The 57671-nt window shown below is 73.7% G+C and carries 51 protein-coding genes and 2 pseudogenes (1 of these 53 running past the window's edge); 39 read left to right on the forward strand and 14 right to left on the reverse strand.

The window, feature by feature from the left end; genetic code table 11:
• The 5 genes and pseudogenes from IF45_RS32160 to holA form a co-directional block, all read left to right on the forward strand.
• Positions 1–2648, forward strand: a pseudogene (locus tag IF45_RS32160) (ComEC/Rec2 family competence protein); the annotation flags it as partial.
• 226 nt (positions 2649–2874) lie between these two features.
• Entirely contained in the window at positions 2875–3720 is an 846-nt protein-coding gene (locus tag IF45_RS33805; RefSeq protein ID WP_030306442.1) for an arylamine N-acetyltransferase family protein, read from the forward strand.
• A gap of 133 nt (positions 3721–3853) precedes the next feature.
• A complete protein-coding gene (locus IF45_RS0107795; protein ID WP_008407313.1) occupies positions 3854–4741 on the forward strand; it encodes a YceI family protein in 888 nt (295 codons plus the stop codon).
• A 68-nt stretch (positions 4742–4809) separates the two neighbouring features.
• Positions 4810–5085, forward strand: a complete 276-nt coding sequence (locus tag IF45_RS0107800) for a hypothetical protein (RefSeq protein WP_010637831.1) — start codon at positions 4810–4812, stop codon at positions 5083–5085.
• Between the two features lie 272 nt (positions 5086–5357).
• A complete protein-coding gene (holA, locus tag IF45_RS0107805; RefSeq protein ID WP_008407311.1) occupies positions 5358–6347 on the forward strand; it encodes a DNA polymerase III subunit delta in 990 nt (329 codons plus the stop codon).
• A gap of 338 nt (positions 6348–6685) precedes the next feature.
• On the opposite strand, the gene rpsT is transcribed toward holA, so the two are convergent.
• Positions 6686–6952, reverse strand: a complete 267-nt coding sequence (gene rpsT / locus IF45_RS0107810; RefSeq protein WP_003947998.1) for a 30S ribosomal protein S20 — start codon at positions 6950–6952, stop codon at positions 6686–6688.
• 290 nt (positions 6953–7242) lie between these two features.
• Between rpsT and lepA the strand changes: the two genes are divergently transcribed.
• The 5 genes and pseudogenes from lepA (at position 7243) to IF45_RS34385 (ending at position 13207) form a co-directional block, all read left to right on the forward strand.
• Positions 7243–9114, forward strand: coding sequence for a translation elongation factor 4 (gene lepA / locus IF45_RS0107815; protein ID WP_008407308.1), 1872 nt, complete (start codon positions 7243–7245; stop codon positions 9112–9114).
• A 463-nt stretch (positions 9115–9577) separates the two neighbouring features.
• Positions 9578–11464, forward strand: a complete 1887-nt coding sequence (locus tag IF45_RS0107820) for an AMP-dependent synthetase/ligase (RefSeq protein ID WP_003947996.1) — start codon at positions 9578–9580, stop codon at positions 11462–11464.
• A 102-nt stretch (positions 11465–11566) separates the two neighbouring features.
• A complete protein-coding gene (hemW, locus tag IF45_RS0107825) occupies positions 11567–12799 on the forward strand; it encodes a radical SAM family heme chaperone HemW (RefSeq protein WP_008407307.1) in 1233 nt (410 codons plus the stop codon).
• A 126-nt stretch (positions 12800–12925) separates the two neighbouring features.
• A pseudogene (locus IF45_RS34380) lies at positions 12926–13030 on the forward strand (Uma2 family endonuclease); the annotation flags it as partial.
• Positions 13031–13207 (forward strand): hypothetical protein, encoded by a 177-nt coding sequence (locus IF45_RS34385; RefSeq protein WP_010637828.1) that lies wholly within the window; start codon positions 13031–13033, stop codon positions 13205–13207. It begins immediately after the preceding pseudogene.
• A gap of 8 nt (positions 13208–13215) precedes the next feature.
• Here IF45_RS34385 and IF45_RS0107835 read toward each other — a convergent pair whose 3' ends face one another.
• Positions 13216–14049, reverse strand: a complete 834-nt coding sequence (locus tag IF45_RS0107835; protein ID WP_003947993.1) for a DUF3097 domain-containing protein — start codon at positions 14047–14049, stop codon at positions 13216–13218.
• Between the two features lie 9 nt (positions 14050–14058).
• Entirely contained in the window at positions 14059–14799 is a 741-nt protein-coding gene (locus IF45_RS0107840) for an MBL fold metallo-hydrolase (RefSeq protein ID WP_030306449.1), read from the reverse strand.
• Positions 14800–15019: 220 nt separating this feature from the next.
• Here IF45_RS0107840 and hrcA point away from each other — a divergent pair, with 220 nt between their 5' ends.
• From hrcA to IF45_RS0107875, 7 genes are all read left to right on the forward strand, one after another.
• Positions 15020–16036 (forward strand): heat-inducible transcriptional repressor HrcA, encoded by a 1017-nt coding sequence (gene hrcA, locus IF45_RS0107845; RefSeq protein ID WP_003947991.1) that lies wholly within the window; start codon positions 15020–15022, stop codon positions 16034–16036.
• On the forward strand, positions 16037–17176 hold the full coding sequence (gene dnaJ, locus IF45_RS0107850; protein WP_030306451.1) for a molecular chaperone DnaJ: 1140 nt from the start codon (positions 16037–16039) through the stop codon (positions 17174–17176). It abuts the gene before it with no gap.
• Positions 17177–17330: 154 nt separating this feature from the next.
• A complete protein-coding gene (locus tag IF45_RS0107855) occupies positions 17331–18416 on the forward strand; it encodes a nitronate monooxygenase (protein WP_003947989.1) in 1086 nt (361 codons plus the stop codon).
• Positions 18413–19144, forward strand: a complete 732-nt coding sequence (locus IF45_RS0107860; RefSeq protein WP_030306453.1) for a 16S rRNA (uracil(1498)-N(3))-methyltransferase — start codon at positions 18413–18415, stop codon at positions 19142–19144. The genes IF45_RS0107855 and IF45_RS0107860 overlap by 4 nt, the downstream gene beginning before the upstream one ends.
• A gap of 379 nt (positions 19145–19523) precedes the next feature.
• Positions 19524–22796: a S41 family peptidase gene (locus IF45_RS0107865; RefSeq protein ID WP_026282328.1), complete on the forward strand. Its 3273-nt coding sequence runs from the start codon at positions 19524–19526 to the stop codon at positions 22794–22796.
• 187 nt (positions 22797–22983) lie between these two features.
• On the forward strand, positions 22984–23355 hold the full coding sequence (locus tag IF45_RS0107870) for a histidine triad nucleotide-binding protein (RefSeq protein WP_010637815.1): 372 nt from the start codon (positions 22984–22986) through the stop codon (positions 23353–23355).
• A gap of 7 nt (positions 23356–23362) precedes the next feature.
• Positions 23363–24268 (forward strand): ribonuclease Z, encoded by a 906-nt coding sequence (locus tag IF45_RS0107875; RefSeq protein ID WP_003947985.1) that lies wholly within the window; start codon positions 23363–23365, stop codon positions 24266–24268.
• A gap of 19 nt (positions 24269–24287) precedes the next feature.
• Here the strand turns inward: IF45_RS0107875 and IF45_RS0107880 are convergent, their stop codons facing one another.
• Positions 24288–25250 (reverse strand): alpha/beta hydrolase family protein, encoded by a 963-nt coding sequence (locus IF45_RS0107880; RefSeq protein WP_003947984.1) that lies wholly within the window; start codon positions 25248–25250, stop codon positions 24288–24290.
• 178 nt (positions 25251–25428) lie between these two features.
• On the opposite strand from IF45_RS0107880, the gene IF45_RS0107885 reads away from it, so the two are divergent.
• The 5 genes from IF45_RS0107885 to IF45_RS0107905 all read left to right on the forward strand — a co-directional run bounded on the left by IF45_RS0107885 (position 25429) and on the right by IF45_RS0107905 (position 30439).
• The gene (locus IF45_RS0107885; protein ID WP_003947983.1) at positions 25429–26019 is read left to right on the forward strand and encodes a TetR/AcrR family transcriptional regulator; all 591 of its coding nucleotides are present in this window, start codon (positions 25429–25431) and stop codon (positions 26017–26019) included.
• An 82-nt stretch (positions 26020–26101) separates the two neighbouring features.
• Entirely contained in the window at positions 26102–26785 is a 684-nt protein-coding gene (locus IF45_RS0107890) for a GntR family transcriptional regulator (RefSeq protein WP_030306456.1), read from the forward strand.
• 26 nt (positions 26786–26811) lie between these two features.
• Positions 26812–27819, forward strand: coding sequence for a 1-aminocyclopropane-1-carboxylate deaminase (locus tag IF45_RS0107895; protein WP_003947981.1), 1008 nt, complete (start codon positions 26812–26814; stop codon positions 27817–27819).
• 217 nt (positions 27820–28036) lie between these two features.
• Positions 28037–29029, forward strand: a complete 993-nt coding sequence (locus IF45_RS0107900) for an adenosine deaminase (protein WP_003947980.1) — start codon at positions 28037–28039, stop codon at positions 29027–29029.
• A gap of 216 nt (positions 29030–29245) precedes the next feature.
• Positions 29246–30439, forward strand: a complete 1194-nt coding sequence (locus IF45_RS0107905; protein ID WP_008405698.1) for a macrolide family glycosyltransferase — start codon at positions 29246–29248, stop codon at positions 30437–30439.
• 49 nt (positions 30440–30488) lie between these two features.
• On the opposite strand, the gene IF45_RS0107910 is transcribed toward IF45_RS0107905, so the two are convergent.
• Positions 30489–31460 (reverse strand): NAD(P)-dependent alcohol dehydrogenase, encoded by a 972-nt coding sequence (locus IF45_RS0107910; protein ID WP_008405696.1) that lies wholly within the window; start codon positions 31458–31460, stop codon positions 30489–30491.
• A gap of 113 nt (positions 31461–31573) precedes the next feature.
• Between IF45_RS0107910 and IF45_RS0107915 the strand changes: the two genes are divergently transcribed.
• On the forward strand, positions 31574–32227 hold the full coding sequence (locus tag IF45_RS0107915) for a TetR/AcrR family transcriptional regulator (RefSeq protein ID WP_008405694.1): 654 nt from the start codon (positions 31574–31576) through the stop codon (positions 32225–32227).
• Positions 32228–32230: 3 nt separating this feature from the next.
• Here the strand turns inward: IF45_RS0107915 and IF45_RS0107920 are convergent, their stop codons facing one another.
• Both IF45_RS0107920 and IF45_RS0107925 read right to left on the reverse strand, forming a co-directional pair.
• Positions 32231–33550, reverse strand: coding sequence for an MFS transporter (locus tag IF45_RS0107920; RefSeq protein WP_030306458.1), 1320 nt, complete (start codon positions 33548–33550; stop codon positions 32231–32233).
• Positions 33551–34063: 513 nt separating this feature from the next.
• On the reverse strand, positions 34064–35398 hold the full coding sequence (locus IF45_RS0107925) for a family 4 glycosyl hydrolase (RefSeq protein WP_030306460.1): 1335 nt from the start codon (positions 35396–35398) through the stop codon (positions 34064–34066).
• 77 nt (positions 35399–35475) lie between these two features.
• On the opposite strand from IF45_RS0107925, the gene IF45_RS0107930 reads away from it, so the two are divergent.
• Both IF45_RS0107930 and IF45_RS0107935 read left to right on the forward strand, forming a co-directional pair.
• The gene (locus IF45_RS0107930) at positions 35476–36618 is read left to right on the forward strand and encodes a carbohydrate kinase family protein (RefSeq protein ID WP_030306461.1); all 1143 of its coding nucleotides are present in this window, start codon (positions 35476–35478) and stop codon (positions 36616–36618) included.
• A gap of 99 nt (positions 36619–36717) precedes the next feature.
• Entirely contained in the window at positions 36718–37395 is a 678-nt protein-coding gene (locus tag IF45_RS0107935; protein ID WP_010637800.1) for a DUF2470 domain-containing protein, read from the forward strand.
• A 278-nt stretch (positions 37396–37673) separates the two neighbouring features.
• Here the strand turns inward: IF45_RS0107935 and IF45_RS0107940 are convergent, their stop codons facing one another.
• On the reverse strand, positions 37674–39434 hold the full coding sequence (locus IF45_RS0107940) for a serine/threonine-protein kinase (RefSeq protein ID WP_030306463.1): 1761 nt from the start codon (positions 39432–39434) through the stop codon (positions 37674–37676).
• 288 nt (positions 39435–39722) lie between these two features.
• On the opposite strand from IF45_RS0107940, the gene IF45_RS0107945 reads away from it, so the two are divergent.
• The 6 genes from IF45_RS0107945 (at position 39723) to era (ending at position 44664) form a co-directional block, all read left to right on the forward strand.
• Entirely contained in the window at positions 39723–40739 is a 1017-nt protein-coding gene (locus IF45_RS0107945) for a PhoH family protein (protein WP_165397190.1), read from the forward strand.
• A 55-nt stretch (positions 40740–40794) separates the two neighbouring features.
• On the forward strand, positions 40795–41292 hold the full coding sequence (gene ybeY, locus IF45_RS0107950; RefSeq protein ID WP_003947970.1) for an rRNA maturation RNase YbeY: 498 nt from the start codon (positions 40795–40797) through the stop codon (positions 41290–41292).
• A complete protein-coding gene (locus IF45_RS0107955) occupies positions 41289–42614 on the forward strand; it encodes a hemolysin family protein (protein WP_018468082.1) in 1326 nt (441 codons plus the stop codon). The genes ybeY and IF45_RS0107955 overlap by 4 nt, the downstream gene beginning before the upstream one ends.
• Positions 42615–42643: 29 nt before the next feature.
• Positions 42644–42997 (forward strand): MmcQ/YjbR family DNA-binding protein, encoded by a 354-nt coding sequence (locus IF45_RS0107960; RefSeq protein ID WP_030306466.1) that lies wholly within the window; start codon positions 42644–42646, stop codon positions 42995–42997.
• Between the two features lie 34 nt (positions 42998–43031).
• Entirely contained in the window at positions 43032–43385 is a 354-nt protein-coding gene (locus IF45_RS0107965) for a cytidine deaminase-like protein (RefSeq protein WP_015507914.1), read from the forward strand.
• Positions 43386–43722: 337 nt separating this feature from the next.
• Entirely contained in the window at positions 43723–44664 is a 942-nt protein-coding gene (gene era, locus IF45_RS0107970; RefSeq protein WP_003947966.1) for a GTPase Era, read from the forward strand.
• A gap of 70 nt (positions 44665–44734) precedes the next feature.
• On the opposite strand, the gene IF45_RS0107975 is transcribed toward era, so the two are convergent.
• A complete protein-coding gene (locus IF45_RS0107975) occupies positions 44735–45001 on the reverse strand; it encodes a protealysin inhibitor emfourin (RefSeq protein ID WP_003947965.1) in 267 nt (88 codons plus the stop codon).
• 56 nt (positions 45002–45057) lie between these two features.
• The gene (locus IF45_RS0107980) at positions 45058–46197 is read right to left on the reverse strand and encodes a M4 family metallopeptidase (protein WP_030306469.1); all 1140 of its coding nucleotides are present in this window, start codon (positions 46195–46197) and stop codon (positions 45058–45060) included.
• A gap of 299 nt (positions 46198–46496) precedes the next feature.
• Here IF45_RS0107980 and leuA point away from each other — a divergent pair, with 299 nt between their 5' ends.
• The 5 genes from leuA (at position 46497) to IF45_RS0108005 (ending at position 51595) form a co-directional block, all read left to right on the forward strand.
• Positions 46497–48290: a 2-isopropylmalate synthase gene (gene leuA / locus IF45_RS0107985; protein ID WP_008405672.1), complete on the forward strand. Its 1794-nt coding sequence runs from the start codon at positions 46497–46499 to the stop codon at positions 48288–48290.
• Positions 48291–48503: 213 nt separating this feature from the next.
• Positions 48504–49205, forward strand: a complete 702-nt coding sequence (locus tag IF45_RS0107990) for a TerB family tellurite resistance protein (RefSeq protein ID WP_010637793.1) — start codon at positions 48504–48506, stop codon at positions 49203–49205.
• Positions 49206–49220: 15 nt separating this feature from the next.
• Complete coding sequence (locus IF45_RS0107995; RefSeq protein WP_030306471.1) at positions 49221–49859, forward strand: DUF3558 domain-containing protein; 639 nt, start codon at positions 49221–49223, stop codon at positions 49857–49859.
• A 76-nt stretch (positions 49860–49935) separates the two neighbouring features.
• A complete protein-coding gene (gene recO / locus IF45_RS0108000) occupies positions 49936–50682 on the forward strand; it encodes a DNA repair protein RecO (protein ID WP_003947960.1) in 747 nt (248 codons plus the stop codon).
• A gap of 82 nt (positions 50683–50764) precedes the next feature.
• A complete protein-coding gene (locus IF45_RS0108005; protein WP_008405666.1) occupies positions 50765–51595 on the forward strand; it encodes an isoprenyl transferase in 831 nt (276 codons plus the stop codon).
• A gap of 90 nt (positions 51596–51685) precedes the next feature.
• Here the strand turns inward: IF45_RS0108005 and IF45_RS0108010 are convergent, their stop codons facing one another.
• From IF45_RS0108010 to IF45_RS0108025, 4 genes are all read right to left on the reverse strand, one after another.
• A complete protein-coding gene (locus IF45_RS0108010; protein WP_026048008.1) occupies positions 51686–52114 on the reverse strand; it encodes a Fur family transcriptional regulator in 429 nt (142 codons plus the stop codon).
• Positions 52115–52265: 151 nt separating this feature from the next.
• Positions 52266–53171: a metal ABC transporter permease gene (locus IF45_RS0108015; protein WP_003947957.1), complete on the reverse strand. Its 906-nt coding sequence runs from the start codon at positions 53169–53171 to the stop codon at positions 52266–52268.
• Entirely contained in the window at positions 53171–53968 is a 798-nt protein-coding gene (locus IF45_RS0108020) for a metal ABC transporter ATP-binding protein (RefSeq protein WP_003947956.1), read from the reverse strand. The genes IF45_RS0108015 and IF45_RS0108020 overlap by 1 nt, the downstream gene beginning before the upstream one ends.
• Positions 53969–54012: 44 nt before the next feature.
• A complete protein-coding gene (locus IF45_RS0108025) occupies positions 54013–55038 on the reverse strand; it encodes a metal ABC transporter substrate-binding protein (RefSeq protein WP_030306473.1) in 1026 nt (341 codons plus the stop codon).
• 278 nt (positions 55039–55316) lie between these two features.
• On the opposite strand from IF45_RS0108025, the gene IF45_RS0108030 reads away from it, so the two are divergent.
• The 3 genes from IF45_RS0108030 to dusB all read left to right on the forward strand — a co-directional run.
• Complete coding sequence (locus tag IF45_RS0108030) at positions 55317–56699, forward strand: glycine--tRNA ligase (RefSeq protein ID WP_003947954.1); 1383 nt, start codon at positions 55317–55319, stop codon at positions 56697–56699.
• A gap of 327 nt (positions 56700–57026) precedes the next feature.
• Positions 57027–57269: a DUF6243 family protein gene (locus IF45_RS0108035; RefSeq protein ID WP_010637784.1), complete on the forward strand. Its 243-nt coding sequence runs from the start codon at positions 57027–57029 to the stop codon at positions 57267–57269.
• 132 nt (positions 57270–57401) lie between these two features.
• Positions 57402–57671 carry the beginning of a tRNA dihydrouridine synthase DusB gene (dusB, locus tag IF45_RS0108040; RefSeq protein WP_030306475.1) on the forward strand. Its footprint extends 903 nt past the window's final position, so 270 of the gene's 1173 nt are visible here — the first part of the coding sequence; the start codon lies at positions 57402–57404; the stop codon falls past the right edge of the window.

Genomic DNA, 57671 nt, shown 5'->3' on the forward strand with positions numbered 1-57671 from the left:
GTGGCCGGGACGAGCCGGACGAGCCGGACGGGCAGGACGGGCCGGGTGGCCGGGGCGAGGACGGTCGTCGACGGGCGGGGCCTGACCGTGGTGCGGGTGTGGGGGAGCGGGGACCCGTGGATCTGCGGTTGGCGGTGCCCGCGGTGGCCGCGTGGGGTGCTGCGGCGCTGCTGGTCGGTGTGGGGCCCGGGTGGGCGTGGGGTGTGGTGGGGGTGGCGTTGCTGGGGGCCGGGTGGGTGCTGGCGGGGGCGTGGGGAGGGCGCGAGGCGGATGGAGCCGGCCGGGGCGGGGTGCCGGCCGGGCCGGGAGTGCGAGGGCGTGGCCGGTCCGGGGCCGGGCGCCGGAGGGGTTCCGGGAGCGGCCCGGTGTCCTCGCGCGCCCTCGCGAAGGCGCCGGTGCCCGGGGTGCGGCGGACCAGGCTCTGTGTCGCGGCGGCCCTGCTCTGCGCGGCGGCCGGAGCCGCTTCGGCCGGGCTGCACGGGGCCGACCGCCACCGGGGGCCCGTGCCGGAGCTGGCCGGGCGGCACGCGCGGGTCACCGCCGAGGTGGAGGTGACGGGGGACGCCCGTCCCGTACGGCAGCCGGGCGGGACGGCGGGGGACGAGTCGGGGCGGCCGCCCTCGCTGCTGGTCGACGGCCGGATCGTCGGCGTGGCCGAGGCGTCCGGCGCGGCGGTCCGGACGCGTACCCCCGTGCTGCTGATCGTGCCCGTCCCCGACCGCGCGGACGGTGACCGGTGGCGCGGGCTGCTGCCCTCGACGCGGCTGCGGCTGACCGGGCGGCTCGCCCCGCCGCTCGACCCCGGCGGGCCCCACGCCGCCGTCCTGCGGCCCGCCCGGCCCGGCCCACCCGTGGTGACCGGTGAGCCCAGCCGCCTCCAGCAAATCGCGGGGGAGTTGCGCGCCGGTCTCCGGACGGCTTCCGAAGGGCTGGAGGCGGACGCCCGGGCGTTGCTGCCCGCCCTGGTCGTCGGCGACACCGGGCGGGTCCCGGACGACCTGCGGGAGGCGTTCCGGGCCACGGACCTGACCCATCTCATGGCGGTCAGCGGCTCCAACCTCACCATCGTGCTGGCCCTGCTCATCGGGCCGCCGGGCCGCGCCCACCGGGCCGAACGCGGCGGACTGGCACCGCTGCTCGGACTCGGCCTGCGCACCACGGCCGTCGCGGGCGGCGCGCTGACCCTCGCCTTCGTCATCGTCTGCCGGCCCGAACCCAGCGTGGTGCGGGCCGCCGCCTGCGGAGCCGTGACCCTGCTGGCCGTCGCCACCGGCCGCCGCCGCAGCCTGGTCCCGGCACTCGCCGCCGCGGTGCTGCTGCTCTCCCTCTGGGACCCGTGGCTGGCGCGCGGCTACGGCTTCCTGCTGTCGGTGCTCGCCACGGGGGCACTGCTGCTGCTCGCACCCCGCTGGAGCGAGGCGCTCCGGGAACGCGGGGTACCGGCCCGGATCGCCGAGGCGGTGGCGGCGGCCGCAGCCGCACAGGCGGTCTGCGCACCGGTCGTCGCGGTGCTGTCGGCGCGCGTCGGCCTGGTCGCGGTCCCCTGCAACCTCGTCGCCGAGTTCGCCGTGGCCCCGGCCACCGTGCTCGGCTTCACCGCCCTGGCCCTGGCGCCCGTGCTGCCCGGCGCCGCCGAACTGGTCGCACGAGGCGCGGGTCTGCCCGCCGGGTGGATCGCCGGGGTGGCGCGGACCGGGGCCGCGCTGCCGGGGGCCGGCTTCGGCTGGCCGGGCGGCTGGGGAGGCGGCGCCCTGCTGGCCCTCGTCACGGTCGTCGTGGTCCTGGCGGCGCGCCGTCTGCTGCGCGGGCGGCGCCTGGTCGCGGTCGCCGTCGCGGTGCTGCTGGTGCTGTTCGTGGTGCAGCCGCCCGGCGTCACCCGCGTCGTCACCGGGTGGCCTCCGCCGGGGTGGCGGATGGTCCTCTGCGACGTGGGCCAGGGCGACGCGCTCGTCCTCGCCGCCGGCCCGGGCGCGGCCGTCGTCGTCGACACGGGTCCCGACCCGCTCGCCGTCGACCGGTGCCTGCGCGTGCTCGGGATCAGCCGCGTTCCCCTGATCGTCCTGACCCACTTCCACGCCGACCACACCAGTGGCCTCGCCGGGGTCCTGCGCGGCCGCTCGGTCGGCCTGGTCGAGACGACCGCCCTCGCCGACCCGCCGGCGCAGGCCGCCCTGGTCCACCGCACCGCGGCGGGAGCCGGTGTCCCGGTGCGGGTCGCCTCGGCGGGGGAGGCCCGCCGGGCGGACGGCGGGCTCAGCTGGGAGGTGCTGTGGCCACCCGCCCCGTCCGGGCCGGACGCGCGGCCCTTCGGCACGCCGGACGGTGCCAACGACGCGAGCCTCACCCTGCTCGTCCGCACCGCCGGGCTCACTCTCCTGCTCCTCGGAGACCTGGAGCCACCGGGCCAGCGGGCACTGGCCCGTACCGGACGGGTCCCGGCCGGCGTCGACGTGCTCAAGGTCGCGCACCACGGTTCCGCGCACCAGGACCCCGGGCTGCTGGCGGCGGCAGCGCCCCGCCTCGCCGTCGTCTCGGTCGGCGCGGACAACGGCTACGGCCACCCCGCGCCGAGCACCCTCGCCGCCTTCCGCGACCGGGGCGTCCCCCTCCACCGGACCGACCGGCAGGGGGACATCGCGGTACTGGGCGGGGACGGAGACGGGGACGGTGGCGGGGCCGGTCGCCCGGGTTCCCGCGCGACCGGCGGCGTACCTCCCCTGCGGGTCGCCACCCGTGCCGGGGGTGCCGCCGGAACCGCGGCGGCCGGCGGAGGCGAGGCGTTCACCGTGGCGCGGGACGACACTCCCGCCGGCGGGCCTCCGGGGAGCCGGGCCGGGGCGACCGGCGCCCCGGCCCGCCTGGAACGCTTGGCCCATGGACAAGATCATGACCGACGCCTACCTCCGGCGGCTCGGCGTCGACCGCCCGGCCCGCCCGGACGCCGCCGCCCTGCACGCGCTGCACCTGGCCCACCTGCTGGCGGTGCCCTTCGAGAACCTCTCCGTCCACTTCGGCGAGGAGATCCGGCTCGACGGGGACAGCCTCGCCGAGAAGATCGCCGTGCGCCGCCGAGGAGGCTTCTGCTACGAACTGAACGGGGCCTTCGGCACCCTGGCGGACGCTCTCGGCTACCGCGTCGACTTCCTCCAGGCCAGAGTGCTGGACCGGGAGGGCCGCCCGGGCATCCCCTACGACCACATGACGCTGCGGATCGAGGACGCGGACGGCGGCCGGTGGCTGGCCGACGTCGGTTTCGGGGCGTACCTCCACCGCCCGCTCGCCTACGACGAGCGGGGCGAACAGCGGGACGGGGGCGGCCTCTTCCGGATCGAGGCGGCGGACGGCGGCGACCTGGTGGTGGTCCAGGACGGCGTGGCGAAGTACCTGTGGGAGGAACGGCCCCGGGCGCTGGCGGACTTCCGGGCCGGCTCCTGGTGGCACCGGACCTCGCCCGACTCGCACTTCCGGCGCTCACTGGTGTGCTCCCTGCCCACCCACGGCGGGTCCGGCCGGATCACCCTCAGCGGGCGCACCCTCAAGGCGACCGGCGCCGCCGTGGCCGAGGACGCGCCCGCCGACGCCACCCACACCCGCGAACTGGACTCCGACGCCGAGGTGCTGGAGGCGTACCGGACCTGGTTCGGCATGGAGTTCACCACCGTGCCGGAGGCCGCCCCGTTGCCGCACGGGGCTGGCTGTTGCCGTGAAGTAAGAGGGTGAGAAGGGGAGTTGGCCGGTAAGAGCAGTTGCGGGTGATTCGGACGGTCGGGGGTGAGTTGCCCCGAAAGTGGGGGCGGTGATCGAATGGGTGGGCTAAACGGTAGTTGTTCCGCGGCGTTGGAGGGTGGTCCCCATGTTCGGCTTCGGTGCGAAGCGGCGGGCTCGGCAGGCGGCGGGGCCGCTCTCCACCGTCGAGGTGCCGCCCACGGCCGGGGTGCTCAGCGGGCGGATCGTCGACGGCGAGCAGCGGGACGAACCGGTGCGGCACGCCGAGTTCACCCTCAGCGATTCGCTGGGGCGGACCGTGATCGAGGGTGGGCTCGACCCGTACGGCTCGTTCGTGGCGACCGTGCCGGCGGGGGAGTACCGGTTCGCGGTCTCGGCCGACGGACGCCGTCCCTTCCGGTCCTCGGTCGCGGTGGACGAGGGCGGTCACACGGACCTCGGCGACCTCCCGCTGGACAGCGTGCAGCCGCCGACGCTGCCCGCGCCCGGCGACTGGGACGTGGAGCCCGCGCACTCCTCGATCGCCTTCACCGCCCGGCACATCGGGCTGGCCCGGGTGCACGGCCGGTTCAACGTCTTCGCCGGTGCGGTGCGGATCGCCGAGCGGATGGAGGAGTCGGCGCTGCACGTCGTCATCGACGCCGCCTCGATCGACACCAACGTCCCCGCCCGCGACAAGCACCTGCGCTCGCCCGACTTCCTCGACGCGGCACGCTTCCCGACGCTGGAGTTCTACGGCGACCGCTTCGCCCACCGGGGCGGCAGCCACTGGGCGGTCACCGGCGCGCTCTCCCTGCACGGTGTCACCCGTACGGTCACGCTGGAGACCGAGTACCTCGGGCTCGGCCACGGCATGGAGGGCGAGACCCGGGCCGCCTGCCGGGCCGTCACCGAACTCCACCGCGACGACTTCACCGTCAGCTGGCAGACGATGCTGGCCAAGGGCATCGCGGTCGTCGGGCCCAGCATCACCATCGAGCTGGACATCCAGATCGTCCCCAAGGCCGTCGGCTGAGCCGCCCCACGGGGAAGCGGGCACCGGCCGGTTTCCCCTCGCGGCCGGGCGCCGGTGAGAATGGCCCGGTGAGTGAAGAGAACGCCGCCGTCCCCGCCGACGAGGAGCCCCGCCACGTCCTGGTCCTCCCGGACCGCGACGCCGCCGAGGAGGCCGCCACCGAACTCGCCGCCCGCTTCGGCCTCCGCGAGGAACCCCAGCTCGTCCGCGACGCCCTGGCCGGCGAGGACGACGCCGAGGACGCCCAGTGGCTGCTGGTCCTGACGGCCGCCGCGGGCGACCTCGACCCGGCGGAGCTGGACGCCTTCGCGGGCGAGTGGGACGGCTGGCGCGAGGAGCCGTAGGCCGGCGCACGGCCGCCCGCCCTTCCGCCGGTGCCGACGGGGGCCGGGTCCGCCTCTGGTGGGAAGTCGCCATGCTTGCGGTGCCGGGATTCCGCTCGGCGTCGTCAGCGACGTCGGCTGGGACCTGCGGGCCACCTTCGCCAAGGACGGCGGGGCTGCGGGCGCCGGGCTGCGGTCGTACGTCTTCCCGGTGGGTGCCGCAGTGGGGCTCCGGGTGTCCGGCGTGACCGGTGGCGGACCCGTGTCGGTGGCCCGTGGGATGCTGGACGGCGATGCCCAGGAAGACTGCCAACGACGATCCGCTCGCCCCGCTCACCCTCGCCGTGGGCCAGGAGGATCTGCTTCTCGACCGCGCCGTGCAGCAGGTGGTGGCCGCCGCCCGTGCCGCCGACGCCGACACCGACGTACGCGACCTCACCTCGGACCAGCTCCAGCCCGGCACCCTAGCCGAGCTGACCAGCCCCTCGCTCTTCGCGGAGCGGAAGGTGGTCGTGGTGCGCAACGCCCAGGACCTGTCGGCGGACTCGGTCAAGGACGTCAAGGCGTACCTCGGGGCGCCGGTCGAGGAGATCACCCTCGTCCTGCTGCACGCCGGGGGAGCCAAGGGCAAGGGGCTGCTCGACGCGGCCCGCAAGGCGGGGGCCCGCGAGGTCGCCTGTCCGAAGATGACCAAGCCCGCCGACCGGCTGGCCTTCGTCAGGAGCGAGTTCCGGGCGCTGGGGCGTACCGCCACCCCGGAGGCGTCCCAGACGCTGGTCGACGCCATCGGCAGTGACCTGCGGGAGCTGGCCTCCGCGGTGACGCAGCTCGCCGCCGACGTCGAGGGGAACATCGACGAGGCGGTCGTCGGGCGGTACTACACCGGGCGCGCGGAGGCGTCGAGCTTCACCGTGGCCGACCGGGCGGTGGAGGGGCGCACGGCGGAGGCGCTGGAGGCCCTGCGCTGGTCGCTGTCGACCGGGGTGGCGCCGGTGCTCATCACCAGTGCGCTGGCGCAGGGGGTGCGGGCCATCGGGAAGCTCAGCTCCGCGCGTGGGGGGCGGCCCGCCGACCTCGCCCGGGAACTGGGGATGCCGCCCTGGAAGATCGACCGGGTCCGGCAGCAGATGCGGGGGTGGACCCCCGACGGGGTCGCCACCGCCTTGCGTGCGGTCGCCTTGGCCGACGCCGGGGTCAAGGGGGGCGGGGACGATCCCGAGTACGCCCTGGAGAAGGCGGTCGTCGCCATCGCCACGGCCGCGCGGGCGCGACAGGGGCGCTGAGTCTCTTTCCGGCGTGGCCGCCTTGCCCGGTGGCCTCAATCGCCGGCCGGGCTCACATGTGAGCCCGGCCGGCGATTGAGGCCAATCAGTGAGCGGAAGGACCACCTGCGGTCAGCTGAAGGCGGTGCCCGGCACCCGAGCGGAAGATCAGGCGGCCAGGGACGCCGAAACCCCCGCCCCGCCCTGGGGAAGGGCGGAACGGGGGTTCCGGTTCACTGCTGTGCTGGGTCCCGCACCCGCGTGGCGAACGCAGGCCGCGTGCGGGAACCGGGGTGCCGGCCGGGGAGCGGATGAGAGGGCCCGCTGTGGTCCCTGGCCGACGGTCGGATCAGATCCGGTCAGCCCTTGAGGGCGGCAGTCTGGGTGGCCAGCGCCGACTTCTTGTTGGCGGCCTGGTTCTTGTGGATGACGCCCTTGGAGACGGCCTTGTCGAGCTGGCGCGACGCGGCGCGCGTGTACTCGGTGGCCTTCTCCGCGTCACCCGCGGCCACGGCCTCGCGGGCCTTGCGGATAGCGGTCTTGAGCGACGACTTGACGGCCTTGTTGCGCAGGCGCGCCTTCTCGTTGGTCTTGTTCCGCTTGATCTGGGACTTGATGTTCGCCACGAAAGAGCCTTTACAGGTTCAGGTTGGGTGTTTCCGGTCGTGTCCCGACGCTGAGAGGGCTACGAGACACATCGGGCCAGGCTACCAGCGGCCCCACGCACGGCCCAAACCGGTCGCCGGTCCCCGCGCATGGGACGATGGGGGCCGCGGACCCCGGGGGTCGTGTGCCGGCCCGGTGGGCGCGCCCAGGCGGCGTGAGCCCACCCGAGGTGAGGCGCGTACTGCCCCCGTCCGGCTCCGCGCCGCCCGCCCGCCTCGACGTCTCGACGTCTCAAGAACCAGGACCACGCGTGCCCGCGACCCCCAGCCACGTTCCCGAGCCGAGTCGCACGGACCCGGCGCTGATCCGTAACTTCTGCATCATCGCCCACATCGACCACGGCAAGTCCACGCTGGCCGACCGGATGCTTCAGCTGACCGGCGTCGTCGAGCAGCGTGCGATGCGCGCGCAGTACCTCGACCGGATGGACATCGAGCGCGAGCGCGGCATCACCATCAAGTCGCAGGCCGTGCGTCTGCCGTGGGCCCCCACCGAGGGCCCCGACCAGGGCAGCACGCACATCCTGAACATGATCGACACCCCCGGCCACGTCGACTTCACCTACGAGGTCTCCCGGTCGCTCGCCGCCTGCGAGGGCACGGTCCTGCTGGTCGACGCGGCCCAGGGCATCGAGGCGCAGACCCTCGCCAACCTCTACCTGGCGATGGAGAACGACCTCACGATCATCCCGGTCCTCAACAAGATCGACCTGCCGGCCGCCCAGCCGGAGAAGTTCTCCGAGGAGCTGGCCAACCTCATCGGCTGCGACCCCTCCGACGTGCTCAAGGTCTCCGCCAAGACCGGCATGGGCGTCGAGGCGCTGCTCGACAAGGTGGTCGCCGAGGTCCCCGCCCCGGTCGGCGTCAAGGACGCCCCGGCCCGCGCGATGATCTTCGACTCGGTCTACGACTCGTACCGCGGTGTCGTCACCTACGTCCGGGTCGTCGACGGGCAGCTCAACAAGCGTGAGCGCATCCGGATGATGTCCACCGGCGCCACCCACGAGCTGCTGGAGATCGGCACCAACTCCCCGGAGATGCTCCCCGCCGACGGGCTCGGCGTGGGGGAGGTCGGCTACCTCATCACCGGCGTGAAGGACGTCCGCCAGTCCAAGGTCGGTGACACGATCACCTCGCTGTCCAAGGGCGCCGAGGTGCCGCTCGGCGGCTACAAGGACCCGAAGCCGATGGTCTTCTCGGGGCTGTACCCGCTGGACGGCTCGGACTACCCGCTGCTGCGCGACGCCCTCGACAAGCTCCAGCTCAACGACGCGGCCCTGGTCTACGAGCCGGAGACCTCCGCCGCGCTCGGCTTCGGCTTCCGCGTCGGCTTCCTCGGCCTGCTCCACCTCGACGTGATCCGCGAGCGGCTGGAGCGCGAGTTCAACCTCGACCTCATCGCCACCGCGCCCAACGTGGTCTACCGGGTCAACATGGAGGACGGCACCGAGCACCAGGTGACCAACCCCAGCGAGTTCCCCGAGGGCAAGATCGACGAGGTGTACGAGCCGGTGGTGCGCGCCACGATCCTCGCGCCCAGCGAGTTCATCGGCGCGATCATGGAACTCTGCCAGTCGCGGCGCGGCGTGCTGCTCGGCATGGACTACCTCTCCGAGGACCGGGTCGAGATCCGCTACACCCTGCCGCTGGCCGAGATCGTCTTCGACTTCTTCGACCAGCTGAAGTCCAAGACCCGCGGCTACGCCTCCCTGGACTACGAGCCCACCGGCGAGCAGAGCGCCCACCTGGTCAAGGTCGACATCCTGCTCCACGGCGACAAGGTCGACGCCTTCTCCGCCATCACCCACCGCGACCAGGCGTACGCCTACGGGGTGCGGCTGGTCGCGAAGCTGAAGGAGCTGATCCCGCGGCAGGCCTTCGAGGTGCCCGTGCAGGCGGCGATCGGCTCCCGGGTGATCGCCCGCGAGACCATCCGCGCCATCCGCAAGGACGTCCTCGCCAAGTGCTACGGCGGTGACATCTCGCGTAAGCGGAAGCTGCTGGAGAAGCAGAAGGAGGGCAAGAAGCGGATGAAGATGGTGGGCTCGGTCGAGGTCCCGCAGGAAGCCTTCATCGCGGTGCTGTCCAGCGACGACAGCGGTGGCGGCAAGGCCAAGAAGTAACCCTCGCGGAAGCGAGGCGGAGCGCGGGTGAGGCGCCCGTCCGGCGGTGGCCGGTCGGGCGCCTCCGTGCGTCCGGGGACAGGCGCCCCGGCCGTGCGGCGGCACCGACTGGCCGGAATTCGCCCTCCCGGCGGCCGGGTCCCGCCTCCGGAACACCGTCTGTGGATGTCCCGTACACGGATCGTGGGGGAGTGGTGCGGGGTGTGGCGGCGGGGCACGGCGGTGCGGCCGGGCGCCGGAGCCGGGCGGTGTGTGACCGGACGCACGGGTGGTCCCCGGTTCCCCGGCGGCGGTCGGGGGGATAGTGGCAGGACCAGCAATTGGTGGAAAGTGACAGGTCGCAGCCTCTTACGTGACGGGCGGTGGCGCTCTACCCTGATCACTGCTCGATGGTTACTCGCAAGTTAAACAACAGCCGCACCACCAGTCAGCAGCACGCACTGTCGCGGGCCCGGAGGATGTCGTGAGCGACGCACAGACCATGATCGAGAACCGGCCGCCCTCTGTGGCCACGCTTTTCCTTGAGCGCGTGGAGGCCACCCCCGACGGCGAGGCATACCGTTACCCGGTGCCGTCGGCCCAGGAGGGCCCGGACGACTGGAAGTCGCTGAGCTGGCAGCAGGCCGCGACCAGGGTCTTCGCCATCGCGGCCGGCCTGATCGAACTCGGCGTCGACGCCGAGCAGCGGGTCGCCCTCGCCTCCGCCACCCGCGTCGAGTGGATCCTCGCCGACCTCGGCATCCTCTGCGCCGGAGCCGCGACCACCACCGTCTACCCCTCCACCAACGCCGACGAGGCCGCCTTCATCCTGGCCGACTCCGAGAGCCGCGTCCTCATCGCCGAGGACGCCGAGCAGCTCGCCAAGGCCCGCGAGAAGCGTGCCGAGCTGCCCCACCTCGCCCACGTCGTGGTCCTCGACCCGGCCGGCGCCGAGGCGGCCGAGGGCGACCCGGAGGGCTGGGTGCTCAGCCTCGCCGACCTGGAGAAGCGCGGCGCCGCCCGGCTGGAGCGCGAGCCCGAGCTGATCAAGGAGCGGGTCGCGGCGATCACCGCCGACCAGCTCGCCACCGTCATCTACACCTCCGGCACCACCGGCCGCCCCAAGGGCGTCCGGCTGCCGCACGACAACTGGTCGTACATGGCGAAGGCCATCGCCGCGACCGGCCTCGTCGGCCAGGACGACGTGCAGTACCTGTGGCTGCCGCTCGCCCACGTCTTCGGCAAGGTGCTGACCTCCGGCCAGATCGAGGTCGGCCACGTCACCGCCGTCGACGGCCGGGTCGACAAGATCATCGAGAACCTGCCGGTCGTCCAGCCCACCTACATGGCGGCCGTCCCGCGCATCTTCGAGAAGGTCTACAACGGCGTCGCCGCCAAGGCCCGCGCGGGCGGCGGAGCCAAGTACAAGATCTTCCAGTGGGCCGCCGAGGTCTCCCGCGAGTGGGCGAAGACCACCCAGGACAACTTCCGCCGTACCGGCAAGGCGTCCGCCCCCGCCGCCCTGAGCGCCAAGCACGCCGTCGCCGACAAGCTCGTCTACGCCAAGATCCGCGAGGCGTTCGGCGGCCGGCTGCGGGCCTGCATCTCCGGCTCCGCCGCGCTCGCCCCCGACATCGGCTTCTTCTTCGCCGGCGCCGGCGTGCACATCCTGGAGGGGTACGGCCTCACCGAGACCAGCGCCGCCTCCTTCGTCAACCCGGGCGAGGCGTACCGCACCGGCACCGTCGGCAAGCCGCTCCCCGGCACCGAGGTCCGGATCGCCGAGGACGGCGAGATCCTGCTGCGCGGCCCCGGCGTCATGGAGGGCTACCACCAGCTCCCCGAGAAGACCGCCGAGGTGCTGGAGGGCGACGGCTGGTTCCACACCGGCGACATCGGCGAACTCTCCGCCGACGGCTACCTCAAGATCACCGACCGCAAGAAGGACCTGATCAAGACCTCGGGCGGCAAGTACATCGCCCCCGCCGAGGTCGAGGGCCAGTTCAAGGCGATCTGCCCGTTCGTCTCCAACATCCTGGTCCACGGCGCCGACCGGAACTTCTGCACCGCCCTCATCGCCCTGGACGAGCCGACCCTGCTCGGCTGGGCCAAGGAGCAGAACCTCCCGGCCACCACCTACGCCGAGATCGTCGCCCGCCCCGAGACGCAGGCGCTGATCGAGGGGTACGTCAACCGCCTCAACGAGGGTCTCCAGCGGTGGCAGACGATCAAGAAGTTCAAGCTCCTCCCGCGCGACCTCGACATCGAGCACGGCGAGCTGACCCCCAGCCTCAAGCTGAAGCGCCCCGTCGTGGAGCGTGAGTTCGGGCACCTCATCGACGAGATGTACGCGGGCACGCGCGAGGCCTGACCAGGCCCGCGCGCCCCGAGGCGCACCCCGCCGGACCCCGGCCGGACGGTCCCCGCGACCGCCGGGCCGGGGTCCGGCCGCGCGTGCGGGACAATGGACCCCATGCCTTCCGCACTCCCCGACGGTGAGCCCGTGCCCGCAGACGGCACGCTGCCCGCCTCCGCCCTCGACGGTGCGGCCGACCGCCCCCTCGGCTTCTACCTGCACGTGCCGTACTGCGCGACCCGCTGCGGCTACTGCGACTTCAACACCTACACCGCGACCGAGCTGCGCTCCTCCGGCGGGGTCCTCGCCTCCCGCGACAACTACGCCGACACCCTCGCCGACGAGGTCCGCCTCGCCCGCAAGGTCCTCGGCGACGACCCGCGCGAGGTCCGCACCGTCTTCGTCGGCGGCGGCACCCCCACGCTGCTGGCCGCCCGCGACCTGGTCCGGATGCTGGAGGCGGTCCGCTCGGAGTTCGGGCTCGCCCCCGACGCGGAGATCACCACCGAGGCCAACCCGGAGTCCGTCGACCCCGCCTACCTCGCCGAGCTGCGCGAAGGCGGCTTCAACCGGATCTCCTTCGGCATGCAGAGCGCCCGGCAGCACGTCCTGAAGGTGCTGGACCGCCGGCACACCCCCGGGCGCCCCGAGGCCTGCGTCGCCGAGGCCCGCGCCGCCGGCTTCGACCACGTCAACCTCGACCTGATCTACGGCACCCCGGGCGAGAGCGACGACGACTGGCGCGCCTCGCTCTCGGCGGCCGTCGGCGCCGGGCCCGACCACGTCTCCGCGTACGCCCTGATCGTGGAGGAGGGCACCGGTCTCGCCCGCCGCATCCGGCGCGGCGAGGTCGCCCCCACCGACGACGACGAGCACGCCGACCGCTACCTCATCGCCGACACGATGCTCGCCGAGGCCGGCTACCACTGGTACGAGGTCTCCAACTGGGCCACCACCGAGGCGGGCCGCTGCCTCCACAACGAGCTGTACTGGCGCGGCGCCGACTGGTGGGGCGCGGGCCCCGGCGCCCACAGCCACGTCGGCGGCGTCCGCTGGTGGAACGTGAAACACCCCGGCGCCTACGCCGCCGCCCTCGCCGACTCCCGCTCCCCGGGCGCCGGCCGCGAACTCCTCACCCCCGAGGACCGCCGCGTCGAACGCATCCTCCTGGAACTCCGCCTCGCCGACGGCTGCCCCCTGGCCCTCCTCAACCCGGCCGGCCTCGCCGCCGCCCGCCAGGCCCTGACCGACGGCCTCCTCGCCGAAGCCCCCTTCGCCGAGGGCCGCGCCGTCCTCACCCTGCGCGGCCGCCTGCTGGCGGACGCCGTGGTGCGGGACCTGGTGGACTGAGGGCGTGCTGCCGGACGAGGGGCCACGCCCCGGGGTCGCGGACTTCTACGAGGCGCTGGCCGTGCCCGACTGGAACGCGGCAAGGGACCGGATCACGGCCGCCTGCTCCCCGCCGAGCTGGTCACCCTGCTCGTCGAGGTCGTCTCCCGCTCCAGCGTCGACCGGGACTACGGCGACAAGCGGTCGATCTACGCGGCCGGGGGCGTCCCCGGTTACCTGATCGTCGACCCCATGGCCGCCCAGTGCGTGCTGCTCACCGAGCCGTACGGCGAGGGTGAGCAGGCCGACTACGGGGTCGAGCAGACCTTCTCCTTCGGGCTGGGCGTGCCCGTGCCGCTGCTCGGTGTCGAGCTGGAGACGGCGGAGTTCCCGACACTGCCGCCGGTCAAGCGGCACCGGCGGCCCTGAGGGCGCGCCTATCCGGCCTCGGGCGGGGCGGTGACGAAGTCGATCAGTTCCTCGACGCGGCCCAGCAGGGCGGGCTCCAGGTCCTTGTAGCTGCGGACGGCGGGGAGGATGCGGCGGTGCCAGGCGGCGCCGGTGTCGGTGGGCCAGCCCAGGGCGCGGCAGGTGCCGGTCTTCCAGTCCTGGCCGCGGGGGACCTCGGGCCAGGCGTCGATGCCGACCGAGGCGGGCTTCACCGCCTGCCAGATGTCGATGTACGGGTGGCCGACGACCAGAGCGTGCGGGCTGCTGACGGCGGCCGCGATGCGGGACTCCTTGGAGCCGGGGACCAGGTGGTCGACGAGGACGCCGAGGCGCGCGTCGGGGCCCGGCGCGAAGGCGTCGACCAGGGCGGGGAGGTCGTCGACGCCCTCCAGGTACTCCACGACGACGCCCTCGACGCGCAGGTCGTCGCCCCAGACCCGCTCCACCAGCTCGGCGTCGTGGCGGCCCTCCACATAGATGCGGCCGGCCCGCGCCACCCGGGCCCGCGCGCCCGGCACCGCCACCGAGCCCGAGGCGGTCCGGGAGGGCGTGGCGGGCGCCTGCCCGGCCTTCGGGCGGACCAGGGTGACCGGGCGGCCCTCCAGGAGGAAACCGCGCTCCACCATGGGGAAGACGCGGTGCTTGCCGAACCGGTCCTCCAGGGTGACCACCGGACCCTCGGCCGACTTCTCGCAGCGGATCACCGCGCCGCAGAAGCCGCTGGCGGGCTCCTCCACGACGAGGTCGGCCACCGCCTCGACCTCGGGAGCGGGATTCCGCTTCTTCCACGGCGGGGTCAAGTCCGGCTGGTAGCTGCGCATGGGCAGACGTTATGACAGGGCGAACCTGCGGGCCAGCTCATCGCGTTGGGCCCGGACGAACGCGGCGTCGACGACCGCCCCGTGCCCCGGCACGTAGACGGCGTCGGGGCCGCCGAGCGCCAGCAGCCGGTCCAGCGCCTCGGGCCAGCGCGCCGGCAGCGCGTCCGGGCCCGCCTGCGGCTCCCCGGACTCCTCGACCAGGTCGCCGCAGAACACCACGTCGGGCAGGCCCGGGACGAGGACGGCGAGGTCGTGCGCGGTGTGGCCGGGGCCGAGGTTGGCGAGGAGCGCCCTGCGTTCGCCGCCCAGCTCCACGACGGCCTCGCCCGAGACCAGGTGGCGGGGGACCACCAGAGCGTCGGCGGCCTCGCCCGCCTCGCGGGGGCCGAGCCCGTGGCGTACCGCGTCGGACTCCAGGGTGCCGGTGCGGGTGAGGGCGGTGTCCAGGCCGACGGCGCCGTGGACCTCGGCGCCCGCGAAGGCGGCGGCGCCGAAGACGTGGTCGAAGTGGGCGTGGGTCAGTGCCAGATGCGTCACACGGCGCGGGCCGCCGCGCTCCCGCAGGGCCTCCTCGGCCGCGTGGCGCAGCAGGGCGCCCTCCCGCAGGGACGCGCCCGCGTCGATCAGCAGGGCGCCGGCGGGCCCGACGGCCAGCCCGGCCGTCGCGTCCCAGCGAGGCAGCCGCAGCCGCCCGACGCCGGGGGCCGGCCACTCCCAGCGCCACTCCGGCCCGGTCCCGTACGCGTTCATCGGCTCATCACGGCTCCACCCTCTCAGGCGTCGCGCGGCATACCCGGCGGTACCGGGTGACTTCGCCGCGTCGTCCCCGGCCAGGTGTGCCCCGGCCTTGCCGCGGACACACCGGTCAGCCGTACACTGGTCCGCGACGTGGTTGGCACTCGCGCGAGGTGAGTGCCAGCAGAGGCCCGCCGAGGACGCGGGAGCGTGGCAGGCGACTGGGAGGTGCGCGGTGCTCAGTGAACGAAGGCTCGAAGTCCTGCGCGCGATCGTCCAGGACTACGTCGGCACCGAGGAGCCGGTCGGCTCGAAGGCGCTGACCGAACGCCACCGGCTCGGCGTCTCCCCGGCCACGGTCCGCAACGACATGGCCGCGCTGGAGGACGAGGGGTACATCGCCCAGCCGCACACCAGCGCGGGGCGCATCCCGACCGACAAGGGGTACCGCCTCTTCGTCGACCGGCTCGCCGACGTGAAGCCGATGACGGCACCCGAGCGGCGTGCCATTCATCACTTCCTCGACCAGGCCGTCGACCTCGACGACGTGGTGGCCCGCACGGTGCGGCTGCTCGCGCAGCTCACCCGCCAGGTCGCCGTCGTGCAGTACCCCTCCCTGACCCGGTCCACCGTCCGGCACGTGGAGCTGCTGTCGATGGCCCCGGCCCGGCTGATGCTGGTGCTGATCACCGACACCGGGCGGGTCGAGCAGCGGATGATCGACTGCCCGGCGCCGTTCGGCGAGTCCTCCGTGGCCGACCTGCGGGCCCGGCTGAACAGCCAGGTCGCGGGGCGCCGGTTCGCCGACGTGCCGCAACTGGTCCAGGACCTTCCGGAGTCCTTCGAGAGCGAGGACCGGCCCACCGTCTCGACGGTGCTGTCCACGCTCCTGGAGACCCTGGTCGAGGAGACCGAGGAGCGGCTGATGATCGGCGGCACCGCCAATCTCACGCGCTTCGGGCATGACTTCCCTCTCACCATCCGCCCCGTCCTGGAGGCGCTGGAGGAGCAGGTCGTCCTGCTCAAACTCCTCGGTGAGGCGAAGGATTCGGCCATGACCGTACGGATCGGTCATGAGAACGCCCATGAGGGCCTCAGCTCCACGTCGGTCGTCTCGGTCGGCTACGGTTCGGGACGCGAGGCAGTCGCCAAACTCGGCGTGGTCGGACCGACCCGCATGGATTACCCCGGAACGATGGGAGCGGTACGCGCAGTGGCACGTTACGTCGGACAGATCCTGGCGGAGTCGTAAGTGGCCACGGACTACTACGCCGTACTCGGCGTGCGCCGCGACGCTTCCCAGGACGAGATCAAGAAGGCGTTCCGCAGACTCGCCCGCGAGCTGCACCCGGACGTCAATCCCGATCCGAAGACGCAGGAGCGCTTCAAGGAGATCAACGCCGCCTACGAGGTCCTCTCCGACCCGCAGAAGAAGCAGGTCTACGACCTCGGCGGGGACCCCCTGTCGCAGAACGGCGGAGGCGGCGCGGGCGGCTTCGGACAGGGCGGCTTCGGCAACTTCTCCGACATCATGGACGCCTTCTTCGGCACGGCGTCCCAGCGCCGCCCCCGCTCGCGCACCCGGCGCGGCCAGGACGCCATGATCCGGCTCGACATCGAGCTGGACGAGGCCGCCTTCGGCACCACCAAGGACATCCAGGTCGACACGGCCGTCGTCTGCAACACCTGCAACGGCGAGGGCGCCGCCCCCGGCACCTCCGCGCAGACCTGCGACATGTGCCGCGGCCGCGGTGAGGTCTCCCAGGTCACCCGGTCCTTCCTCGGCCAGGTCATGACCTCCCGCCCCTGCCCCCAGTGCCAGGGCTTCGGCACCGTGGTGCCCACCCCCTGCCCCGAGTGCGCCGGGGACGGCCGGGTCCGCTCGCGCCGCACGCTGACGGTGAAGATCCCGGCCGGCGTCGACAACGGCACCCGCATCCAGCTCGCGGGCGAGGGCGAGGTCGGCCCCGGCGGCGGCCCCGCCGGCGACCTCTACGTGGAGATCCACGAGCTGCCGCACTCCGTCTTCCAGCGGCGCGGCGACGACCTGCACTGCACGGTCACCATCCCGATGACGGCCGCGGCCCTCGGCACCAAGGTGCCGCTGGAGACGCTGGACGGCATGGAGGAGATCGACATCCGGCCCGGCACCCAGTCCGGCCAGTCGGTGCCGCTGCACGGGCGGGGCATCACGCACCTGCGCGGCGGCGGACGCGGTGACCTGATCGTGCACGTCGAGGTGACCACGCCCGGCAAGCTCGACGCCGAGCAGGAGCACCTGCTGCGCGAACTGGCCAAGCTGCGCGGCGAGGAGCGGCCCACCGGCCAGTTCCAGCCCGGCCAGCAGGGCCTGTTCTCCCGCCTCAAGGACGCGTTCAACGGCCGCTCCTGAGCCACCGCCACCCGTACGCACCGGGGCCCGGCACCGCCACACGGCGGGGCCGGGCCCCGCTGCGTACCCGGCTTCGGCGATCCGGCGGGAGAGCCCGGCGGATGCGGAGGAGTCGAGATTCGGCGGGATGCGGGGGACATGGCACGATGCGCTCATGTCCCGTGCGCTGACCGACCTCTGCGATGTCCCGATCGTGCAGGCCCCGATGGCCGGCGGCGGCTCCTGCCCCCCTCTCGCGGCGGCCGTCAGCGACGCCGGGGGCCTCGGTTTCCTCGCCGCCGGCTACAAGACCGCCGACGGCATGTACCAGGAGATCACCCAGCTCAGGGCCCTCACCTCGCGCCCGTTCGGTGTCAACCTCTTCCTCCCGCAGCCCGAGCTGGCCGACCCCGCCACCATCGAGGTCTACCGCCACCAGCTCGCGGGCGAGGCCGCCTGGTACGAGACGCCGCTCGGCGACTGCGACCTGGGGCAGGACGACAACTGGGACGCCAAGCTCGCCATCCTCCTCGACGACCCCGTCCCCCTGGTCTCCTTCACCTTCGGCTGTCCCACCGCCGAGGTGATCGACTCCTTCCACCGGGTCGGCACCCGTACCGCCGTCACCGTGACCACCCCCCAGGAGGCCCGCGCCGCCGAGGAGGCGGGCGCCGACGCGCTCTGCGTCCAGGGCATCGAGGCCGGCGGCCACCAGGGCACCCACCGCGACGACCCCGAACGGGACGGCGCCGGTTTCGGCCTGCTCACCCTCCTCACCCTGGTCCGCGAGGCGGTGCACCTGCCGATGATCGCGGCCGGCGGCATCATGCGGGGCGAGCAGATCGCGGCCGCCGTCGCCGCCGGGGCGCAGGCCGCCCAGCTCGGCACCGCCTTCCTGGTCTGCCCCGAGTCCGGCGCCCCGCTGCTGCACAAGCAGTCCCTCGGCAACCCCCTGTTCACCCGCACCGAGCTGACCCGGGCCTTCTCCGGGCGCCCGGCCCGCGGCCTCGTCAACCGCTTCCTGCGCGAACACGGCCCCTACGCCCCCGCGGCCTACCCGCAGGTCCACCACGTCACCTCCCCGCTGCGCAAGGCGGCCGCCCGCACCGGCGACGCCCAGGGCATGGCGCTCTGGGCCGGGCAGGGCCACCGGCTCGCCCGCGAGATGCCCGCCGCGCAACTGGTGGAGGTCCTCGCCGCCGAGACGGCAGCCGCCGTCCTCGCTCTCGGCGGCCCGTCGCCCACAGGAGGAACCCGATGACCGCACCCGTCTTCCTCGTCGACGAGGTGTCCGCCGGCACCGTCGTCCTCGACGGGCCCGAGGGCCGGCACGCCGTCTCCGTACGGCGGCTCAACCCCGGTGAGCCCGTCGTCCTCACGGACGGGGCCGGGCGCGGGGCCTTCGGCACCGTGGTGTCGGCGGAGGGCAAGTCCACGCTGTACGTCGCCGTGGGCGAGGTCCGTGAGGAGCCCGCGCCCCGGCCGCGGATCACCGTGGTGCAGGCGCTGCCCAAGGGGGACCGGGGAGAGCTGGCCGTCGAGACGATGACCGAGACCGGCGTCGACGCGATCGTGCCGTGGGCGGCCTCGCGGTGCATCACCCAGTGGAAGGGGGAGCGGGGGCTCAAGTCGCTGGGCAAGTGGCGGGCGACGGCCCGGGAGGCCGGGAAGCAGTCGCGGCGGCTCCGGTTCCCCGAGGTGGCGGACCCGCACTCCACGCGGCAGGTGGCCGCGTTGCTCGGTGGGGCCGATTTCGCGGCGGTCCTCCACGAGGAGGGGAGCGCGCCGTTGGCGCGGGCCGCCCTGCCCGAGGAGGGGTCGATCGTGCTTGTCGTCGGGCCCGAAGGGGGGGTTTCTCCGGAGGAGTTGGCCGCCTTCGGGGAGGCGGGGGCCGGGGCGTTCCGGCTGGGGCCCAGTGTGTTGCGGACCTCCACCGCCGGGACGGCCGGGGTGGCCTTGTTGCTGGGGCGGACCGGGCGCTGGGGGTGAGCCCTGCCGGGCTCGGCTCCGGGGACGGGGTGCCCGTGGCTGGGCCGGCTTCTCGGGTGCTCGCCGGTCGGGCGTGCCCGTCACCGATGGCCTCAAGCGCCGGCCGGGCTGGTTTGGCCTCAAGCGCCGGCCGGGCTGAGTGGCCTCAAGCGCCGGCCGGGCTGAGATTTGCCCGCCGGGCTGAGGTAGCCCGGCTGAGGTAGCCCGGCTGAGGTAGGCCGGCCCGGCTGAGGTAGGCCCGCCCGGCTGAGATATGCCCGCGGGGCTGAGATATGCCGACCGGGCCGGCTTCGGCTCTGGGGCCGAGGTGGGGGATGAGATCCGGGCAAGTGATCCAAGGGCCTCCCCGAGGGGTGGGTCGGCTGCATAGGCTGATCGGGTGACACAGCCTGCGTACCTCCGGTTTCCGCATGTCCACGGCGAGTTGGTCGCCTTCGTCGCAGAGGACGACGTCTGGGTGGCGCCGCTCGACGGCGGGCGCGCCTGGCGGGTGAGCGCCGACAACATGCCGGTCGACCATCCCCGCTTCTCGCCCGACGGCACCACGGTCGCCTGGACCTCCACCCGCGACGGCGCCCCCGAGGTGCACGTCGCCCCCACCGACGGCGGCCCCTCCCGGCGCCTGACCCACTGGGGCAGCAAGCGCACCTCCGTGCGCGGCTGGACCCCCGGGGGCGAGGTCCTCGCCCTCACCACCTACGGCGAGGCCTCCCTGCGCCGCAGCTGGGCCCGGGCCGTGCCGCTCGACGGCGGCCCCGCCCCCGCCCTGCCCTTCGGCCCCGTCGGCGGCGTCGCGTACGGCCCCGACGGCCAGGTGCTGCTGGGATCGGTGTCGATGGGCCGCGAGGCCGCCTGGTGGAAGCGGTACCGGGGCGGTACCGCCGGAAAGCTCTGGACCGGCACCGAGGGCGGCGAGTTCACCCGCCTCCACGCCGGCCTCGACGGCAACATCGAGTACCCGCTCTGGGTCGGCGACCGCATCGCCTTCCTCAGCGACCACGAGGGCGTCGGCGCCCTCTACTCCTCGCTCCCCGACGGCACCGACCTGCGCCGCCACACCCCGCTCACCGACCCGGACACCGGCCTGCCGGCCTTCTACGCCCGGCACGCCGCCACCGACGGCACCCGCGTCGTCTACACCGCGGCCGGCCGCCTGTGGGTGCTCGACGGCCTCGACGTCCCCGAGGGGCAGGACGCCGCGCCCGAGCCGCGCCCGCTCGACATCGCCCTCGGCGGCCAGCGCGCCGACCTCCAGCCCCGGCCCGTCGAACCGGGCCGCGACCTCGGCGGCGCCTCGCCCGACCACACCGGCCGGGGCAGCGCCGTCACCGTGCGCGGCGCCGTCCACTGGGTCACCCACCGCTCGGGCCCCGCCCGCCTCCTCTCCGGCGAACCGGGCGTCCGGCACCGCCTGCCGCGCACCTTCCGGGTCGACGGCGAGGAGTACGTCGCCTGGGTCACCGACGCCGAGGGCGAGGACGCGCTGGAGTTCGCCCCCGCCACCGGCACCGCCGCCGGCTCCACCCCGAGGCGGATCGCCGCCGGGCAGCTCGGCCGCGTCCTCCAGCTGCGGATGGCGCCCGACGGCAGCCGGGCCGCCGTCGCCTCGCACGACGGGCGGGTGCTGCTCGTCGACCGGGAGACCGGCGAGGTCCGCGAGGTCGACCGCAGCGAGGACGGCGACGCCACCGGCCTCGTCTTCTCCCCGGACTCCTCCTGGCTCGCCTGGTCCCACCCCGGCCCGGAGCCGCTGCGCCAGCTCAAACTGGCCAACACCACCGACCTCACCGTCTCCGAGGCGACCCCGCTGCGGTTCAACGACCACAGCCCCGCCTTCACCCTCGACGGCAAGCACCTGGCCTTCCTCTCCGAGCGCTCCTTCGACCCGGTCTACGACGACCACGTCTTCGACCTGGCCTTCCTCGACAGCAGCAGGCCGCACCTGATCACCCTGGCCGCCACCACGCCCTCGCCGTTCGGCCCGCAGCGGCACGGCCGGGCCTTCGAGACGCCCGACAAGGACGAGACGCCCGACAGCGAGGGCGCCCCCGCCACCCGGATCGACCTGGACGGACTGGCCGACCGGATCGTGCCGTTCCCCGTCGACGCCGGGCGCTACTCGGGGCTGCGCGCCGCCAAGGACGGCGTCCTGTGGCTCAGCCACCCGCTGCGCGGGGTCCTCGGCGCCGCCCACGCCGGTTCGGACAGCCCGCGTCCCCGCTCGGTCCTGGAGCGGTACGACTTCGCCCAGCGCCGGATCGAGGAACTCGCCTCCCCGGCCGACGGGTTCGCCGTCACCGGCGACGGCAAGCGGGTCCTGCTCCGGGTCGACGGCGAGCTGCGCCTGGTCCCCAGCGACCGCCGCGCCCCGCACGAGGACGACGGCGAGCACCGCGTCACCGTCGACCTCGCCCGCGTCCGGCAGAACATCGAACCGGCCGCCGAATGGCGCCAGATGTACGACGAGGCCGGCCGCCTCACCCGGGACCACTTCTGGCGCCCCGACCTCGGCGGCCTCGACTGGGACGGCGTACTGGAGCGCTACCGCCCGGTGCTGGAACGCGTCGCCACCCACAGCGACCTGGTCGACCTGCTCTGGGAGGTCCAGGGCGAACTCGGCACCTCGCACGCCTACGTCACCCCGCACGGCACCTGGGTCGGCCCCCGGATGCGGCAGGGCCTGCTCGGCGCCGACCTCGCCCGGGACGAGGAGGGCGTCTGGCGCGTCGAGCGGGTGCTGCCCTCGGAGACCTCCGACCCGCACGCCCACTCGCCGCTCGCCGCCCCCGGCGTCGCGGTCCGCGCGGGCGACGCGATCCTCGCCGTCGACGGACAGCCCGTCGACCCGGTGACCGGCCCCGGCCCGCTGCTGGTGGGTACGGCCGGCAAGCCGGTGGAGCTGACCGTCTCCCCGGCCGGGGGCGGCGACCCGCGCCACACCGTGGTCGTCCCCCTCGACGACGAGGAGCCGCTGCGCTACCACGCCTGGGTCGCCGACCGCCGGGCCCACGTCCGCGCCCTCTCCGACGGCCGCCTCGGCTATCTGCACGTCCCCGACATGCAGGCGCCCGGCTGGGCCCAGATCCACCGTGACCTGCGCGTCGAGGCCGCCCACGAGGGCCTGGTCGTCGACATCCGGGAGAACCGGGGCGGCCACACCTCGCAGCTCGTGGTGGAGAAGCTGGCCCGCAAGATCGTCGGCTGGGACGTGCCGCGCGGCATGCGGCCCTCCAGCTACCCGCTGGACGCGCCGCGCGGCCCCGTGGTCGCCGTCTCCGACCAGTTCTCCGGCTCGGACGGCGACATCGTCAACGCCGCCATCAAGGCGCGCGGCATCGGCCCGGTCGTCGGCGTCCGCACCTGGGGCGGCGTCATCGGCATCGACAGCCGCTACACCCTGGTCGACGGGACCGTCGTCACCCAGCCCAAGTACGCCTTCTGGCTGGAGGGCCAGGGCTGGGACGTGGAGAACCACGGCGTCGACCCCGACATCGAGGTGGTCCACGCCCCGCACGACTACGCGGCCGGCCGCGACCCCCAGCTCGACGAGGCGGTACGGGTGGCCCTGGCCGCCCTGGAGGAGACCCCGGCCCTCACCCCGCCCGAGCTCCCCGAGCCGAAGCGCCCGGCGGGGGGCCAGTACCGGGAGTGACCGGTGAGCGGGGAGGGGGTGCCGGCGCACGTGCGCCGGCACCCCCTCCCCGGCTCGTCCCGGCAGCCGACACCCAAGGCACGGAACCGGGCCGGTCGGCCCCGGTTCCCCGCCCTTCCGGCCGCCGGGACCGCCGCGAGGGCAGGGGAGTTACGATGCGGCTCACCGATCAAGAGGGAGTTCCCCAGTGACGGACCAGCCCAGCCTGCCGCACCAGCCCGACTGCCTGTTCTGCAAGATCGTCTCCGGTGACGTGCCGGCGACGATCGTCCGGGAGACGGACACCACCGTCGCCTTCCGCGACATCAACCCGCAGGCGCCCACGCACATTCTGGTGATCCCCCGCGCCCACTACCCGGACGCCGCCGCGCTGAGCGCGGCCGAGCCCGCCGTCGCCGCCGACGTGCTGCGCGAGGCCGGCGAGATCGCCGCCGAGGAGGGCATCGCGGAGACCGGCTACCGGGTCGTCTTCAACACCGGCTCCGGCGCCGGGCAGACCGTCTTCCACGCCCACGCCCACGTGCTCGGAGGCCGCGGCCTCCAGTGGCCTCCCGGCTGAACGCCCCGTGTCCGTGCGTGAGCTGGTGGTGCTGGGCACCGCCAGCCAGGTCCCGACCCGCCACCGCAACCACAACGGCTACCTGCTGCGGTGGGACAGCGAGGGCATCCTGTTCGACCCCGGCGAGGGCACCCAGCGCCAGATGGTGCGCGCCGGGGTCTCCGCCCACGACCTGAACCGGATCTGCGTCACCCACTTCCACGGCGACCACAGCCTCGGCCTGGCCGGCGTGATTCAGCGGATCAACCTCGACCGGGTCCCGCACCCCGTCACCGCGCACTACCCGGCGAGCGGGCAGCGCTTCTTCGAGCGGCTGCGCTACTCCACCGCGTACTACGAGAGCGTCGGCGTCACCGAGGCCCCGGTCACCGCCGACGGCCCGCTCGCCGCCGGCTCCTCGTACACGCTGGAGGCGCACAAGCTGTCGCACCCGGTGGAGGCGTACGGCTACCGGCTGGTGGAGCCCGACGGGGTGCGGATGGTGCCCGAGAAGCTGGCCGCGCACGGGATCAGCGGGCCCGACGTGGGCGTGCTCCAGCGGGAGGGGAAGCTCGGCGGGGTGACGCTGGCGGAGGTCGGCGAGGTGCGGCGCGGGCAGCGGTTCGGCTTCGTGATGGACACCCGGCTCTGCGACGGCGTCCACGCCCTGGCCGACGGCTGCGACCTGCTCGTCATCGAGTCGACCTTCCTCGACGAGGACGAGCGCCTCGCCACCGAACACGGCCACCTGACCGCCGGCCAGGCCGCCCGCGCCGCCGCCGACGCCGGGGTGCGCCACCTCGTCCTGACCCACTTCTCCCAGCGCTACACCGACCCCACCGCCTTCGAACGGCAGGCCCGCGCCGCCGGTTACGAGGGTGAGCTGACCATCGCACGGGACCTGGACCGGATTCCGGTGCCGAAGCGGCGCTGAACCTCCGCCCCGTACCGGCCTACTTGGACTCGATCCGTCCGAAGGGGGCCGATTCGGCGGCCAGTTGGTCGCCCGCCGTCCGCCAGGCAGGATCGTCGGGGTCGAAGGCGCTGCGCAGGTAGGCCGCGGTGAGCCGGGCGACCGCGGCCACCCTGGCGGGGTCCTCGTCGGTGGTCTCGGCGACGTCGTACCCGGAGACGCCGCCCAGCCCGTGTTCCGCGCCGAAGAGGGTCAGCAGGGACTTGGGGCCCGGGGCGAGGGTGTACGGGTCGGCGTGCCACTGGGGGCCCGCGACGGTCAGGAAGGCGGAGTCGTCCTTGTCCCCGGCGACGACGAGTGCGGGCGTCGCCATCCGGGAGAAGTCGGTGGTCAGGAAGAACGGGTAGTGCTCCACCGTGAAGTCGGTGAGGGCGTCGCCGCCCCGGCCCGGCGCCGCCAGCAGCACCCCCGCCGTGATCCGGGGGTCGGCCAGCTTCACCTCGGCCCCGTCGTCCGGGTCGGTGAGCCGGGCGCCGAGGAGCAGGCTCGCGGTGTGCCCGCCCATCGAGTGCCCGGCCACCGCCACCTTGCTCCGGTCCAGGCGCCCGGCGAGCCCGGGTACGGCCTCCTCCACCTCGTCCAGCCGGTCCAGGACGCGCCGCATGTCCTCGGCGCGGGAGCGCCAGTGCGGGACGCCCCCGGCGTCTGTGCCCCGGTTCTCGCCCAGGGTGCGCGAGTCCAGGTGGGTCGGCTGGATCACCACGAATCCGTGGGCCGCCCAGAAGGCGGCGAGGGGCGCGTAGCCGTGCAGCGAGGAGAGGTGGTGCGAGAAGCCGAGCCCGTGCGAGAGGAGGACGACCGGCAGGCCGCTCCCGGTCACGGGCGCCGAGACGCGCAGCTGGAGGTCGACGGCCCGGTCGGGGGCCGGCAGGGTGACGGGGCTGACGGAGAGGACGGGGACGGGCCGGCCGAGGACGTCGGCCGCAGGGGTCGGTTCACTCATGACAGAGGGGTCCCTTCGAGGGCCCGGCCGCCGGTGGCGGGGCCGGGCAGGGGTGGGAGGGGGAGGGGCGGGCAGCACGGGATGTCGGCTACCCTGAAAGCGGAACGCCGTTCGGTTTCGACCATACGGAACAGTGTTCCGTTTCGTCAACGGCCGCCGGAACCGGAAGGGGAGAGCCGTGCCCAGCGCGAGCGAGTCCAAGGGGGCGTCGGCCCGCAGCACGCGGTCCGACGCGGTGCGCAACCGGCAGGTGCTGCTCGACGCGGCCGCCGAGGTCTTCGTCGCCTCCGGCGTCGACGCGCCGATCCGGGAGATCGCCGCCAGGGCGGGCGTCGGGACGGGCACCGTCTACCGCCACTTCCCGACCCGCGCGGACCTCGTCGTCGCCGTCTACCGCCACCAGGTCGAGGCGTGCGCGGAGGCCGGGCCGGCTCTGCTCGCCGACTCCGCCTCCCCGTTCGCCGCGCTCCGCGCCTGGACCGGCCTCTTCGTCGACTTCCTGGTCACCAAGCACGGCCTCGCCGACGCGATGCGCGCCGACAGCGGCGGCTTCGAAGCCCTGCATGCCTACTTCCTCGACCGCCTGGTCCCCGTCTGCGCCCAGCTCCTCGACGCCGCCGCCGACGCCGGCGAGATCGGGCCCGGCACGCGGGCGTACGAGCTGATGCGCGGCATCGGCAACCTGTGCGCCGGGTCCGACGACGACCCCCGTTACGACCCGCGCCGCCTGGTCGGGCTGCTCCTTCAGGGGCTGCGGCAGGCCGAGTAGCCCTGGCCCCTGGGCCGTCGGCGCTCCCGGACTTCCTCCGCGCCTCTTGACGTCCCGCCTCCGGCGGCGTGCAATATATTGCATGCCAGTTCCCGACAGCCGCGGGCTCGTCAGCAGATCCCTCCTGCGGGAGGAGGCGTACCGGGCCATCCGGGACGCCATCGTGGACGGCACTCTCGCCCCCGGTGAGCGGCTGCAGGACGCGGCCCTCGTCGCCTGGCTGGGTGTCAGCCGTACCCCGGTCCGGGAGGCGCTGGCCCGGCTGGAGCAGGCCGGGCTGGTGCGGACCACGCCGGGGCGGCACACGCTGGTCAGCCCACTGGACGTGCGGGCGGCCCGGGACGCCCAGTCGGTCACCGCCGCCCTGCACGAACTCGTCGTCCGCCAGGCCGTACCCCGCCTCTCCGCCGCCGAGCTCGACGCCATGCGGGAGGCCAACGCCCGCTTCGCCCGCGCCCTGCGCGAGAACGACGTGCCCGCCGCCGTCGCCGCCGACGACGCCTTCCACGGGGTGCCCGTCACCGCCGCCGCCAACGCGGCCGCGCGCACCGTCCTGGACCAGTTCACCCCGGTGCTGCGCCGGGTCGAGCGGCTCCGGTTCTCCTCGCTCAGCGGCCGGGCCTCGGTCGCCCAGCACGACCGGATCGTCGAACGGTGCGCGGCCGGGGACGCCGAGGGCGCGGCCGCCGCCACCCGCGAGAACTGGCAGACCCTCGTCCCGCTCCTCGACCGGCTCCACGACGAGAGCGCCGCCGACACCCCCTGACCGCCCGCCCCGCCCCGGAGGTACCCGTGTCCCTGGACGACTTCGACCGCCACCCGCTGCTCTTCGGCCCGAGCCCCATCCACCCCCTCGACCGGCTCACCGCCCACCTCGGCGGCGCCCGCGTCTGGGCCAAGCGGGAGGACGTCAACAGCCCGCTGGCCTTCGGCGGCAACAAGACCCGCAAGCTGGAGTACCTGATACCGGACGCGCTGAAGCAGGGCGCGGACACCCTCGTCACCATCGGCGGCGTGCAGTCCAACCACACCCGCCAGGTCGCCGCCGTCGCCGCCCGGCTCGGCCTGAAGGCGGTCCTCGTCCAGGAGAGCTGGGTCGACTGGCCCGACCCGGTCAACGACAAGGTCGGCAACATCCTGCTCTCCCGCCTGATGGGCGCCGACGTCCGGCTGGTCGACGCCGGCTTCGGCATCGGCTTCAAGGAGAGCTGGAACCAGGCGCTGGAGGACGTCCGCCGGGCCGGCGGCACCCCGTACGCCATCCCGGCCGGCGCCTCCGACCATCCCCTCGGCGGGCTGGGCTTCGCCCGCTGGGCCGAGGAGGTGCGCGAGCAGGAGCGGCAGCTCGGCGTCTTCTTCGACACCGTGGTGGTCTGCGGCGTCACCGGCTCCACCCACGCCGGGATGATCGCCGGGTTCGCCGGGCAGGACCGGCCGCGCCGCGTCCTCGGCATCGACGCCTCCGCCAAGCCCGCCGAGACCCGCGCCCAGATCGAGAAGATCGCCCGGGACACCGCCGCCCGCATCGGCCTCGGCCGCGACCTGCGCGACGAGGAGATCACCCTCCTCGAAGGCTGGGCGGGGGAGCGGTACGGCATCCCCGACCGCTCCACCCTGGACGCCATCCGCCTCACCGGCAGCCTGGAGGGCGTCATCCTCGACCCGGTCTACGAGGGCAAGTCGATGGCGGCCCTCATCGACCTGGTCCGCGACGGCGACATCCCCCGCGACGCGAACGTCCTCTACGCCCACCTCGGCGGCCAGCCCGCCCTCAACGCCTACAGCGGCGCCTTCGCCTGACCGCCCGCCAGAACCCGGCCGCCGCCCTCCTTCTCCCCCTGGGCGGCGGCCGCTCACCCGGCCGGGCGGCACATCCGGCACAGGGCGCACGGACACCGAAACGGTCCAAGGGCCCCTTTCGCCCAGGACGACCGGCGGGACCGTACGCTTCCCTCCATGGCGCGGCCCGCGATCCGGGCCCGCCCGTACCACCCGCACCAGCCGAGAGAGCCCGCTCATGCCCCTGCCCAAGGCCGAACTCCATCTCCACATCGAAGGCACCCTCGAACCGGAACTCGCCTTCGAACTGGCCGCGCGCAACGGCGTGACGCTGCCCTACGCCTCCACCGAGGAGCTGCGCAGGGCGTACCTCTTCACCGACCTCCAGTCCTTCCTCGACCTCTACTACGGCCTGATGGCGGTCCTCCGTACCGAGCAGGACTTCGCCGACCTCGCCGACGCCTACCTCGCCCGCGCCGCCGAACAGGGCGTGCGGCACGCGGAGATCTTCTTCGACCCGCAGGCGCACATGGCCCGGGGCGTCTCGATGGAGACGGTGGTCGGCGGCCTGAGCCGGGCGCTCGCCACCAGCGAGGAGCGGTTCGGCATCTCCACGCTGCTCATCATGTGCTTCCTGCGCGACCAGAGCGCCGAGTCGGCGATGGAGACGCTGAAGGCCGCCGAGCCGTACCTGAACCGCATCACCGGCGTCGGCCTGGACTCCGCCGAGGTCGGCCACCCGCCGGCCAAGTTCCGCGAGGTGTACGAGGAGGCCGGGCGGCTCGGGCTGCGCAAGGTCGCGCACGCGGGCGAGGAGGGCCCGCCCGCGTACATCACCGAGGCGCTGGACGTGCTGAAGGTGGAGCGGATCGACCACGGGCTGACCGCCATGCGGGACCCGGCCGTCGTGGAGCGGCTGGTCCGCGACCAGATCCCGCTGACGCTCTGCCCGCTCTCCAACGTCCGGCTGCGCGCCATCGACATCCTGGAGGAGCACCCGCTGCGCGAGATGATGGCCGCCGGACTGCTCTGCACCGTCAACTCCGACGACCCCTCCTACTTCGGCGGCTACGTCGGCGACACCTTCCACGCCGTGCAGGAGGCGCTCGGCCTGGACCACGAGGCGCTGCGCACCCTGGCCCGCAACTCCTTCCGGGCCTCCTTCCTGGAGGACGACGAGGAGCGCCGCGCCCGCTACCTCGCCGAGGTCGAGGCGTACACCTTCGACTGAGGCGGCGGCCGGTAAAGCGGTTGCCGGTGGCCGGCACGCCCGGCTACCTTGCCGCCATGAGTTCCTTCCTCCAGATGTACGGCTGACGGCACCTTCCGGTCCGGGGCGCGGCGCGAGCCCCCCGGACCACCGCCGCGACCGCGCCCGCCCCTGACCGGGGCCGGGGCGCGGTCCGGTGACGCCGTCACCCGTTCATCACCGCAGGAAGAGTTCCCCATGCAGCGCACCACGCGTCCGCGCGCCCACATCGCCATGGCCGGCGCGCCGATGGTCAGCCACATCCTCCCCAGCCTGGAGATCATCCGGGAGCTGGTCGCCCGCGGCCACCGGGTCACCTACGCCGCCGACCCGGCGGTCCGCGACCTGATCGCCCCGACCGGCGCCGAACTGGTCCCGGTCCCCTCCACCCTCCCGTTCGCCGACAACGTCTGGCCCGAGGACGGCGTCGAGGCCATGCGCCTCTTCGTCGCCGACGCCGCCCAGGCCCTCCCGCACCTGCGCGCCTTCTACGACGAGGACCCGGCCGACCTCTACCTCTACGACATCGGCGCCTACGCGGCCCGCGCCCTGGCCGAGTCCCAGTCCCGCCCGCACGTCCAGCTCTCCCCGACCTACGTCGCCTGGAAGGGGTACGAGGAGACGGTCGGCGCCGCCGTCCGGGCCCTGCCCGGCTACGAGGTGTACGCCAGGGAGGGCAACGCCTGGCTCGCCGGAAGCGGGGCGACCACGCGGGAGTTCGAGGAGTTCGCCGGCCTGCCCGCCCGGGCGCTGGCGACCGTGCCGCGCGCCATGCAGCCCTTCGCCGAACAGGTCGACCCGGACGTGGTCACCTTCGTCGGGCCCTGCTTCGGCGACCGGGCCGACCAGGGCAGCTGGCAGCGCCCGGCCGGGGCCGAAAAGGTCGTCCTGGTCTCGCTCGGCTCCGCCTACACCCAGCAGCCCGGCTTCTACCGGGCGTGCGTCGAGGCGTTCGGCGGGGACGCCCTGCCGGGCTGGCACGCCGTGCTCCAGATCGGCAGGCACACCGACCCGGCGGTGCTCGGCCCGCTCCCGGACGACGTGGAGGTGCACCGCTGGGTGCCGCAGCTCTCCGTCCTGGCGCAGGCCGACGCCTTCGTCACCCACGCGGGGATGGGCGGCTCCAGTGAGGGGCTGTACTTCGGGGTGCCGATGATCGCGGTGCCGCAGGGCGCCGAGCAGTTCGCCAACGCCGACCAGCTGGCCGCCCTCGGGGTGGCCCGGCGGATCGACACGGCCGAGGCCACCGCCGGGGCGCTGCGCTCCGCGCTCACCGCCCTCACCACCGACCCGGAGGTCGCCGCCCGCTCCGCGAAGCTCCGGGCCGAGCTGCGGGCCGAGGGCGGCACCGCCCGCGCGGCGGATCTGCTGGAGGCCGAACTGCCCGGCTGACAGACGGAGTTCCCGGCCGCCGTCCGGTCCCGCACGGGCCGGGCGGCGGTCAGGCCGCCGTCTCCTCGGCGACCTGGATCACGTGCTTGCCGCGGACCCCGCCGGACTCCAGGGCCCGGTGGGCGTCGGCGAGGCCGGCGAGCGGGCGCACCGTGTCGACCACCGGGCGCAGGGCGCCGCTGTCCACGTAGCCGGTGAGTTCGCGCAGGAGGGCGGTGCGGGGGTTGCCGCTGAAGAAGCGGACGCGGCCCTTGCCGTGGACGGTGGAGGCGAGGAGGTAGCCGAGGCTCGACGGGATGTGGTCGAGGTCGAAGCTGATCGCGACCATCCGCCCGCCCGGCGCCAGCCGGCGCCGCCAGAGGCGGTGGTCGGTCCCGGCGGTGTCCATGATGACGTCGAAGGGACCGAGGTCGCCGGGGCCGTACTCGGTGTAGCTGTACGCCTCGTCGGCGCCCAGTTCCTTCACGAAGTCCAGCAGGCGGGGCCCCGCCACCGCCGTGACATGGGCGCCCAGCGCCTTGCCGAGCTGGACGGCGACGCTGCCGACGCCGCCCGCCGCGCCGCGCACCAGCAGGCGTTCGCCGGGGCGCAGGCCCGCGTGGGCCTTCAGCGCGGTCAGGCCGGTGGTGCCGCCGGCGGGCAGCGAGGCGGCCTCGGTGAGGCTGACCGTCCGGGGGGCCCGCGCGATCCGGTCGGGGCGGATCGCGAGGTACTCGGCGGCGCTGCCCATGGTCCGGCCCAGCACGCCCCACACCCGGTCGCCGACGGCCGGGCCGCGCACGCCCGGGGTGACCTCGGCGACCTCGCCGGTGAAGTCGATGCCGGTGCGCTGCGGGAAGCGGCGGCCGGTCACCAGCCGGACCCGGCCCGCGCGCCCGGCCAGCTCGCCGCCGTTGACGCTGGTGGCGCGCACCTTGACCAGCACCTCGCCCGGCTTCGGCACGGGGACGGGAAGACGCCCCTCGTAGAGGACCTCGGGCGGTCCGTAGCGGTCGAAGAGGGCGGCGCGCATCGTGGTCATGGCGGGTCCTTGAGGGGGAGCGGGAGAGTGGAGGCGGGGCCCTGGGCCGGGCCCGTCCTCCACGCTAACCGGCTAACCGGAGGAACCCTTCCACTTGGCCTAAAGTGAGAGACATGCCTGCTCAGCCCTCTCGGAACAGCCCCGCCGACGGCCTGCGCGCCGACGCCCGCCACAACCGGGCCCGCATCCTCCAGGCGGCCCGCGCCGCCTACGCCGCCCACGGCATCGACGTCCCCGTCACGACCATCGCGCGGCGCGCGGGCGTCGGCGTCGCCACGCTCTACCGGCGCTTCCCGACCCGGGACGCGCTGGTCGCCGAGGCGTTCACCGAGCAGTTCCAGGCGTGCGCGGCCGTCCTCGACGAGGCGCTGGCCGACCCCGACCCGTGGCGCGGCTTCCGCTCGCTGGTGGAGAAGGTCTGCGCCATGCAGGCCCGCGACCGGGGTTTCACCGCCGCCTTCCTCGCCCGCTTCCCCGGCCTGCTCGACCCCGGGGGCGAGCGGGAGCGCGCCGAGGAGAAGCTCGCCTTGCTGGTGCGGCGCGCCCAGGAGGCCGGGGTGCTGCGCCCCGACTTCGACCCCAGTGACGTCGTCCTGGTGCTGCTCGCCAACAACGGCCTGGCCGGCGCCGACGAGGCCGCCTCCCGCCGCCTGACCGCGTACCTCCTGGAGTCGTTCCGGGCCGTCCCGGCGGCGGACGGGGCCCGCCGGGACGCGCTGCCGCCCCCGGCCCCGGTGGAGCTGCGGCAGCTCCACGAGGGGCCGTGAGCGTCAGCCGCCGTCGCCCGCACCGCCGCCCGCGCCCGGCCCGTTGCCGGGTCCGGCGGTGCTCAGGGCGCGCCGGGTGAGGTGGCGGCCGGTGACGGAGAGCGGGGCGAGCGGCTGTTCGGGGGTGCCGAGCGGGGGCACCGGCAGCGGGGGCGTGCCCGTGGCGGTGAGGCCCCCGCGGCGGACCAGGCCGAAGGAGAGCGGGCGCGTGGTGGTGTGGACGGCGACCAGGGTGAGCGGCGCCGCCAGCAGCACCAGGGTCGTGCCGAGCACCAGCCCCATCACCGGGAACCCGGCGTGCTCCGAGAGGAGCGAACCGGCGAGCGGGCCGAAGGCCACCCCCAGCGCGGAGGCCGAGCCGACCATCACGGCCCAGCGGCCGCGCGGGTCGAGGTGGGCGCCGAGGCCGATCAGGTAGGAGAGGACGGCGGGGTAGAGGGTGTTCCAGGCGATCTCCCCGGTGGCGAAGGCGGTGAGCCCGTCGGCGCGGGCGCTGGCCGCGATGCAGCCGGCGATCAGCACGGTGCCGACGCCGATCGGTGCGGCCCGGCCGAACCGGGCGCCCAGCGCGCTCGCGCCGAGGATGCCGAGGAGCCCGGCGCCGAGGGCCGCGGCGAAGACCGCGCCGACGGCGGCCTCGCTCAGCCCGGCCTGGTCGGTGCCGATCCGGCCGCTCACGCCCCACAGGGCGTTCTGGCAGAGCGCCCACAGGACGATCGCCCCGGCCAGCACCCCGCCCGCGCGCCGGTGCGGCAGCGGGGAGCCGACGGTGGCCACGGAGGGGTCGCGGCTGTCGGGGAGGTGGCCGGTGGCGGGCCAGACGAGCAGGGCCACCACGGCCACCGCCGCCAGCGGCAGGCCGTGGCCGCCGCCGAGCGCGGGCAGTATCAGGTAGAGGGCGCCCGCCGTGGCGGAGACGGCGAGCAGCCCGAGGGTGGAGGCGCGGTGCGGGTCGCGCCGGGCGGCGATCCGGCCCGCGGCGACCGTCATGGTGGTGCCCGAGCCGAACCCGCCGACGGCGGCGCCGGCCACCACCAGCGGCAGCACGGTGGTCGCGGCGGCGGTGCCGTACCCGGCGGCCGTCAGCAGCAGTCCCGCCCGCGACAGCCGCCGCGCGCCGAGCCGCTCCACGCGCGAGGCGAGGAGGAAACCGGCCGACGCGGAGCAGAGCAGCAGGACGCTGCCGAGGACTCCGGCCTGGGGGGTGGTGAGGGGGAGGTGGTCGTCGAGCCGTCCGACCAGGGTCGGCAGCAGGTACGAGGCGAGGTAGCCGGCGGTGAACAGGGCGACGAGGGGCCAGGCGGCACGGTGGCGCGAGGACACAGGCGTTCCTTGAAGAAGGCATGCCGAGAAGGCACGCAGGAAGCGAGAGAGGTGGGAGTCGCTTCCGTTCCGACCACGAGTGGGGGGAAGCGCGGGCCAATTTGTATCAAGCGCGCGGACGCGCCGGACAGCCAACCCGCAGTGATGCCGGTCACATTATGTTTGCATTCCGCTTACCCGGGTATCCCCGGCTGAACTCCCAGCTCAGGGGGGCGTGTTGAGGTTCCGCTTAGCGTTCGCCGAGGGGAGTGCGCACGAAACGGGCCGAGGCGCTGACACGCGCCCCGGCCCGTCGTCTGACGCTCCGCCAGGCGGAAGCACCCCGGCGCGCGCCTCTTCGCGCCGATTACGCCCCCCATCCGTGCGGGCACGCCTCGGAGACTCCCCGCCCGCCGCCCGGAACTCCGCCCGTGATCCGCCACCTGGCCGAGCGCACCGGGGCTCGCCGCACGGCACCCCGGGCGTGCGCCCGTCAGCGTGCCGCGCTCTCTCCGTACCGTCCGTGCGCCGGTGTCACGCCCCCGCGCGGGCCAGGACGCGTTCGGCCGCCGCCACCGAGTCGACCAGGGGGTGCAGCGCCACCGCGCGCAGCGCCGCCTCGCGGTCCTTGAAGAGCGCCGCCTCGATCGTGGCCCGCTCCACCGCCTTCAGCTGGAGCACCAGCCCCAGTTCCGCCGGGCCCAGCGGCACCGGCGACACCACCGGCCGCACCCCGGAACCGTCCACCTCGCACACCGTCTCGACCACCGCGTCGGCCGGCAGCGCCGGCAGCACCAGCGGGGCGCCGGGCCCGCCCGCGCCGTTGCGCACGTTGAGGATGAGCCGGGCCGGCCGGTCCCGGGCCAGCGCCCGCATCAGGGCCAGCGCCACCTGGTCGTACCCGCCGCCGTCCAGGTCGCAGGTGTCCCGCTCCCAGCCGCCGGAGGCCGCCCGGCTCTCCGCCATGTACGTCTCCTCGCGCTCCAGGCGGGTCCGCTCCCAGAGCGCGAAGGCCCGCTCGGGCTGCCGCTGGGCCTCGGCGAAGAAGGCGGACTGCTGCCCGTCGAGGAAGGCGCCCCGGGTCTGCTCGGCCGCCCGTACCGCCGCCAGCGTCTCGCGGCGGAAGTAGTAGTAGTGCAGGTACTCGTTGGGCAGCGCGCCCAGCGCCCGCAGCCAGGTCGCGCCGAAGAGGCGGCCCTCCTCGAACGAGCCGAGCGCCGCCTCGTCGGCGAGCAGCCCCGGCAGCAGGTCGCGGCCGTCGGGGGTGGTGAGGGAGCGCAGCCAGCCGAGGTGGTTGAGGCCGACGTAGTCGTAGCCGACGGTGTCCGGGTCGGCGCCGGCCGCCCGGGCCGCCCGGCGGACCAGGCCCACCGGGGAGTCGCAGATGCCGGTCACCCGCGAGCCGAGCACGGAGGCCATCGCCTCGGTGACCGTCCCGGCCGGGTTGGTGAAGTTGATGACCCGGGCGCCGGGGGCGAGTTCGGCGATCCGCTCGGCGATCCTGAGCGCCACGGGGACGGTACGCAGTCCGTACAGCACGCCGCCCGCGCCCACCGTCTCCTGGCCGAGCAGCCCCTCGGAGAGCGGGATGTGCTCGTCGGCGACGCGGCCCGCGGTGCCGCCGACCCGGATCGCGGAGAAGACGAAGTCGGCGCCGCGCACCGCCTCGTCGAGGCTCTCGGCGACCACCACGCGCGGCAGTCCGCCGCCGTCCGCCGGACGCGGCAGCCCGTCGAGGACCGAGCGCATCACGCCGGCCCGCAGCGGGTCGGTGTCGTACAGGGTCAGGGTGTCGACCTCGCTCCCCGCCAGCGCCCGGTACACCAGCGGGACGCGGAAGCCGCCGCCCCCGAGAATCGTCAGCCTCATGGGGCGGAACGTACCGCATGGAACGGGTACGCGGTCGGGCAGACTGTCCAGATCCGCACCACGCAGGGGAGTCCGCCGTGAGCCTGGCCGAAGGAGACCGCACGCCGCACCGCACCGCCGGTGTGGACCCACTGGCGGGGCTGCGCCGCCCCGGCGACCCGCCGGTGGACGTCTACCTGACGGGCACGGTCTTCCTCGACATCATCTTCACCGGCCTCGACTCGGCACCGGTGCGCGGCACCGAGTCCTGGGCGCGCGGCATGGGCTCCAGCCCCGGCGGCGTCGCCAACATGGCCACCGCCCTCGCCCGCCTCGGCCTGCGCACCGCACTGGCGGCCGCCTTCGGTGACGACCACTACGGCGAGTACTGCTGGGACGCGCTGGAGAGCGGCGAGGGGATCGACCTCACCGGCTCCCGCCGCGTCGGCGGCTGGCACTCCCCGGTGACGGTCTCGATGGCCTACGAGGACGAGCGGACGATGGTCTCGCACGGCCACGAGGCCCCCGTCGACCTGGCCCCCGTCCCCGCCCACCCGCCGCGCGCCCGCGCCGCGGTGGCCGCCCTCGCGCCCGGCGTGCGCGCCCCCTGGATCGCCGAGGCGGCCCGCGCCGGTACGCGCGTCTTCGGCGACGTCGGCTGGGACGACACCGGCACCTGGGACCTGGACGCCCTGCCCGACCTGGAGCACTGCGAGGCGTTCCTGCCCAACGCCGCCGAGGCGATGCGCTACACCCGCACCGACTGCCCCCGGGCGGCGGCCCGCGCGCTGGCCGACCGGGTGCCGCTCGCCGTCGTCACCCTCGGCTCCCAGGGGGCGTACGCCGTCGACGGGCGGACCGGGGAGACCGCCGACGTGCCCGCCATCGCGGTCGACGCGCTCGACCCGACCGGCGCGGGGGACGTCTTCGTCGCCGGGTTCGTCACCGGGACGCTCGCCGGGTGGCCGCTGGCCGACCGGCTCGCCTTCGCCGGGCTGACGGCGGCGCTCTCGGTGCAGGAGTTCGGCGGCTCGCTCTCGGCGCCGGGGTGGACGGAGGTGGCGGCCTGGTGGCGGCGGGTGCGGGCGTACACCCGGACCTCGGCGCGCTCCGCCCACGGCCACGACCCGCAGGCGCTGCGGCGGTACGCCTTCCTGGAGGACCTGGTCCCCGAGGTGCCGGCCACGGCCTGGCCGCTGCGGCGCGCGGTGCCGACCATCGGTTTCGGGAGGTCCGCCTGACGGCGCGTCCCCCGACCGGGTGAACCCGCACGGGGGGTCGGGTTCCCCCCACCCTCGGAGGTCGCTAAGGTAAGCCTTACCTTACCGAAGGGGCACCTGATGTACGCGCACGCCCGAGACGGGGAGCCGACCCCCGCCCAGCGAGTCCGCTCCGTGGTCGAGGCCGCGGATTCACTGACCGTCACCACCGACGGCCACAGCATCGGCCTGGTCGGCCTGCACACCGTGGACGCCAGCGGCGGCCTCACCCTCCACGACCCGCCCGGCGAGCACCTCGGGGCCGAACTCGACGCCTCCCTCGGCGGAACCCTCCCCGCCGTCGTGGAGTTCACCGACGTGGCCCCCGTCCACCTGCGCGACCGCGTCCGCGCCCGGCTCAGCCTGCACGGCTGGCTCGGCACCGCCGCCGACCGCGGCCTGCACCTGCACACCGAGTACGCCGTCCTCGCCGAGCACGGCCGCAGCCGCCGCATCGGCGTCGACGAACTGGTCGTGGCCCAGCCCGACCCGCTGGCCCGCGCCGAGGCCGAACTCCTCTCCCACCTCGACTCGGCCCACGAGGACATGGTGCGGGCGCTGGCGCGGCTCGCCCCCGCCGACGTACGGGCGGCTGCCGTGCGGGTGCGTCCCGCCCGGCTCGACCAGTACGGGATCACCCTGCGGTTCGAGCACGCCGGGCGCAGCCACCAGGAGGTGCGGCTGGGGTTCGGGAAGGTCGTGCGGTACCCCGAAGAGGTGGGGGAGGGGATTCGCGGGCTGGTGGTCGGCAGGGTGTGACCCTCATGTGCCGGGCGGGCTGTTCGCTTGGCGGGGGCGCCCCTTGACCGTGCCGGTCATGGAGGTGGCCTCAGGCGCCGGCCGGGCTGTCGGTGGGGGGTGCTGTCCGGCTTTCCGTGCCGGTTCACGATGGCCTCAAGCGCCGGCCGGGCTGGGGGTTTGCCGGGCTGGGATGTGCCGGGATGTGCGGGCCGTTCGACCGTGGCGGTCAAAGATGGCCTCAAGCGCCGGCCGGGCTGGATTTGGCCGGGCTGGGTTCTGGCCGGGCTGATTTGGCCTCAGGTCGCTGTCCAGCGTTGGGACGGGCTTCCCGTGCACTGGGTGGTGGTGATGCGGGAGCCGTTGACTGTGTCGAGGCAGCCGCCGGTGCCTACGCTTTTCAGGGTGCCTTCTGGGCCGGTGCGCCAGCGGCGGCTTTCGGCCTGGTTGCAGGAGAGGAGCAGGGTGCCTCCGGCGCCGGAGGAGAGGCAGCTGCGGCCCGACTCGTGGACGATCTCGAAAGAGCCGTCCGAGAGGGGGCGGAAGGCCCAGACCGTGCCGGAGCCGTTGCAGGCGGCGGTGGTGGGTGGGCTGTTGAACGGGGCGGCCAGGCATTTGGCGTTCTCGCCGTTGCGGTAGCGGTGGGCGCCGGACGGGGGCTTGGCGTCCCCGTCGGGGTCTTCGGTGGGGGCGGAGCCGCCACCGGCGCCGGAGGAGCTGGAGCCGCCGGAACCGTTGCCCTTGTCCCCGGTGCCGGGGGCATCGGCTCCGTTCTCCGAGTCGTTCCCCTGGCCTGCGCCCTTGTCGGCGTCCTTGTCTTCCTTGTCCCCGTCCGCATCTTTCTTCTCGTCCTTCTCCTTCTCCTTGTCCTTGGCGGACGTTGCGGGGGAGGCCGGGCCGGACGGGCCCGTGCCCGGGGTGGTGGGGGCCGAGGCGCTGAGGGAGGGAGCGGGGCCGGTGGGGTCGTCGGCGTCGGAGATGTGGGGGAGCAGCTGGACGGCGAGGGTCGCGCCGCCCGCGATGACGACGGGGACGACGGCGAGGAGGACGCGGGTGCGGCGGCGCTCGGCGGGAGGCTTCGGGCCGGACTTCCTGCCCAGGTTGAGCGTCTCGACGGAGACGGGGGGCGGGGAACCGGGCTCCTGGACGTGCGCAGCGAAGGCCGCCTTCGCGGCCAGGTCGGCGCTGAAGGAGTCCGGCCACAGGGGCGCGGTGGACGGGCCGTGTTCCGTGGCGCGCCGGACCAGCTCGGCGGCGGTGGGACGGGCCTCGGGGTCCTTGGCGAGGCAGGCGGTGACGAGGTCGGCGAGGGCGGGGTCCAGCTCCCGTACCGCCTCCAGGTCGGGCTCCTCGTGCACGATGCGGTACAGGACGGCGGGGCCGGACTCCTCGCCGAAGGGCGGGTTGCCGCCCGCCGCGTAGGCGATGACCGAGCCCAGCGCGAACACGTCGACGGCGCCGGTCAGGTCGCGTCGTGTGACGGCCTGTTCGGGGGCCATGTAGGCGGGGGTGCCGACCACCACGCCGCTCCGGGTCAGCTGGCTCTGCTCGGTGGCCCGGGCCACGCCGAAGTCGATGACCGTCGCGCCCTCGACCGTCAGCATCACGTTGGACGGCTTCAGGTCCCGGTGGACCATGCCGAGTCCGTGCACCGGGACCAGCCCTGCGGCGGCCTCGCGCAGCAGCAGCCAGACCGCCTCGGCGGGCAGCGGGCCCTGGTGGAGCCGGACGGCGTCGCTCAGGGTGAGCCCGGGTACGTAGGCGGTGGCGAGCCACGGGGGACGGGCGTCGCGGTCGCTGGCGAGCAGGGGGGCGGTGGCCTCCGGGGGCAGCCGGGAGAGGTTGTCCAGCTCGTGGCCGAAGCGGCGGACGAAGTCCTGGTCCTCGCCGGCGACCGAGGGCAGCACCTGTTTGACGGCGACGTACCGCCCCTCGTGGACGCCGAGGAAGACGCGCCCCATCCCGCCCGTCCCGAGACGGCCCGCGAGGCGGATGCCGCCGATGTGGGCCGGGTCGTCCGGTCGCAGCGGCTCGGCCCCGCTGCCGGTCAGGTCGAACACGCCCACTCTTCTCCCCCGTGGCACACCGTCTGATCCAGGCGAAGTCTGGCCAGCGGGTACAGGGAGGGGAAGCACTTTCTGGAAAAACGCTCCAGAAATTCACGCGGACGTGCACCCCGGGCCGACGCCACCTCCAGGCGGCTCCCGCACGGCCGGGGCGCGCGGGTGGCGGCATGTCGAAAAGCTCTTCGGGTGGAGGTGGGCGGGGACGTACGCTGGGGGTCTAGGCGGGCCGTCGGAGGACGGCTTCCCTGAGCGAGGAGGACGAGCAGGCTGAAAAGCCGGCCCATGACGCAGACACCGACAGGACCGAGCCCCGCACGGGGGCAGGCGCGCGCCCAGTTCACCGTTCCGGCGAAGCACCCGATGGTGACCGTGCTGGGATCCGGAGACGCGCTGCTGCGCGTGATCGAGAAGGCTTTCCCGGCAGCCGACATCCACGTCCGGGGCAATGAGATCAGCGCGACCGGCGACCCGGCGGAGGTCGCCCTGGTCCAGCGGTTGTTCGACGAGATGATGCTGGTGCTCCGCACCGGTCAGCCGATGACGGAGGACGCAGTGGAACGCTCGATCGCCATGCTGAGGGCGAGCGAGGAGGGCACGGGCCCGGAGGAGACCCCGGCCGAGGTCCTGACCCAGAACATCCTCTCCTCGCGCGGCCGCACCATCCGCCCGAAGACGCTCAACCAGAAGCGGTACGTCGACGCCATCGACAAGCACACGGTGATCTTCGGCATCGGCCCGGCCGGTACCGGCAAGACCTACCTGGCGATGGCCAAGGCCGTGCAGGCGCTCCAGTCCAAGCAGGTCAACCGGATCATCCTGACCCGGCCGGCCGTCGAGGCGGGCGAGCGGCTCGGCTTCCTGCCCGGCACGCTGTACGAGAAGATCGACCCGTACCTGCGCCCGCTCTACGACGCGCTGCACGACATGCTCGACCCCGACTCCATCCCCCGCCTCATGGCGGCCGGGACCATCGAGGTCGCCCCGCTGGCGTACATGCGCGGCCGGACGCTCAACGACGCGTTCATCATTCTCGACGAGGCCCAGAACACCAACCCGGAACAGATGAAGATGTTCCTCACCCGGCTGGGCTTCGAGTCGAAGATCGTCATCACCGGTGACGTCACCCAGGTCGACCTGCCGAGCGGCACCAAGAGCGGCCTGCGCCAGGTGCAGGACATCCTGGAGGGCGTGGACGACGTCCATTTCTCCCGCCTCACCTCCGAGGACGTGGTCCGGCACAAGCTGGTCGGCCGTATCGTCGAGGCGTACGAGAAGTACGACAACCGAGACGGCCGCTGAGGCGGCCTCCTCCGTCCGCGCCCCCGGGCACGCCCAGCAGGAGTACAGCAGCACCATGTCGATCGACGTCAACAACGAGTCCGGAACCGAGGTCGACGAGCGCGCGATCCTCGACATCGCCCGCTACGCGCTGGCGAGGATGCGTATCCACCCGCTCTCGGAACTGTCGGTGATCGTCGTCGACCCCGAGGCGATGGAGCAGCTGCACATCCAGTGGATGGACCTGCCGGGGCCCACCGACGTCATGTCCTTCCCGATGGACGAACTGCGTCCGCCGGTCAAGGACGAGGAGGAGCCCCCGCAGGGCCTGCTCGGCGACATCGTGCTCTGCCCGGACGTCGCCCGGCAGCAGGGTCAGGACGCGCCGACCCAGCACTCCATGGACGAGGAGCTCCAGCTCCTCACCGTCCACGGCGTGCTGCACCTGCTCGGCTACGACCACGAGGAGCCGGGCGAGAAGGCCGAGATGTTCGGCCTCCAGCAGGCCATCGTGGACGGCTGGCGCGAGGAGAACGGGCTGACCGGCCCCTCCCCGGCCCCGACCGTCTCATGATCGGCGGCCTGCTCACCGGCGCCGTCCTGCTGGTCGTCGTCGCCTGGCTGGCCGCCTGCGCCGAGGCGGGGCTGGCCCGCGTCTCCAGCTTCCGGGCCGAGGGCGCCGTCCGCGCGGGCCGGCGCGGCAGCGCCAAGCTGGCCCAGGTCGCCGAGGACCCCACGCGCTACCTCAACGTCGCGCTGCTCGTCCGGGTCGCCTGCGAGATGGCCGCCGCCGCCCTCGTGACGTACGTCTGCGTCGAGCGGATCAGCGTCACCTGGGAGGCTCTGGCCGTCGCCATCGCGGTGATGGTCCTGGTCAGCTACGTGGCGGTCGGGGTCTCCCCGCGCACCATCGGCCGCCAGCACCCGCTGAACACGGCCACGGCCGCCGCGTACGTCCTGCTGCCGCTCGCCCGGATCATGGGCCCGGTCCCCAAGCTGCTGATCCTGCTCGGCAACGCCCTCACCCCCGGCAAGGGGTTCCGGCAGGGCCCGTTCGCCAGCGAGGCGGAGCTGCGGGCGCTGGTCGACCTCGCCGAGAAGGAGCAGCTCATCGAGGACGAGGAGCGCCGCATGGTGCACTCCGTCTTCGAACTGGGCGACACGCTCGTCCGCGAGGTGATGGTGCCCCGCACCGACCTGGTCTCCATCGAGCGGTACAAGACGATCCGCCAGGCCCTCACCCTCGCCCTGCGCTCCGGTTTCTCGCGGATACCGGTGACCGGGGAGAGCGAGGACGACGTCGTCGGCGTCGTCTACCTCAAGGACCTCGCCCGCAAGACCCACATCAGCCGCGACGCCGAGACCGAACTGGTCTCCACCGCGATGCGGCCCGCCGTCTTCGTCCCCGACACCAAGAACGCCGGGGACCTGCTGCGCGAGATGCAGCAGCAGCGCAACCACGTCGCCGTCGTCATCGACGAGTACGGCGGCACCGCCGGGATCGTCACCATCGAGGACATCCTGGAGGAGATCGTCGGCGAGATCACCGACGAGTACGACCGGGAGCTGCCGCCCGTCGAGGAGCTGGGGGAGGGCCGCTGCCGCGTCACCGCCCGCCTCGACATCGGCGACCTCGGCCGCCTCTACGGCCTGGAGTCCTACGACGACGAGGACGTGGAGACCGTCGGCGGCCTGCTCGCCAAGGCGCTCGGCCGGGTCCCGATCGCCGGGGCGGGCGCGGTCGTCCCGCTCCCCGACGGGCGCGGTCTGCGCCTCACCGCCGAGGACTCGGCCGGCCGCCGGAACAAGGTCGCGACGGTCCTCGTCGAACCGCTCGACCAGCACGAGGCGGCGGAAGCCGTCGCCGCCGAGGAGGACCGGGAGACCGACTGGTGAACACGCGCGGGAGCGGTACGGACGACGCCCTGGACGCGGAGGGCCTGCGGGCCTTCTGCCTCTCCTTCAACGGAGCCGCCGAGGAGTTCCCCTTCGACCCGGAGACCTCCGTCTTCAAGGTCGAGGGGAAGGTCTTCGCCCTCACCGACCTCGGCGCCGACCCGCTGAAGATCTCCCTCAAGTGCGACCCGGACGAGGCGGTACGCCTGCGCGCCGCCCACCCCGGGATCGTCCCCGGCTGGCACCTCAACAAGCGCCACTGGAACACGGTCACCGTCGCCCCGCTCCCGCCCCGCCAGCTCCGCGAACTGATCGAGGACTCCTACGACCTGGTGGTGGCGGGCCTGCCCCGCGCGGTCCGCCTCCGCCTCGACCGGCCCTGAGGCCCCGCACCGCGCACCTCTTATGCTCGGGACCATGACCGAGAGCACCGAGCTGCACCCCGAGGACCGCAAGATCGTGACCCTGGCCCGCTCCGCCCGGGCCCGCAACGGGGTCCCGGAGGGCGCCGCCGTCCGCGACGAGACCGGCCGCACCTACGTCGCCGGCACCGTCACCCTCGACTCCCTCCAGCTCAGCGCCCTGCGCACCGCCGTCGCCATGGCCGTCGCCTCCGGCGCCCGCTCCCTCGAAGCCGCCGCCGTCGTCACCACGGCCGACCACCTCCCCCCGGAGGACCGCTCCGCCGTCACCGACCTCGGCGGCCCCACCACCCCCATCCACCTCGCCACCCCCGACGGCACAGTCCACGACACCCTCACCACAACCTGAGCACCACACTCACCACCCCGACCGGCCCAAGAACAGCCCGGCCGGCGCTTGAGGCCATCTTGTACGCGCGGCGTCCCACCGGACCTGAGCCCCAACTCAGCCCGGCCGGCGCTTGAGGCCAACAATCAGCCCGGCCGGCGCCTGAGGCCAAAAATCAGCCCGGCCGGCGTTTGAGGCCATCCTGTACGGGCGGCGGCCCACCGAACCCAAGCCACCCTCCCCGCCCGTCAGGGCACCAAAGACAAGGCTCCCCGGGCCACAGCCAGGGCCAAGGCCAAACAGGCCACCCCCAGAACCCGGGGTCCAAGGACCCCCACGCATCGGGGACAATGGGCGCATGAGCGCCCCCTCCTCCTCCGCCACCCCCGCGCACCGCGCGGGCTTCGCGTGCTTCGTCGGCCGTCCGAACGCGGGCAAGTCCACCCTGACGAACGCACTCGTCGGGCAGAAGGTCGCGATCACCTCCAACCGGCCGCAGACCACCCGCCACACCGTGCGCGGCATCGTCCACCGGCCCGATGCGCAGCTGATCCTGGTCGACACCCCCGGCCTCCACAAGCCGCGCACCCTCCTGGGCGAGCGGCTCAACGACGTGGTCCGCACCACCTGGGCCGAGGTCGACGTCATCGGCTTCTGCCTCCCGGCCGACCAGAAGCTCGGCCCCGGCGACCGCTTCATCGCCAAGGAGATCGCCGGGATCAAGAAGACCCCGAAGGTGGCCGTCGTCACCAAGACCGACCTGGTCGACGGCAAGCAGCTCGCCGAGCAGCTGATCGCCGTCGACCAGCTCGCGGCCGAGCTGGGCTTCGAGTGGGCCGAGATCATCCCGGTCTCCGCCGTCAAGGGCGACCAGGTCGAGCTGCTGACGGACCTCCTGGCCCCGCTGATGCCGGAGGGCCCCGCGCTCTACCCCGAGGGCGACCTCACCGACGAGCCCGAGCAGGTCATGGTGGCCGAGCTGATCCGCGAGGCCGCCCTGGAGGGTGTCCGCGACGAGCTGCCGCACTCCATCGCCGTCGTCGTCGAGGAGATGCTGCCCCGCGAGGACCGTCCCGCCGACAAGCCGCTGCTCGACATCCACGCCAACGTCTTCATCGAGCGCCCCAGCCAGAAGGGGATCATCATCGGCCCCAAGGGCAAGCGCCTGAAGGAGGTCGGCGTGAAGTCCCGCAAGCACATCGAGGCCCTTCTCGGCACCCCGGTCTTCCTCGACCTCCACGTCAAGGTCGCCAAGGACTGGCAGCGCGACCCGAAGCAACTCCGCCGCCTGGGCTTCTGAGGCCGCAGGGCCTTCGGGCGACGGAGCGGGCGGACCCGGTCCCGGGCCCGCCCGCTCCGGACGGTGGCGCCTAAGCTCCCTCCTTCAGCACCCGGGAGACCAGTTCGCGCTGGGCGGGGGTCAGGTGGGGGTCGGTGAAGTGGGCCGAGTGGCCGTCGACGGTCAGCTGGTAGGCGAAGCCGTCGGGGACGCCGGTGGCCGGGGCGGGGGTGGCGGTTTCCAGGGCGCGGGCGGCCAGCTCCTCCCAGACCTCGGCGTCGGGGAGCGAGGTGGTGTCCACCCCGGCCCGCCGCTCGATGCCGGAGAAGCCGCCGGTCCGTCGTACGTCGATGCGCATGCCCAAGTCCCTACCCGCCTCGCCCGCCCGGCACCGGGGTCCGGGCGGCCCGGCGGTCAGGAGTTCGCCCCCACCCCGACCTCGGACCAGGCCTTGAGGACGGCCTCGCGCTCCTCGCCCCGGCCGAACCGCTCCTCGGCCGCCTTGGCGGTGAGGGCCGCGAAGGCGGCGAAGTCGGCCTGCGCGCTCAGCTCGCCGCCGGTCAGCACGTCGTACCAGATCTGGCCGGCGCGCTCCCACGCCTTGCCGCGCAGGGCGGTGGCGACCAGGTAGAAGGCGCGGTTGGGGATGCCGGAGTTGATGTGGACGCCGCCGTTGTCCTGGTCGGTCTCGACGTAGTCGGCCATGGAGCCGGGCTGGGGGTCCTTGCCGAGGACGTCGTCGTCGTAGGCCGTGCCGGGCTCCTTCATGGAGCGCAGGGCCTTGCCCTCGACGCGCGGGCCGAGCACGTCGGCGCCGATCAGCCAGTCGGCGTCCTCGGCGTTCTGCCCCAGCGTGTACTGCTTGAGGAGGGAGCCGAAGACGTCGGAGACCGATTCGTTGAGCGCGCCGGGCTGGCCGCGGTAGACGAGGTTGGCCGTGTACTGGGTGACGCCGTGGGCCAGCTCGTGGCCGATGACGTCGACGGGGAGGGTGAAGTCGAGGAAGACCTCGCCGTCGCCGTCGCCGAAGACCATCTGCTCGCCGTCCCAGAAGGCGTTGGCGTACTCCTTGCCGTAGTGGACGGTGGCGTTGAGCGGGAGGCCGCGGCCGTCGATGGAGTCGCGGCCGAAGCTCTTGAGGAAGAGCTCGAAGGTGGCGCCGAGCCCGGCGTAGGCGCGGTTGACGCTGGCGTCGCCGCCCGGGTCGGAGCCCTCGGCGCGGACCTTGACGCCGGGCAGCTCCTCGCGGGTCTCCGCGTCGTAGATGGTGCGCTGCGGGGTGGCCTCGGCGCCCTCGGCGCGGCGCGTCGCGGGCGGGGCGGCGGCGCGGGTGGCGGCGACGGCGCTGAGGCGGCGGGTCCGCTCGCGGGCGTCCCGCTCCAGGGTGCGGCGGGCGGGGACGGAGAGGACCGGGTCGTCCAGGTGGCTGAGGTGGTCCAGGACGTGCGGCGGCACGATCGTGCAGAAGACGGAGTGCGGGGCCGGGCGGACCAGAGCGGAGTCGGCGGCGGTGCGGGCGGTCGGGGTGCGCGTCGGGCGCTGGTTGTCGGTCATGAGACTGGCTTGCTCTCTGTGACCAGACTGAAACACTCCGTGCGGGAGATTAGCGAAATAGAGGGACTCGTCACCTCTGGGCCGTTACCTCACCCCGGTCCCGCATACTGATACACGTCAGCGCAACAGGGACGGCTCAGTTAGGCTGCGGAGCATCATGCGTTACGGGCTGCTTCTCCTTAGCTGCCGCGGCGAGGGCCTGTAGTCGAGGTCGACCCCCTCCCCGCGGAGTTCGGTGTTGCGGTGAACCCGCCGCCAGTCGGCCGTCTCCAGTGGACCACCGAGGAGCCCCGCGCATCATGTCGAACCCCGTTGACGTATCCCGTACCGCCACCGCCGACCAGCCGGTGAGCCGCCGGACCCCCCTCACCCGGGACAGCGTCACCCAGCGCCCCTCCGGCATGCCGACCGGCCGGTACCGCGGCTACGACGCCGTCGACCTGGCCGACCGCACCTGGCCCGAGCAGCGCGTCACCAAGGCCCCCCGCTGGCTCTCCACCGACCTGCGGGACGGCAACCAGGCCCTGATCGACCCCATGTCGCCCGCCCGTAAGCGCGAGATGTTCGACCTGCTCGTGCGGATGGGCTACAAGGAGATCGAGGTCGGCTTCCCCTCCTCCGGGGAGACGGACTACGCCTTCGTCCGCTCCATCATCGAAGAGGGCGCCATCCCCGAGGACGTGACCATCTCCGTCCTGACCCAGGCCCGCGAGGACCTGATCGAGCGCACCGTCCAGTCCCTGAAGGGCGCCCACCGCGCCACGGTCCACCTGTACAACGCCACCGCGCCCACCTTCCGCCGGGTCGTCTTCCGCGGTTCGCGCGAGGACGTCAGGCAGATCGCCGTCGACGGCACCCGGCTGGTCATGGAGTACGCCGAGAAGCTGCTGGACGCCCGGACCGCCTTCGGCTACCAGTACAGCCCGGAGATCTTCACCGACACGGAGCTGGACTTCGCGCTGGAGGTCTGCGAGGCGGTGATGGACGTCTGGCAGCCCGAGGAGGGCCGCGAGATCATCCTCAACCTGCCCGCCACCGTGGAGCGCTCCACCCCCTCCACCCACGCCGACCGGTTCGAGTGGATGTCGCGGAACCTGTCCCGCCGCGAGTTCGTCTGCCTCTCCACCCACCCGCACAACGACCGCGGCACCGCCGTGGCCGCCGCCGAGCTGGCCGTGATGGCCGGTGCCGACCGCGTCGAGGGCTGCCTGTTCGGGCAGGGCGAGCGCACCGGCAACGTCGACCTGGTCACCCTGGGCATGAACCTCTTCTCCCAGGGCGTCGACCCGATGATCGACTTCTCGCAGATCGACGAGGTCCGCAGGACCGCCGAGTACTGCAACCAGATGGAGGTCCACCCGCGCCACCCCTACGTCGGTGACCTCGTCTACACCGCCTTCTCCGGCTCCCACCAGGACGCCATCAAGAAGGGCTTCGACGCCATGGAGGCCGACGCGGCCGCCCAGGGCAAGACCGTCGACGACATCGAGTGGGCCGTCCCCTACCTGCCCATCGACCCCAAGGACGTCGGCCGCTCCTACGAGGCCGTCATCCGGGTCAACTCGCAGTCCGGCAAGGGCGGCATCGCCTACGTCCTGAAGAACGACCACCACCTCGATCTGCCGCGCCGCATGCAGATCGAGTTCTCCCGGCTGATCCAGGCCAAGACCGACGCCGACGGCGGCGAGGTCACCCCGGCCGCGATCTGGTCGACGTTCCAGGACGAGTACCTGCCCAACCCCGAGAACCCCTGGGGCCGCATCCAGATCCGCGCCGGCCAGACCACCACCGACGTCGAAGGCGTCGACCGGCTGACCGCCGAGGCCGTCGTCGACGGCGAGGAGACCGTCCTCACCGGCTCCGGCAACGGTCCGATCTCGGCCTTCTTCGACGCCCTGCAGACCGTCGGCATCGACGTACGCCTGCTCGACTACCAGGAGCACACCATGAGCGAGGGCGCCAACGCCGTCGCCGCCTCCTACATCGAGTGCGCCATCGACGACAAGGTGCTCTGGGGCATCGGCATCGACGCCAACACCACCCGCGCCTCCATGAAGGCCGTGGTCTCCGCGGTCAACCGCGCCGCCCGCTGATCCCGGCGGCGCCCGACGCCCCGCCCGTTCCGTACGCGGCGGGGCGTCGGGTTACGGCCAGGTCACACGCGCGGGGCTGACGCCGCCCGGTCCATGTGGCTAACATCACGTCCACACGGCAGCCCCACGCGGGCCCAGCCGCCGCCCCCGGGACGAGGCGACGGCCGCGCGGGGCACGGCGCGACGGTGCGCCAGATGCGACGGAGGTGCGACGTGCTGCCCAGGAGCCGACCAGGACGGGCCGCGGAGGACCGGCGCCCGCGCGTCTGCGGAGTCCGCACCCACTGGACCACCGTCGCCGACGGCGAGTTCCACTGCCCCGACTGCGGCGGCGACCGCAACTACCAGCGCCGCACCGGACGCCGCAGGCTCACCCTGCTCGGCCTGCCCGTGCTGCCCCGTGGCGAGGCCGGGCCCGTCGTCGAGTGCGCCTCCTGCGCCGGCCACTTCCCGACCGAGGTCCTCACCCGGCCCACCACCACCCGCTTCTCGGCCCTGCTCCGCGACGCCGTGCACACCGTCGCCCTCGCCGTCCTCGCCGCCGGCGGCACCGGCTCGCGCACAGCGCTGGCCGCCGCCGTGGAGGCGGTCCGCGACGCCGGGGACGAGGAGTGCACCGCCGAGCGGCTCACCGCCGTCGCCGACGCGCTGGCCGCCGACACCGGGCGCCGGACCGGCGGCGAGGACGGCGAGGCCCCGCTCGCCGCCGAGCTGCACGAGGCGCTCGACCCGCTCGCCCCGCACCTCGCCGACCTCGGCCGCGCCTCGCTGCTGCTGCGCGCCGCCGGCATCGCGCTGGCCGACGGCCCCTACACCCCGGCCGAACGCGACGTCCTCACCACCGTCGGTGCCGCTCTCACCCTGCCCCGCGAAGAGGTGGCCGACCTCCTCACCGCCGCCCGCACGCCCTCCTGAGCGGCGGGGACCCGGATGAACGGCACCCGCGCCACGGGCGGCGTCCGCGCGCAGCGCGGCGGGCTCGGGCCTGTCCGGACGGCCGTCGCCTGCGCGACGCTCGCCTGCCTCGTCCTCACCGGGGCTTCGTGCGCCCCGGCCCAGCCGTCGCCCGGCGGCTCGGGGGCGCCGGAGCGTACCGGGGCGCCCCGGGTGGACGAGCCGCTCGCCACCGAGGCGAAGAGGGCGTATCCGTGCGCCTCGCTGACCGACGCGCAGGCGGTCGCCGCCGGTGCGCCGCCGGGCACGGAACACCGGGCACTCCACGACGGCACCGGAGCGGCCTGCCTGTGGGAGCCCGAGGCGTCGGCCGAGGGGGCCAAGGTCACGGTGTCCTGGCCCAGTGACACCCCGGACCTGGACGTCCTGTACGGCCTCCGTGACGAACAGGCGTACTTCGAGGAGACCACCCTCCAGGGGTACCCGGCGGTGTTCGCCAAGCAGAACGACCGGCGGGACCGGCACTGCGTGCTCTACGTGGGGGTCTCCGACGACGCGGTGTTCTCCACGGCGGTGGACACCTTCGGCGAGGACGGGGCGCCAGGCCCCTGCGGCGCCGCCAGGAAGGCCGCGGAGAGCGTCGTGGACAATCTCCGGCAGAACCCCGCCGCCTGACCGGCCGGGGATCTCACACCCGGTACAGAGACCCCGCGCACCCGACGGGCCCCCGCCGTACGGGACAATGGGGCCCATGAGTCTGTTCCGCGACGACGGCATCGTGCTGCGCACCCAGAAGCTGGGTGAGGCGGACCGGATCATCACCTTCCTCACCCGCCGCTACGGCCGGGTCCGCGCCGTGGCGCGCGGGGTGCGGCGCACCAAGTCGAAGTTCGGCGCCCGGCTGGAGCCCTTCTCTCACGTCGACGTGCAGTACTTCGCCCGCGGCTCCGAGCTGATCGGCCGGGGCCTGCCGCTCTGCACCCAGACCGAGACCATCGCCGCGTACGGCTCCGGCATCGTCACCGACTACGACCGGTACACCGCAGGCACCGCCATGCTGGAGACCGCCGAGCGGTTCACCGACCACGAGGGCCAGCCCGCCGTCCAGCAGTACCTGCTGCTCGTCGGCGGGCTGCGCACCCTCGCCCGCGGCGAGCACGCGCCCCGGCTGGTTCTCGACGCCTTCCTGCTGCGCTCGCTCGCCGTCAACGGCTACGCGCCGAGCCTCGGCGACTGCGCGCGCTGCGGAATGCCCGGCCCGAACCGTTTCTTCTCCGTCGCCGCCGGCGGCAGCGTCTGCGGGGAGTGCCGGGTGCCCGGCAGCGTCGTACCCTCTGCGGAGGCCGTCGGCCTGCTCAGCGCGCTGCTCAGCGGCGACTGGGTGTCGGCGGACGCGTGCGAGGGGCGGCACGTGCGGGAGGGCAGCTCCCTCGTCTCCGCCTACCTGCACTGGCACCTGGAACGCGGACTGCGCTCGCTGCGGTACGTGGACAAGTAGCGGCCCGGCGCGGGCGGGGGCGACGCGCGGCGGCCCGCCACCGAGCACCTGAGATCTTTGAGAACTGGGAGACGAACACCTCATGGCACGACGCGGAATCCTCGGCCGCAACCGGCGCGACTACCAGACCCCCGAGCCGCACCCCTCGGGCGCCCGCCCGCCGAAGATCCCCGGCGAGCTGGTCCCCGGCCACGTCGCCGTCGTCATGGACGGCAACGGCCGCTGGGCCAAGGAGCGCGGCCTGCCCCGCACCGAGGGCCACAAGGTCGGCGAGGGCGTCGTCATGGACGTGCTCAAGGGCTGCCTGGAGATGGGCGTCAAGAACCTCTCCCTGTACGCCTTCTCCACCGAGAACTGGAAGCGCTCCCCGGAGGAGGTCCGCTTCCTCATGAACTTCAACCGCGACGTCATCGCCCGCCGCCGTGACGAGATGGACGCCCTCGGCATCCGTATCCGCTGGGTCGGCCGGATGCCCAAGCTGTGGAAGTCGGTCGTCCAGGAGCTCCAGATCGCCCAGGAGCAGACCAAGGACAACGACGCCATGACGCTGTACTTCTGCGTCAACTACGGCGGCCGCGCCGAGATCGCCGACGCCGCCCGGCGCATGGCCGAGGACGTCGCCGCCGGCCGCCTCGACCCGTCCAAGGTCGGCGAGAAGACGCTCCAGAAGTACCTGTACTACCCCGACATGCCCGACGTGGACCTCTTCGTCCGCCCCAGCGGCGAGCAGCGCACCTCCAACTACCTCATCTGGCAGAGCGCCTACGCCGAGATGGTCTTCCAGGACGTGCTCTGGCCCGACTTCGACCGCCGCGACCTGTGGCGCGCCTGCCTGGAGTACGCCCAGCGCGACCGCCGCTTCGGCGGCGCCGTCGAGGAGCCGCAGCCCTCGGTACCGCCTCAGCAGGGCTGACGGCGCCCGGCGGGCACGACGAGGCCCCTGGGGCGCGCAGGTGAGTTCCCGCGCGTCCCAGGGGCCTTCTGCGGCTTCCTGGGCCGGTGCCTACTTCTCGGGCCCGGCCGCGCTCGCGTGGCACTCGGCGCAGGTGCCGAAGATCTCCACCGTGTGGTCGACGTCGACGAAGCCGTGCGAGGCGGCGACCGAGTCCGCCCACTTCTCGACCGCGGGCCCCTCGACCTCGACCGCCTTGCCGCACACCCGGCAGACCAGGTGGTGATGGTGGTCCCCGGTCGAGCAGCGGCGGTACACCGCCTCGCCGTCGTGGGTGCGCAGGACGTCCACCTCGCCGGCGTCCGCCAGCGACTGGAGCGTGCGGTAGACCGTGGTCAGCCCGACCGAGTCGCCCTGGTGCTTGAGGATGTCGTGCAGGTCCTGGGCGCTGCGGAACTCGTCCACCTGGGCGAGAGCGGCGGCCACCGCCGCACGCTGCCGGGTGGACCGGCCCTTCACGGGGGGTCCTGCGGTCGTCACTACACGGTCCTTTCCCACTATTCGGAGCTTCGCTCGCCGCCGGGGCGCCACACGTCGTTGTCGAGCCACCCGACGTGCTCAACCGCTTCGCGGCCTGCGCGCGACGGGCGTCTCGACAACGACGCGCCCCTTTGGCTCCCGAAGCTCTGGTCTAGTCGTGGTTGGTCGGGGAGGCCGCGGTGCCGGTCTTCCCCTCGTCCAGGGTGCAGGATGCCACGTCCTCGGGGGAAGGCGCTGTTCCGCGTGCGCGGCGGCGGGCGAGGGGAGTGGCGGCCAGGCTCAGGATGAGGAAGACCACGATGGCCAGCAGGACGATGGCGGCGCCGGAAGGGGCGTCCACGTAGTACGTGGTGACGGTGCCGGCGAGGGAGACGACCACGCCGATGACCATGGCGCCGGCCAGGGTCGCGCCGAACCCCTTGGTGAGGCGCTGGGCGGCAGCGACCGGGATCACCATCATGGCGCTGACCAGCAGCAGGCCGACGATGCGCATGGCGACGGTGACGGTGACGGCGGCGGTCACCGCGATCACCAGGTTGAGCAGGCGGACCGGGAGGCCGGTGACGCGGGCGAACTCCTCGTCCTGGCAGACCGCGAAGAGCTGGCGGCGCAGGCCCAGCGTGACGGCCAGGACCAGCAGGGCGAGGACGACCACCGCCGTCAGGTCCTCGGGGGAGACCGTGGTGATGGAGCCGAAGAGATAGGTGTTGAGGTTGGCGGTGGAGCCGCCCGGCGCCAGGTTGATGATCATGACACCGCCGGCCATGCCGCCGTAGAAGAGCAGGGCCAGCGCCACGTCGCCGCTGGTCCGGCCCCGGGAGCGGATCAGCTCCATGCCGACCGAGCCGAGCACGGCGACCGCGGTGGCCATCCAGACCGGGCTGGTGTTGAGCAGGAAGCCGAGCGCCACGCCGGTCATCGCCACGTGCCCGATGCCGTCGCCCATGATCGCCTGGCGGCGCTGGACGAGGTAGGTGCCGATGGCCGGCGCGGTGAGGCCGACCAGGACCGCGGCGAGCAGCGCGCGCTGCATGAAGGCGTAGTCGAAGAGGTCCATCAGTCGAGCAGTCCCGTCCGGATCGGATCGGCGTTCTCGGGCGCCGCGTGCGGGTGTACGTGGTCGTGGCCGGGCAGGGCGTGCTGGCCGACGGCCTTCGGCGGCGGCCCGTCGTGGGCCACGCAGCCGTCGCGCAGGACGACGGCGCGGTCGATGAGCGGCTCCAGCGGGCCCAGCTCGTGCAGGACGAGCAGGACGGTGGCGCCCGCGTCGACCTGCGCGCGCAGGGTCTCGGCCAGCACCTCCTGGCTGGCCAGGTCGACGCCGGCCATCGGCTCGTCCATGATCAGCAGCTCGGGTTCGCCGGCCAGCGCGCGGGCGATCAGCACCCGCTGGTGCTGGCCGCCGGAGAGGGCGTTGACGGAGTCCTTGGCGCGGTCGGCCAGGCCCACCGCGCCAAGGGCGCGGTCGACGGCCTCGCGGTCGGCCTTGCGCAGCGGGCCCAGCCGGGTCCGGGAGAGGCGGCCGGAGGAGACGACCTCGCGGACGGTGGCGGGCACGCCGCCCGCGGCGGTGGTGCGCTGCGGGACGTAGCCCACGCGCGACCAGGCGCGGAAGCGGCGCAGCGGCGTGCCGAAGAGGCGGACCTCGCCGCGGGTGAGCGGGACCTGGCCGATGGCGGCGCGGACGGCGGTCGACTTGCCGGAGCCGTTGGCGCCGAGCAGGGCGACCACCTCGCCGCGGTGCACGGCGAGGTCGATGCCGCGCAGCACCGGGCGGGCGCCGAGGGCGGCGACGGCGTCGGTCAGCGAGACGACCGGGTCCGCGTCGGTGCGGGGGGAGGCTCCTGCGTTCACCGGGTCCTCCGTGCTGGCTCGGGGGCTGCGGGGGGCGGGGACGGTCACTTGGCGCCGAGCGCCTTCTTCAGGGCGGCCAGGTTGGCCTCCATGACCTCCAGGTAGTCGTCGCCCTGGGACTTGTCGGTGATGCCCTCCAGCGGGTCGAGCACCCCGGTGCGCAGCCCGGTGTCCTCGGCGAGGACCTTGGCGGTGCGGTCGCTGGCCAGGGTCTCGAAGAAGACGGTGGTCACCTTCTCCTGTGCGGCGATCTTCTGGAGCTCCTTCATCCGCGCCGGGCTGGGCTCGGACTCCGGGTCGACACCGGCAATGCTCTCCTGATCCAGGCCGTACCGCTCGGCGAGGTAGCCGAAGGCCGCGTGGGTGGTGATGAAGGTCCTGGTGTCGGTGTTCTTCAGACCGTCGCGGTAGTTCTGGTCGAGCTTCTTCAGCTTGCCGGTGAGGGCTTCGGTGTTCTTGCGGTAGTCGGTGGCGTGGTCGGGGTCGGCCTTCTGGAGGGCCTCGCCGACGCCGTCGGCCATCTCCGCGTACTTGACCGGGTCGAGCCAGACGTGCGGGTCGAGGCCGGAGTCGCCGTGGTCGTGGCCGTCGCCCTCCTCCTCGGCGTGGTCGTGGCCCTCCTCCTCGCCGTGGTCGTGCCCGTCGCCCTCGCCGTGGTCGTGGCCGTCTCCGCTGGAGGAGCCGTGCGCCTCCAGGGTGGTGAGGTCGGCCGCGTCGACGGTGTTCTTCACGCCGGCCTGGTCGACCGCCTTGTCGACGGCGGGCTGGAGGCCACGCAGGTAGAGCAGGACGTCGGCCTCGCTCATCTGGCCCGTCTGGCGCGGGGTGATGTCCAGGTCGTGGGGTTCGACGCCGGGGCCGGTCAGGGTGGTGACGTCGACGTGGTCGCCGCCGATCTGCTCGACGAGGAACTCCAGCGGGTAGAACGAGGCGGTCACGGCGAGCTTGCCGTCCGCGCTCCCGCCGGACTCGGCTCCGCCGCATGCCGACAGCACGCCCAGCGAGAGGGCGGCGGCGGAGGCGGTGAGGGCTATGCGGATCGAACGATTCCGGCCACGACGTATGTTCATGACACTCATTTTCAACAAAGGTGGAAACGATTGTCAAAAAATCCTTTCATCGCCACTCGGGATGCGCCACTCGGGGGAGGCCGCCGGAGGGTCGGAGTCCCACTTGTCCCGATGGCGTCCCGGGCGGCCGCCCGCATTGCCCCGTTCCGGCCGTCCGCGCTCCGGCGGATTTGATCCCGGGGGTGCGGGCGCCGGTAATCTGAGGTATTCGCCGGGCCGCGGCCGCACGTGAGCCCCGGCGGACCCACCAACCGCTTCGTCGTAATGAAGAGAGCACCGTGGCCGCCGACAAGATCGACAGCATCGTCAGCCTGAGCAAGCGCCGTGGCTTCGTCTACCCGAGCAGCGAGATCTACGGTGGCCAGCGCGCCGCCTGGGACTACGGACCGCTGGGCGTCGAGCTCAAGGAGAACATCAAGCGCCAGTGGTGGCGCTACATGGTCACCTCCCGTGACGAGGTCGTCGGTCTCGACTCCTCGGTGATCCTCGCCTCCGAGGTGTGGGTCGCCTCCGGTCACGTCGCCACGTTCAGCGACCCGCTGACCGAGTGCACCTCCTGCCACAAGCGCTTCCGCGCCGACCACCTGGAGGAGGCGTACGAGGCCAAGCACGGCCGCCTCCCCGAGAACGGCCTGGCCGACATCAACTGCCCGCACTGCGGCAACAAGGGCCAGTTCACCGAGCCCAAGGAGTTCTCGGGCCTGCTCTCCACCCACCTCGGCCCCACGCAGGACTCCGGCTCCATCGCCTACCTGCGCCCCGAGACCGCCCAGGGCATCTTCACCAACTTCGCCCAGGTGCAGCAGACCTCCCGCCGCAAGCCCCCGTTCGGCATCGCCCAGATGGGCAAGTCCTTCCGCAACGAGATCACGCCCGGCAACTTCATCTTCCGCACGCGCGAGTTCGAGCAGATGGAGATGGAGTTCTTCGTCAAGCCGGGCGAGGACGAGCAGTGGCAGGAGTACTGGATGGAGCAGCGCTGGAACTGGTACACCGGCCTGGGCCTGCGCGAGGAGAACATGCGGTGGTTCGAGCACCCGAAGGAGAAGCTCTCCCACTACTCCAAGCGCACCGCCGACATCGAGTACCGCTTCCAGTTCGGCGGCTCCGAGTGGGGTGAGCTGGAGGGCGTCGCCAACCGCACGGACTACGACCTCTCCGCCCACGCCAAGGCGTCCGGCCAGGACCTGTCCTTCTTCGACCAGGAGGCCGGCGAGCGCTGGACCCCCTACGTCATCGAGCCCGCCGCCGGTGTCGGCCGCGCCATGCTGGCCTTCATGCTCGACGCCTACATCGAGGACGAGGCGCCCAACGCCAAGGGCAAGCTGGAGAAGCGCACGGTCATGCGGTTCGACCCGCGCCTGGCCCCGGTCAAGGCCGCCGTGCTGCCGCTCTCGCGCAACCCCGAGCTGTCCCCGAAGGCCAAGGGCCTGGCGGCGGCGCTGCGCCAGCACTGGAACATCGAGTTCGACGACGCCGGCGCCATCGGCCGCCGCTACCGCCGCCAGGACGAGATCGGCACGCCGTTCTGCGTCACCGTCGACTTCGACACCCTGGACGACAACGCGGTGACCGTCCGCGAGCGCGACACCATGAAGCAGGAGCGGGTCTCCCTCGACCAGATCGAGGGCTACCTGGCCGCCCGCCTCGTGGGCTGCTGACCCACCCGGCACTCCCGGACGCCCCCGGTTCCCCTCGCGGGACCGGGGGCGTCCGGCTGTCCGGGGCCCCCGCCGAAAATGCGTCGCCGGCCCTCCCCGAGCCGGGTAGCCTCATCCGCATGTTCTCGATGACGCCTCTCTACGAGTGAGAGCGGGCGGGCCCGCGGCCCGTCCCCCACATCGTCCTTCCCCCTTCACCGCGCCGCGTCCGTCACGCGCCCGGGCCGCACCGGCCCGCCGTGCCACGGCGTGGAGGGTCGCGTACGCGTGTCGCCTGCCGGTCCGACGCATCGCGGTGTCATCCAGAGCCCAGAAACGGAGATCCCCGTGGCCAAGAGCCGCAACAACCTGCTCGGTGTCGGCGGTCAGCGCAACAAGCTGCCCCGCAACGGACGCCCCGCCAGCGCCCCCGGCGGTGCGGCGGACAACCGCCCCGCCGCCCTCGACCAGAAGCAGGAACTCCTCCGCAAGATGCGCGAGCGCACCGCCGCCGCCTCCGCCGACACCCCCGCCGAGGCCCCCGAGGCCGAGCGGGACGAGGCGACCCAGGAAGCGGGCGGCAACGCCTGACCCGCACGGACCCACTCCCCGGGCCCGTGTCCCGCCCCTTCACCGGGCAGGACACGGGCCCGCGGCATGCCCGGACGTACCTTCGCCCCGGCGGCGAGCGAAGCTCCAAAAATGGAGTGCGACAATGGGGGGATGTCCGCGTCATCCCCCGCCCTCGCCAGCACCACCGCGCCCGTGGCCGCCTCGCTCGCCATCGGCCCGCACATCGTCTCGCCGCCCGTCGTGCTGGCGCCGATGGCGGGGATCACCAACGCGCCGTTCCGCACTCTGTGCCGGGAGTTCTCCGGTGGCAAGGGGCTGTTCGTCAGCGAGATGATCACCACGCGGGCGCTGGTGGAGCGCAACGAGAAGACGATGCAGCTGATCCAGTTCGGGGAGACGGAGCGGCCCCGCTCGATCCAG

The sequence above is a fragment of the Streptomyces albidoflavus genome (assembly GCF_000719955.1).
GTDB classification, from domain to species: Bacteria; Actinomycetota; Actinomycetes; order Streptomycetales; family Streptomycetaceae; genus Streptomyces; species Streptomyces albidoflavus.

Excerpts from the sequence above, each read along its gene's own strand:
- IF45_RS33805 (WP_030306442.1), top strand. The coding sequence starts at position 2,875 with ATGGACAAGATCATGACCGACGCCTACCTCCGGCGGCTCGGCGTCGAC.
- IF45_RS0107795 (WP_008407313.1), top strand. The coding sequence starts at position 3,854 with ATGTTCGGCTTCGGTGCGAAGCGGCGGGCTCGGCAGGCGGCGGGGCCG.
- holA (WP_008407311.1), top strand. The coding sequence starts at position 5,358 with ATGCCCAGGAAGACTGCCAACGACGATCCGCTCGCCCCGCTCACCCTC.
- hemW (WP_008407307.1), top strand. The coding sequence starts at position 11,567 with ATGCCTTCCGCACTCCCCGACGGTGAGCCCGTGCCCGCAGACGGCACG.
- IF45_RS34385 (WP_010637828.1), top strand. The coding sequence starts at position 13,031 with ATGGCCGCCCAGTGCGTGCTGCTCACCGAGCCGTACGGCGAGGGTGAG.
- IF45_RS0107835 (WP_003947993.1), bottom strand. The coding sequence starts at position 14,049 with ATGCGCAGCTACCAGCCGGACTTGACCCCGCCGTGGAAGAAGCGGAAT.
- IF45_RS0107840 (WP_030306449.1), bottom strand. The coding sequence starts at position 14,799 with ATGAACGCGTACGGGACCGGGCCGGAGTGGCGCTGGGAGTGGCCGGCC.
- IF45_RS0107855 (WP_003947989.1), top strand. The coding sequence starts at position 17,331 with ATGTCCCGTGCGCTGACCGACCTCTGCGATGTCCCGATCGTGCAGGCC.
- IF45_RS0107860 (WP_030306453.1), top strand. The coding sequence starts at position 18,413 with ATGACCGCACCCGTCTTCCTCGTCGACGAGGTGTCCGCCGGCACCGTC.
- IF45_RS0107880 (WP_003947984.1), bottom strand. The coding sequence starts at position 25,250 with ATGAGTGAACCGACCCCTGCGGCCGACGTCCTCGGCCGGCCCGTCCCC.
- IF45_RS0107890 (WP_030306456.1), top strand. The coding sequence starts at position 26,102 with ATGCCAGTTCCCGACAGCCGCGGGCTCGTCAGCAGATCCCTCCTGCGG.
- IF45_RS0107900 (WP_003947980.1), top strand. The coding sequence starts at position 28,037 with ATGCCCCTGCCCAAGGCCGAACTCCATCTCCACATCGAAGGCACCCTC.
- IF45_RS0107905 (WP_008405698.1), top strand. The coding sequence starts at position 29,246 with ATGCAGCGCACCACGCGTCCGCGCGCCCACATCGCCATGGCCGGCGCG.
- IF45_RS0107910 (WP_008405696.1), bottom strand. The coding sequence starts at position 31,460 with ATGACCACGATGCGCGCCGCCCTCTTCGACCGCTACGGACCGCCCGAG.
- IF45_RS0107915 (WP_008405694.1), top strand. The coding sequence starts at position 31,574 with ATGCCTGCTCAGCCCTCTCGGAACAGCCCCGCCGACGGCCTGCGCGCC.
- IF45_RS0107925 (WP_030306460.1), bottom strand. The coding sequence starts at position 35,398 with ATGAGGCTGACGATTCTCGGGGGCGGCGGCTTCCGCGTCCCGCTGGTG.
- IF45_RS0107935 (WP_010637800.1), top strand. The coding sequence starts at position 36,718 with ATGTACGCGCACGCCCGAGACGGGGAGCCGACCCCCGCCCAGCGAGTC.
- IF45_RS0107945 (WP_165397190.1), top strand. The coding sequence starts at position 39,723 with ATGACGCAGACACCGACAGGACCGAGCCCCGCACGGGGGCAGGCGCGC.
- ybeY (WP_003947970.1), top strand. The coding sequence starts at position 40,795 with ATGTCGATCGACGTCAACAACGAGTCCGGAACCGAGGTCGACGAGCGC.
- IF45_RS0107955 (WP_018468082.1), top strand. The coding sequence starts at position 41,289 with ATGATCGGCGGCCTGCTCACCGGCGCCGTCCTGCTGGTCGTCGTCGCC.
- IF45_RS0107965 (WP_015507914.1), top strand. The coding sequence starts at position 43,032 with ATGACCGAGAGCACCGAGCTGCACCCCGAGGACCGCAAGATCGTGACC.
- era (WP_003947966.1), top strand. The coding sequence starts at position 43,723 with ATGAGCGCCCCCTCCTCCTCCGCCACCCCCGCGCACCGCGCGGGCTTC.
- IF45_RS0107975 (WP_003947965.1), bottom strand. The coding sequence starts at position 45,001 with ATGCGCATCGACGTACGACGGACCGGCGGCTTCTCCGGCATCGAGCGG.
- IF45_RS0107980 (WP_030306469.1), bottom strand. The coding sequence starts at position 46,197 with ATGACCGACAACCAGCGCCCGACGCGCACCCCGACCGCCCGCACCGCC.
- leuA (WP_008405672.1), top strand. The coding sequence starts at position 46,497 with ATGTCGAACCCCGTTGACGTATCCCGTACCGCCACCGCCGACCAGCCG.
- IF45_RS0107995 (WP_030306471.1), top strand. The coding sequence starts at position 49,221 with ATGAACGGCACCCGCGCCACGGGCGGCGTCCGCGCGCAGCGCGGCGGG.
- recO (WP_003947960.1), top strand. The coding sequence starts at position 49,936 with ATGAGTCTGTTCCGCGACGACGGCATCGTGCTGCGCACCCAGAAGCTG.
- IF45_RS0108005 (WP_008405666.1), top strand. The coding sequence starts at position 50,765 with ATGGCACGACGCGGAATCCTCGGCCGCAACCGGCGCGACTACCAGACC.
- IF45_RS0108015 (WP_003947957.1), bottom strand. The coding sequence starts at position 53,171 with ATGGACCTCTTCGACTACGCCTTCATGCAGCGCGCGCTGCTCGCCGCG.
- IF45_RS0108025 (WP_030306473.1), bottom strand. The coding sequence starts at position 55,038 with ATGAACATACGTCGTGGCCGGAATCGTTCGATCCGCATAGCCCTCACC.